We start from the raw sequence: 56,595 nt of genomic DNA, 5'->3' as shown, positions 1-56,595 counted from the left end.
ACACCTCGGACGGCCGCTCACCTCGCGGCCGGACCGCGCGACCGAGCGGCGGCCGGCTCAGCCCAGGGCGCGCTGGAGCCGGGACCACCACCCGCGCAGCGCGCGCCGCAGTCGGCCGTGGGCGGGGCGTCCGGCGAGTACGGCCCGGAACCGGCGGCGTTCGTGCCACTCGCGCACCACCTGCCGGTCGTGGGTGCCGGGCGCGGGCGGGACGGGCTCGCCGAGCTGCCGGGCACGGTAGGTGTCGAGGAGGTACTGCTGCGTGATGCTCATGGCGGATCGCCTTCTCCCGGGGACGGGTCGGAGACATTGCGGTGGGGCGGGGGCTCCGCGGCTGCCCCGGTGACCCCAGCCTGCTCCGGTCCCGCCCGGCCGTCGCGCCGATTGACGGCCGCGGTCAATCGGCTGCTGAGTTGTCAGTGGCGGCGTGCACCATGGGGGCATGAGCGTGCGCATCGACATCGCGGGGCTGCGGCCGGAGAGGGTCGCCGTCGTGCCCTCACCCCTGGCCGAGCTGGGCATGGCGCTGCACGCGCTGTCCGAGCCGGGGCACCACCCCGGTCTGCAGGGCTGGGCCACGGGCGTGACCGCCCGGCTCGACTCGCATCTGGCCGACCGGATGTGCGAGGCGGACTTCCTGTGGCGGACCACCTTCTCGGACCTGTTCATGCCGTTCGCCGGGGTGCCGGGCCGCAGCACGCTGCCCGGCGCCACCCTCGCCGAGGACCTCGACCTGCTGGACAAGCTGTCCGACGAGCAGTTCGTGGACGCGGCCCTGGAGTTCACCTGCGCGCTGCCGTACAGCACCGGAGGGGTCTCCGCGCTCGCCAGCGCCGAGGTGCGCAGGCGAGCCCTGGACCTCGCCGCCGCGCGCGGCCCGCAGCAACTGCGTTTCAGCGAGCGGCTGCTGGTCGACCCGCCCCGGATCCGGGACTGGCTGCGGCAGTTCGCGCACGACTGCGACGAGGCGTTCTTCGCGGAGGCCTGGTCCCGGCTGCGCCACCAGCTCGCGGCGGACGCCCGGCTCAAGACGGACCTGCTGCGCCGCAAGGGCCTCGCCGAGGCGCTGGCCGCCGTCTCCACGGCGGTGACGCTGGACGAGGGCGCCGCACGGATCACGGTCGACAAGCTGGGCGACGGCCGCTCCGCGACGGCGGACGGCGGCCTGCTGCTCGTCCCGACCAGCCTGGGCTGGCCGCACCTGATGGTCCTGCACCGGCACGGCTGGCAGCCGGTGCTGCACTACCCGGTCGGCTCCCCGGAGATGGCCTCGCCGCCCTCGGTCGAGCAGCTCACGCTGCGGATGACCGCGCTGTCCCACCCCGTCCGGATGCGGATCTGCCGGTTCCTGGCCCGCAGCGAGTACACCACCGGCGAGCTGGCGCAGACGCACGGCATGACGGCCCCCGAGATATCCCGGCACCTGGGCGTGCTGAAGAAGGCGGGGCTGATCACCACCCGCCGCCGCGGCCGGTACGTGCTGCACCAGCTGGACGTGACGGTGGTGGCCCGGCTGGGCAGCGACTTCCTGGAGGGGATACTCCGGTAGCCCGGCGCCTGGCGGTGCGCGGCGATGTGCGGGTGGTGCACGGGTGGTGCGGGGGGTGCGGGGGTTTCACGGTGGTGCGGGGGTTTCACGGGTGGTGCACGCGGCCGGTCAGTCGGCCCGGATGTGCCGGATCCCGACGCCCGCCTGCCTGATCCGGGTGCGCAGCACGCCCTCGTTGTTGGGCCTCAGAGTGAGTCCCGCCAGCACGGCGATCCGGTCGGCGGTCTTCGGGACGGTCGTGTGGTCCGTCCACAGGTGCTCGGCGAACTCCGGCTCGGCCAGCCGCTCCAGGCAGTGGTCGAGCTGCCCCACGGCCCAGGTGTCGCGACGCGGCCCGGGGCGCTTCCCACGGGCGTGCCCGGCGTACCTGACGTACCCGATCAGGTGGCCGAGGCCGCGCTCGCGCAGCCGCCGCAGCACCGTCTCGCGCTCGGCGAGGAGGGTGAAGTGGCGTACGTCGTGGCCCAGTTCGCCCAGGCGGCCCACGGTCTCGGCGAAGTACCCGGAGTCGGTGACCGTCATCGGCGCGATCACCACCCCGTCGTGCTTCGTGAGCGCCAGGTCGAGCACCTCGACCACGCCCTGCCGCCAGGAGGCCAGATCCTGGAAGTCTCCCCGCAGTTCGGGCGGCAGCGCTCGGTGCAGCCCGAAGCCCACGTGCTCGGGGTCGCAGACGACACTGCCCGGCAGCCGCCGCCGTATCTCGAAGGCGGTCTGTGTCTTGCCGCCCCCGAAGGGGCCGTTGATCCACAGGAGCATGCGCAGACCCTACCGACGCGGGCGCAGCGGCGGAGCCCCGTGAGCGGGTCCGCTCAGCCCTGTCCCCCGCCGGCCCGCACCAGCCCGGTCTCGTAGGCGAGCACCACGACCTGCACCCGGTCGCGCAGGTTCAGCTTGGTCAGGATGCGGCCCACGTGCGTCTTCACGGTCGCCTCCGACAGCACGAGCCGCGCCGCGATCTCCCCGTTGGACATGCCCTGCGCGACCAGCACCATGACCTCGCGCTCCCGGTCGGTGAGCCGATGGAGCTCCTTGTGCCGGGGCTCCTGGCCGGTGGCCGGCAGCATCGGCGCGAAGCGGTCGAGGAGCCGGCGGGTGGTGGAGGGGGCGACGACCGCGTCGCCGCTGTGCACGGAGCGGATGGCGGCGAGCAGTTCGCCGGGCGGCACGTCCTTGAGCATGAAGCCGGAGGCACCCGCCTTCAGCGCCGAGAAGGCGTACTCGTCGAGGTCGAAGGTGGTCAGGATCAGCACCTTGGGCGCGTCGGGGTCCACGCAGATCCGGGCGGTGGTCTCGACGCCGTCGAGCTTGGGCATCCGGACGTCCATGAGGACGACGTCCACGGCGGTCGAGCGCAGCACCTGGAGGGCCTCGACGCCGTCGCCCGCCTCCGCGACGACCTCCATGTCCGGCTGGGCCGCCAGCACCATCCGGAACCCGGTGCGCAGCAGCACCTGGTCGTCGACGAGCATTACGCGGATCGCCATCGGGGCCTCTTCCTTACAGGTGTCAACGCGGTACGTGCGTGCGGGGGCGGTCGTCAGTGTGCGGGTTTCAGCGGCAGCAACGCACTGATGCGGAATCCTCCGCCCGGTCGCGGTCCCGCGTCCAGGGTCCCGCCGACCATGCCGATCCGCTCGCGCATGCCGATCAGCCCGTGACCCTGGCCGTCGAACCCGCCCTCCTCGTACAGCTCGTGCGGAGCGCCCTTGCCGTCGTCCTCGATGAGCAGTCCGAGTCCGTCGTCGAAGTAGACCAGGCGCACGCTCGCGCCCGCGTTGGGCCCGCCGTGCTTGCGGGTGTTGGTCAGCGCCTCCTGGACGATGCGGTACGCGGTCAGCTCGACGCCGCTGGGCAGCTGCCGCGGGGTGCCCTCGACCTTGAAGTCGACCGGCAGCCCGGAGGTCCGGCAGTGCTCGACGAGGTCCTCGATCTGCTGGACGTCGGGCTGCGGGACGTACTCTCCGGCCTCCTGGTGCTCGCCGGTGCGCAGCACGCCGAGCAGGCGGCGCATCTCGGCGAGCGCCTGGCGGCCGGTGGAGGAGATGGTCTCCAGGGCCTTCTTCGCCTGGTCGGGGGCCGCGTCCAGGACGTAGGCGGCGCCGTCGGCCTGGACGACCATGACGGACACGTTGTGCGCGACGACGTCGTGCAGCTCGCGGGCGATCCGGGCGCGTTCGGCGGCGACGGCGACCTTGGCCTGCGCCTCGCGCTCCTTCTCCAGCCGGGCGGCCCGCTCCTCCAGCTGCGCGAAGTAGGCGCGGCGGGTGCGGATGGAGTCGCCGAGCACCCAGGCGAGCGCGAAGGGCACCGCCTGGAAGACCGTTATGGCGATGTTGCTCCCTATCCCCAGCTCGTCGTCGGCCCAGCGCAGCTGGGCGAAGGGCGCGGCGCACAGCCCGACGGCGAGAGCGGTGCGGGAGGCCCAGCGGGCGCCGGTCGCGGCGACCGTGTAGACGATCACGAGGAAGGCGAAGTCGGACGGCATCGTGGAGACGTCCAGCGCCAGCTGCCCCACGCCGAGTGCGACGGCGAGCAGCAGCATCTTCTCCGGCATCCGCTGGCGCAGCGCGATCACGACGCTCAGCAGCACGGCGAAGGGGACGATCAGCGCCATGAGGTGCGTGCCCTCGTCCGACGTCCCCGGGCCCGACACGGACACCAGGGAGACCCCGAGGACGACGAGGGCCCAGAAACTGTCGACCCCTGTCGGGTGTCGGCGGAGGAAATCGTAGAGGCGCTGCACGTAACCCAGCGTAGGGAAGCGGAATAGGTGCAGGGGTCAACCGGAGGGTCGATCCGTATCCGCCGCGCATACTCCGCAAGGTGGAGGCCCCGCTCTTCTGTGCCCCTAGCCTGGGCCTGTGACAGCAGGGACGACAGGGGCCGAAGAGGTTCCAGAGGCGCACGGCGAGTGGCGTGGCTGGAGGGAGGCCGCACAGGAGGCCCTGTACGGGCCCGGGGGTTTCTACCGGGCCGGTCCGGAGGGCCCGGCCGGGCATTTCCGCACGTCCGTCCACGCCTCGCCGCTCTTCGCGGCGGCGGTGGCGCGGCTGCTGTGCCGGGTCGACGAGGCCCTGGGCCGGCCCGCCCCGCTGGCCTTCGTGGACATGGCGGCCGGGCGGGGCGAACTGGTCACCGGCGTGCTGGCCGCGCTGCCCGCCGAGGTGTCGGCCCGCACGCGCGCGTACGCCGTCGAGGTCGCCGGGCGTCCCGAGGGTCTCGACCACCGGATCGAGTGGCTCGCCGAGCCGCCGCGCGGGATCACCGGGCTGCTGTTCGCCAACGAGTGGCTGGACAACGTGCCGGTGGAGGTGGCGGAGGTGGACGCCGCGGGCGTGGCGCGGCGGGTGCTGGTCCGCGGCGACGGGACGGAGCGGCTCGGCGGACCGGTGGCCGGGGCGGAGGCCGCGTGGCTGGCGCGGTGGTGGCCGCTGCCCGGCGAGGAGGGGCTGCGGGCCGAGATCGGGCTGCCCCGGGACACCGCCTGGGCGTCGGCCGTGGCGTCGCTGGACGCGGGGCTCGCGGTGGCCGCCGACTACGCGCACACCGTGGACTCCCGCCCGCCGTTCGGAACGCTCACCGGCTTCCGCGCGGGGCGGGAGACGCGGCCGGTTCCCGACGGGTCGTGCGACATCACCGCGCATGTCGCGCTGGACGCGTGTGCGTCGGCCCACGCCGCGAGGTGCGCTCCGGATCGCACGCCCCCGGACGCCCTCGTACGCCCCCAGCGCGAGGCCCTGCGCGCCCTCGGGCTCACGGGCGTACGCCCCCCGCTCGCGCTGGCCTCCACCGACCCGGCGGGGTACCTGCGCGCCCTGACGCGCGCCTCGCAGGCGGCCGAACTGCTCGCGCCGGGCGGTCTCGGTGACTTCGGGTGGCTGCTCCAGCCGGTGGGCGGCGTGGACGCCGCCGCGCTACTTGTCGATGTCGCCGACGACGAAGAACAGTGACCCGAGGATCGCCACCATGTCCGCGACCAGCGTGCCGGGCAGCAGCTCGGTCAGCGCCTGGATGTTGTTGAACGAGGCCGAGCGCAGCTTCAGCCGGTACGGCGTCTTCTCGCCCTTGCTGACCAGGTAGTAGCCGTTGATGCCGAGCGGGTTCTCGGTCCAGGCGTACGTGTGGCCCTCGGGCGCCTTCAGCACCTTGGGGAGCCGCTGGTTGACCGGCCCGGGCGCCAGCTCGGCCAGGCGGTCCAGGCAGGCGTCGGCGAGGTCGAGGGCGTTGTGCGTCTGCTCCAGGAGGACCTCGAAGCGGGCGAGGCAGTCCCCCTCGGTGCGGGTGACGACCCTCAGGGTGTCCTGGAGTTCGCCGTAGGCGAGGTACGGCTCGTCGCGCCGCAGGTCGAAGTCGACGCCGGAGGCGCGCGCGATCGGCCCGCTGACGCCGTAGGCGTGCACGGCCTCGGGCGTCAGGGCACCCACCCCGCGCGTGCGCCCGCGGAAGATCTCGTTGCCGAGCACCAGGTCGTCGAAGACGTCCATGCGCGAGCGCACGGCGGCGACGGCGGCACGCGCGCGCGTGGTCCAGCCCGCCGGGAGGTCCTCCTTGAGGCCGCCGACGCGGTTGAACATGTAGTGCATGCGCCCGCCGGAGACCTCCTCCATGACGTTCTGGAGGACCTCCCGCTCCCGGAAGGCGTAGAAGACCGGGGTGATCCCGCCCAGTTCCAAGGGGTACGACCCCAGGAACATCAGGTGGTTGAGCACCCGGTTCAGCTCCGCGAGCAGCGTCCGCGTCCACACCGCCCGCGTGGGGACCTCCATGCCGAGCATCCGCTCGACGGCGAGGACGACGCCCAGTTCGTTGGAGAACGCCGACAGCCAGTCGTGGCGGTTGGCGAGCACGATGATCTGCCGGTAGTCCCGGGCCTCGAAGAGCTTCTCCGCGCCGCGGTGCATGTAGCCGATCACGGGCTCGGCGCTGGTGATGCGCTCGCCGTCCAGGACGAGCCTGAGCCGCAGCACGCCGTGCGTGGAGGGATGCTGGGGCCCGATGTTGAGCACCATGTCGGTGCTCTCCGCGGCGCCGCCGATCCCGACCATGGTCTCCGTCGTAGGAGTCATGAACACAGTCTCCCCTACGTACGCTGGCCTCATGGAGACGGGGAGCCCTGACGACGCGGGCACGGCGGGGGCGACGGATGCGGCGGTTCCGGCGCGCGACGAGCCGGTGTGGACCGGCCTGCCGCCAGGACTGCTGCGCATGAGGCGGCTGTTGCTCGTGGTGTGGCTGGGGCTGCTGACACTCGCCGCGGGGCTGCTGCCCGGCCTGTTCCTCGGGGCCCCGTGGGCGGCCCTGGCGCTGCCGCCGCTCGCCCTGCTGGCCTGGGGCTGGGTCATGCTGGAACGCAACTGGCGCTCCTGGCGGTACGCCGAGCGCGCCGACGACCTGCTGATCAGCCGGGGCGTGCTGTGGCGGGAGGAGACCGTGGTGCCCTACGGCCGGATGCAGCTGGTCGAGGTCACCTCCGGGCCGGTCGAGCGGCACTTCGGCCTCGCCAGCGTGCAACTGCACACGGCCGCCGCCGCGACCGACGCGACCATCCCCGGCCTCGACCCGGCCGAGGCGGAACGCCTGCGCGACCGCCTCACGGAGCTGGGCGAGGCCCGATCGGCGGGGCTGTGACCACCCCCGGGGCCGGCGGCTCCACCCGGGCCACCGAGCACGTACCGCCCCCGGGAGCGGACGGCGTCACCGAACGCCGCCTGCACCCCGTCACCCCGCTGCGCCGCGCGTGGGCACCGGTCGCCGTGCTCGTCGGCTGGGCGGTGCACGACCCCGACCAGGCGCAGCGCCAGCTGACCCGGCTGACCACGACCCATCTCCTCATCGGCCTCGCCGTACTGATCCCGGCCGCCGGCCTCTACGGCTTCCTGACCTGGTGGTTCACCCACTACGCGGTGACCGACACGGAGCTGCGCATCCGCACCGGGCTGCTGTTCCGCCGTACCGCTCACATCCGCCTCGAACGCATCCAGGCCATCGACGTCACCCAGCCGCTGCTGGCCCGGGTCGCGGGGGTCGCCAAGCTCAAACTCGACGTCATAGGGACCGGCAAGAAGGACGAACTGGCCTTCCTGGGCGCCGGTGACGCCCGGGCGCTGCGGGCCGAGCTGCTCGCCCGCGCGGCCGGCTTCGCACCCGAGACCGCGCACGAGGTCGGTGAGGCGCCCGCCCGGCAACTGCTGCGGGTGCCGCCCGGTGTGCTGGCCGTTTCGCTGCTGCTGACCGGCGCGACCTGGGGAACGCTGCTCGCCGCCGTGGTCGTACCGACGCTGCTGTGGCTGGCCACCCACAACCTGTGGACGGTGCTGGCCACCGCCATCCCCCTCGTGGGCGCCGCGGGCGCGAGCAGCGCGGGCCGGTTCGTCGGGGAGTACGACTGGACCGTGGCCGAGTCCCAGGACGGGCTCCGCATCGACCACGGCCTGCTGGACCGGGCCCACGAGACGGTGCCGCCGGGCCGGGTGCAGACCGTGCGGATCGTGGAGCCGCTGCTGTGGCGGCGGCGCCGCTGGGTGCGGGTGGAGCTGGACGTGGCCGGCTCGTCGAACTCCGTGCTGCTGCCGGTCGCCCCGCGCGAGATCGCCGAGTCGGTCGTCGCGCGGGTGCTGCCCGGGGTGACCGTGCCGGCGGCGCGGGACCTGTCACGTCCGCCGCGGCGCGCGGCGCGGTGCAGGCCGCTGTGGTGGCGCGGCTACGGCCTCGCCGTCACCGACGCGGTCTTCGCGGCCCGGTACGGACTTCTGCGGCGCAGCCTGGCGCTGGTGCCGCACGCCAAGGTGCAGAGCGTCCGGCTGACCCAGGGGCCCTGGCAGCGGGCGCTGCGGCTGGCGGACGTACGGGTGGACACGGGGGCGAACAAGACCGTGACCGCGCGGCTGCGGGACGCCGACGAGGCGGCCCGGCTGCTGGACAGCCAGGCGGAACGGTCCCGGACCGGGCGCCGGGACGCGCCACCGGACCGCTGGATGGCCTGAGCCGCCCCGGGCCCGCCACGAGGGCCTGTCGCTCAGGACACCGCGCTGCGCAGCCCCTGCATGTCGATCTGCTCGGTCTCGTCGTGTTCCGTCAGGTCGATCACCTGGCCGACCCCCCGGGACTCCTCGCCGGCCGGCTTGAAGGCGGCCTCCGCCTCGGCCTTGTGCAGGGCGAGGGCCTCCTGGCCGACCACGTCGGCGAGATCCTCGTTCTGGACGGTCGCCAGTGCGGCGTCGGAGGGCCCCGCGCCGTCCCCGCCGTCCGCTTCCTCCCCCGGCTCCTTGATGCCGAAGAAGTCGAAGCCGCCCTCGACCGACGGACGCCGCGCCGGAGCCGCCGGTACGACGGCCACCGCGGTCGGCACCGTGAAGTGACCGTCGGCCCGCCGGGTGGGCCGGTCGGGCGGAGCGGGCCGTTCGTCGGACTGCGTCGCCGGAGCGGCGGGTGCGGAGCTCTCGTGCGCGTCGGCCGCCTCGGGCTCCCCCTGCGCCTCCTCCTCCTCCTGGGCCGCCTCGGGCGCGGTCGCGCTCTCGCCACCGCCGCTGCCGCCGTCGTCACCGCCGTCGCCATCGTCGTCGCCGTCCTCCTCGTCGGAGGAGTCGCCGCCGTCGTCCCGGTCGCCACCGTCCGGGCCGTTCGGCGCGTCCCCGTCGAAGCGCTCGAGGGCCGCGTTGGCCCGGAGGAACAGCCGCGAGCCCGCGGGCGAGAAGACGGCCGGCGCCTCGTCCTTCTCCGCCTCGCCCGTGTCCTCGGCGGCCGGGACACCGTCCTCGCCGGTCTTCTCCTCGGCCGGTGCCGGTCGCGCCGCCGGCAGCGCGGGCGCCGACGGCGCCGCCTCTATCTCCAGCAGGCGGCGGCCCTCCAGCGCCGTGGCGCGCTCGGTCTCCGCCGTGGCGTAGCGCCGCAGCAGCGAGGCGTGCTCGTTGCGCAGCCCCGCCAGTTCGGTGCGCTTGGCCCGCAGCCGGTGCTCCAGCTTGACGCGCAGTTCGCGCGACTCCTCCAGGTCGGACTCCAGTTCGGCGACCCGTTCCTCGTAGCGCCACTCGTCGCTCGCCCGCGCGCGCGTGAGGTCGGCGACGCGCCTGCCCGCCTGTGCGTCCCAGTGCCGCATGACGACCGCGCCGACGACGGCCGTCACCGCGGCGGCCGCGGCCAGCACACGGAGGATCATGGTCTCGCTGAACACCCAGGGGCCGAGGGCGCAGACGACCGAGACGCCTGCGATCGCCGACGGAGGAAGCAGCCTGTGCAGAGGCGGGGAATGGCGGTGACGTCCACGTGGCATGGCCAGAAACTTACCGCGCGTAGGCGAATCTTGGCGCCCCGCCCCGTAAAAACTCGGCTGTCTCCGACGTGTTCACACGGCACCGGGATTCCACAAGCCCGCCGAGGGGCGAATTACCTCAAGATCATTCACGCCGGCCGCCCGCCCAGCCGCTGACCGAGCCACTCCAGCGTCGCGGGAATCTCCCGCCGCCAGGTATTGAAGTTGTGCCCGCCGCTTTCCAGGATGATCGAAGAGATCCGAGTCGGCTTCCTGCTCTTGACCCGCTCGATGAACTTCAGGGTGTCCCGGTAGTTCGTCTCGCCCGACCTGCTGCTGGTCACGAGCAGGGAAGTGTCCGGCGCGGGCTTGTTCTTGAGATACCACCACAGATTCGCGTGGTTCTTCCGTTCCTCGTCGCCCTGGAAGAGATCACCGGTGGTGGGGTCGTTCGGCGCGTCGTAGTAAGCGGAGAGCCCGGCCCCGGCGCCGAACACCTCGGGATGGTGCACGGCGAGTTTCAGCGCGCAGTAACCGCCCGTCGAGTTGCCGACGACGCCCCAGCTCCCCCGCCCCTCGGCCACGCGGTAGTGCGCGCCCACCGCCTCGGGTAGATCCTTCGCGAAGAACGTCTCCGTCCGGGGGCCGCCCGGCACGTCCACGCATTCCGTGTCCCGGGGCGGCGCGACCGTCGGCCGCAGCATCACCAGGATCATCGGCCGCATCCGGCCGGCCCGGGCCGACTCCCATGCCGTGCGCGGATAGTGGAGCTTGTCCACCAGCGCCTCGGCGGTCCCCGGGTACCCGGTCAGGACGACGGCCGCGGGAAACGTACGGCCGCGGTGCCGGGCCTGGAAGTACTCCGGCGGCAGATACACGTACGCGGGTGTCGCGACCCCCGTCGTACGCCCGACGACCTCGATCTCCTCGATCCGCCCGCCCGTCTCGGGACTCCCCCCTCCCACCTTCGTCACCCGTCTGTCCCCCACCACCCTGAGCGGCCCCGGGGAACCACCGGCCGCGTGGTCCACGACCACGCCCCGGCCGTCCTCCCGGCCGAACAGGTCGGCCCAGCTGCCGTAGAACCCGAAGGACTGGTTGGCCACCAGACCGACCGCCGCGAAGACGGCCAACTGGGTCGCCAGCAGCAGGCCCACGCGCCCCAGCACCGCCCGTATGCCACCGCGGGCCAGCCGCGGCCACAGCCACACCGTGCCGGCGAACAGCAGCACGCCTGCCAGGACCGCCAACGCCAGCACCTTGTCGCTCGTGAGACCCATGCCTTGGTACCTGCCCGCGCTTTCCGTGTGCCCGTTCGGGCAATCCGATCGAGGGGAGTGAACCTCTCCCTCCAAGACACCGTCCTAGAGGGCGCAATGTCGCCGGATGCCCGAAACGGGCCCGGATCCACGGTTACTCGCAGAACTACAGGTGCGATGTCTGTCAGGACAGATGAGGAAATGTCGGGTGCGGTTCCGGCAGGACCCACCCGCGTACGCCGACTGCCGCGCGGCCCTCGTCCGGAGAACGTGCCGCTCCTCGTCGGCCGCGCCTGCGCGCTCGTCGGCCTGCTGGACATCGCCGCCGGAGTCTTCCCGCGCTTCCGGCACAGCCGCATGCACGCCCTCGCCGAGGTACTGCCCGGCTCGTTCGGCCCGTTCGCCGCCGCCCTCTCCCTCAGCGCCGGCGTCCTGCTGCTCCTCCTCGCCCACGGCCTCAAACGCCGCAAGCGCCGGGCGTGGCGGGCCGCGGTGGCCCTCCTACCGGTGGGCGCCGTCGCCCAGTTCGGCTACCGCCACTCGATCCTCGGCGTACTGATCTCCCTCGCGCTGCTCGCGCCCCTGCTGCGCCACCGGGACCAGTTCGCGGCCCTGCCCGACCCCCGCAGCCGCTGGCGGGCACTGGCCAACTTCGTCCTCATGGGCGCCGGTTCGCTCGCCCTCGGCCTCCTGATCGTCAACGCCCACCCGCACAGGATGATCGGCGCCCCGAGCCTGGCCGACCGCATCACACACGTCCTGTACGGCCTGTTCGGCGTGGAGGGCCCGGTCGACTACGCGGGCAACACCTCCTGGACGGTCGCCTTCTCCCTCGGCGCACTCGGCCTGCTGACCGCGGTGACCACCATCTACCTGGCCTTCCGCCCCGAACACCCGGCGGCACGCCTCACCGAGGAGGACGAGTCGCGCCTGCGCGCCCTCCTCGCCCGGCACGGCGGCCGCGACTCCCTCGGCCACTTCGCGCTCCGCCGCGACAAGGCGGTGGTCTTCTCCCCCAGCGGCAAGGCGGCGGTCACCTACCGCGTCGTCTCGGGTGTGATGCTGGCCAGCGGCGACCCGATCGGCGACGTCGAGGCGTGGCCGGGCGCGATCGAACGCTTCATGGACGAGGCCCGCGCCCACTCCTGGACACCGGCCGTGATGGGCTGCTCCGAGACCGGCGGTGAGGTGTGGACCCGCGAGACCGGGCTCGACGCGCTGGAACTGGGGGACGAGGCGGTGGTGGACGTCCCGGATTTCTCCCTCGCCGGCCGCGCGATGCGCAACGTACGCCAGATGGTCAAGCGCATCGAGCGGGCCGGTTACGAGACCCGGGTACGGCGCGTGGCTGACCTCCCCGACGCCGAACTGGACCGCGTCCGCCGCGCGGCGGACGCGTGGCGGGGCACCGACACCGAACGCGGCTTCTCGATGGCCCTGGGCCGGATCGGCGACCCGGCCGACGGCGACTGCCTGATCGCGACCGCGCACAAGCAGGACGCCGAGCCGGGCGAGTACGGCGACCTGAAGGCCGTCCTGCACTTCGTCCCGTGGGGCGGCGACGGGGTGTCCCTCGACCTCATGCGCCGCGACCGCGCGGCCGACCCCGGCATGAACGAGCTGCTGATCGTGGCCGCGCTCCAGGCGGCCCCGAAGCTGGGCATCCAGCGGGTGTCGCTGAACTTCGCGATGTTCCGCGCGGCGCTCGCGCGCGGCGAGAAGATCGGCGCGGGCCCGGTCCTGCGCGCCTGGCGCGGCCTGCTCGTGTTCCTGTCCCGCTGGTTCCAGATCGAGTCCCTGTACAAGTTCAACGCGAAGTTCCGCCCCCGCTGGGAGCCGCGCTTCGTGGTCTACCGCTCCTCGTCCGACCTGCCCCGCATCGGCTTCGCCGCCATGCAGGCCGAGGGCTTCGTCACCCTCACCCCACCCCTCCCCCCGTCCCTGCGCCGCCGCACGAGACCCCGCCGCCCCTGCGCCCACGGGGACCCGCACGTGGCCTGACCGGGGTGGGTGGGTGCCGCGGGCCGGCGCCGGCCACCCCACCCGACCGGCCACCGGCCGCCGTGGGCATCCCACCCACTGGGCCTACGCTGAACACATGAGCAAGCAGACCGGCCGCCGCCACCACCTGACGGGCCTCACCGCATGGGACCGCTGCGCGGTCATGGGAGTCGTCAACGTGACCCCCGACTCCTTCTCCGACGGCGGTCGCTTCTTCGACACCACGGCCGCCATCAAGCGCGGCCTCGACCTGGTGGCCCAGGGCGCCGACCTCGTGGACGTCGGCGGCGAGTCCACCCGCCCCGGCGCCACCCGCGTCGACGAGGACGAGGAACTCCGCCGCGTGGTCCCCGTGGTCCGCGGCCTCGCCTCCGAGGGCGTCACGGTCTCCGTCGACACCATGCGCGCCTCGGTCGCCGCCCAGGCCCTCGCCGCCGGCGCCGCCCTCGTCAACGACGTCAGCGGCGGCCAGGCCGACCCCCGGATGATCCCGGTCGTCGCCGACGCCGCCGCCCCCTTCGTCGTCATGCACTGGCGCGGCCTCCTGGAGGCAGGCAACGTCAAGGGCGTCTACGAAGACGTGGTCACCGAGGTCGTCGACGAGCTGCGCGCACGCGTGGAGACCGTCCTGGAGGGCGGCATCACCCCCGACCGCGTCGTCGTCGACCCCGGCCTCGGCTTCTCCAAGAACGCCGAGCACGACCTCGTCCTCCTCGCCCACCTCGACCGCCTCCTCGGCCTCGGCCACCCCCTCCTCGTCGCCGCCTCCCGCAAACGCTTCCTCGGCCACGTCCTCGCCGCCGGCCCCCAGGCCACCCCACCCCCCGCGCGGGAGCGCGACGCGGCCACCGCCGCCGTCTCCGCCCTCGCCGCGCACGCCGGCGCGTGGGCCGTCCGCGTGCACGAGGTCCGCGCCACCGCCGACGCCGTACGGGTCGCCCGAGCCGTCGAAGGAGCCCGGTGAACGCCCCGCACCTCGACGTCGAACAGGTCGAGTCCGCCAACACCGCCTTCTACGAGGCGCTGGAACAGGGCGATTTCGACAAGGTCTCCGCCTTCTGGCTCACCCCGGCCGATCTCGGCGTCGACGAGACCTACCACGACCCGGCCGACGCCGGCGTGGTCTCCTGCGTGCACCCCGGGTGGCCGGTACTCACCGGCCGCGGCGAGGTCCTCCGCTCCTACGCCCTGATCATGGCGAACACCGACTACATCCAGTTCTTCCTCACCGACGTCCACGTCTCCGTCACCGGCGACACCGCCCTGGTCACCTGCACCGAGAACATCCTCAGCGGCGGCCCCGCCCCCGACGGCGACGAGGAGCTGGGCCCGCTCGTCGGCCAGCTCGTGGTCGCCACGAACACGTTCCGGCGTACGCCCGCCGGCTGGAAACTCTGGTCGCACCACGCCTCCCCCGTACTCGCGGAGACCGACGACGACGAGAGCGAGGACACACCTTCCTGACCGGAAGGACCAAGAACGACAAGAAGTGGTTGGAATCACGGGCCGCCGGGTATGGGCGGCTACCAACCCGTGATCCACCGGGACCGCCAGGGAAAACGCCGGGTGAATCCTCCCGGCCCCCGCCCGGTCCCCCACCCCCCGTGGCCCGGCCCTGTCGGTGCTCGCGGGTAGATTCGACTGTGGCCGCCGTACCGCCCGCACGTGGTACGACCGGCCTTGACCGACGACTGCAGGAGTGATTCGCGTGGATCGTGTCGCGCTGCGCGGCCTCAAGGCCCGCGGGCACCACGGTGTGTTCCCCAAGGAACGCGAGGACGGCCAGACCTTCCTCGTCGACCTCGTCCTGGGCCTGGACACCCGGCCGGCCGCGGCCGACGACGACCTGGCGAAGACCGTGCACTACGGCATCGTGGCCGAGGAGGTCGTGGCCGTCGTGGAGGGCGAGCCCGTCAACCTCGTCGAGACGCTCGCCGAGCGCATCGCCCAGGTCTGTCTGAAGCACGACGGGGTGCGGGAGGTCGAGGTCTGCGTCCACAAGCCGGACGCACCGATCACCGTCCCCTTCGACGACGTGACCGTCACCATCATCCGGAGCCGTGTATGAGCGCCCCCTTCGCCAAGGGTCCCAGCGACCCGACCGTACAGCCGGTGCCCGCCTCCGTCATCGAGCAGGTCGACGCCGCGGACACGACGCTGTCCAACCCCAAGCGCGCCGTCATCGCCCTCGGCGCCAACCTGGGCAACCGCCTGGAGACCCTCCAGGGCGCCATCGACGCCCTGGAGGACACCCCCGGCGTGCGCGTCAAAGGGGTGTCGCAGGTGTACGAGACGGAGCCGTGGGGCGTCGCGCCCGACAGCCAGCCGTCGTACTTCAACGCGGTCGTGGTCGTGAAGACCACCCTGCCCCCGTCCTCCCTGCTGGAGCGCGCGCACGCGGTCGAGGAGGCCTTCCACCGGGTCCGCGACGAGCACTGGGGCCCGCGCACCCTGGACGTCGACATCGTCGCCTACGCCGAGGTCGTCTCCGACGACCCGCAGCTCACCCTCCCCCACCCGCGCGCCCACGAACGCGCCTTCGTGCTCGCACCCTGGCTCGACGTGGACCCCGAGGCCCTGCTGCCCGGAAGGGGCACGGTCGCCCACCTCCTGGACACCGTCACCCGCGACGGCGTCGCGCCCCGTGCCGACCTGGAACTCCGGCTGCCCGAGTAGTCGTTAAGGTCGACGAGATCACGACGACCGCTCAGGGACCGAAGGGACACCGGAACACCGTGAAAGAGCTGCGCATCAGGGTGCTGGCCGGCGTCTTCGTCGTCGCCGGTGTCCTGTCCTGGGCCGGCGCCCGCCTGTGGAACTCGGTGGGGACCCTGCCGAGCGTCCCCCTGGCCGCCCCGGTGGTCCTGGCCCTGATCGCGGTGATCCTGCTGGCCACGGCGCTCTCGATCCGCGCCCGGCTGAAGGCCCAGCGCGACCGCGTCCCCGGCGCCAAGGGCGTCGACCCGATGATGGCCGCCCGCGCGGTCGTCTTCGCCCAGGCCAGCGCCCTGGTGGCCGCCCTCGTCGCCGGCATGTACGGCGGCACGGGCGTCTTCCTGCTGGAGTACCTGGACATCCCGGCCCGCCGCGACCAGTCCATCTACGCCGGCCTCTCGGTGGTGGCGGGCATCGGCGTCATAGCGGCCGCGGTCTTCATGGAGCGCGTCTGCAAACTCCCGGACGACGAGGACGACGACCACCCGGGCGCGGCGACGGCGGCGTGACGCGCCCGGCTCACCAGGACTGACGGACCATGTGTCCGTTGACCAGGAATCCGGGGTGTGGGTCGAGCCGGTAGCTGTAGAGGGTGAACGGCTTGTTCACCGTGGTCCGCGGTCGCACCTCGTGGACCTGGGCCCAGCAGAACTCCCGCAGGTGCAGGGGGTGCTGTTCGGCTCGGAATGTACCTCGCGAAGCCCAACGGTCGACCACCACCAGATGTGATGCGAGTCCATTGGTCCGCGGGGTGAACCGTGCGCCCACCACCTCCGCCAGATCGGTGAGGAAAGGCACGTTCGCGCTGACGAGCACCCGGCCGGACCAAGCCTTGGAGCGGTACCCGTCGCCGTCGGTGTAGCCGTCCAGAAAGCCTTCGAAGGTGTCCCTGTCCCGGAGGACAACCCTGGGAAAGCGCTGCCGCATGTGGTGCGCGTCGCCGCCGACGTACTGCCTCATCAAGTCGGCGAGGTACGACGACACCACACGCACACGAAAGCCCGGGACGTCCCGCTGGAGGTAGCCAGAAGGTCGCGTCACCTTCTCCAGGCGTGCAGCCAAACCGGTGGCGGCGGAAAGACAGGCCGCGTAGCGCGCGGCGAACCCTTCGTCGTTGACCACCAGGGACACGTAGTTCTTGCCGACGGTCCCGTCCGCGCAGTTGGCCCCGACCAGGTAGCCCAGCTCGTAGCCCGCCCTCACGGTCAACCGCGTGCGGCACAACTTCCGCGCCTGCGTCCAGGCGAGCACGGCCCCCGTGGCATCCCTCGCGTGAACCCACCCGTCGGGCGTACCCAGCATCTGGTCGGGCGCCACCGTGAACATCACGTGATCGGTCACAACGTCCACGACTTCACGGGCGCGGGCAGCGGTCACCGCGGCCACCGTGGTGGGGACCGTGCGCTCCCCGTCCAGCGTCCACAGACGGCAGCCCACTCGTACGCTCCGCGCCTGCACGCGCCCCTCGACCGCGTTCACCGTCTGCTTGCTGGGCAGGCCGTACCCCAACGCCATCCCCCTTGATCAGCGACTGACTCACTGATCAAGGACGATATCGGGCACCACTGACAATCGGGTCAGCGCGCCAGTATCAGGCCCATGGCCTCGGCTCGGGTCGCAGCGTCCCGGAGCTGACCGCGCACCGCCGACGTCGTGGTCTTGGCACCGGGCTTACGAACCCCGCGTACCGACATGCACATGTGCTCGGCCTCGACGACTACGATCACGCCACGGGCCTCCAGAATCTCCATGAGAGAGTCGGCGACTTGCGTGGTGAGTCGTTCCTGCACCTGCAGACGACGGGCGAAAACCTCAACCAGCCGCGCGAGCTTCGACAGTCCGGTGATCTTTCCGCTCTCTGCCGGAATGTAGCCGATGTGCGCTACGCCATGAAACGGCAGCATGTGATGCTCGCACAGGCTGACGATCTCGATGTCCTTCACCAGGACCATCTCGTCGTGTCCGATGTCGAACGTCGTCGTCAGTACGTCCTCGGGCTCCTGCCCATGCCCGGCCAGGAGCTCCCGATACGCCCGCGCCACCCGTGCCGGGGTCTCCCGCAGGCCCTCGCGGTCCGGGTCCTCGCCGACCGCGATGAGCAGTTCGCGTACGGCGTTCTCGGCCCGCTTCTCGTCGAACTCGCCGATCTCGCCCTCGCCGTCCAACGTCACGGGGTCGGTCATCTGGTGCCTCGTTCCTGTGCTGTCCTGCGGTCGGCATACGGAAATGCCGCACCCCCCAAGGCTAGAACCTGGGGGGCGCGGCATACATTCCGGGCCATGTGGGGCCGTCGGGAGTGGCCGGGTCAGCTCTCCGGACGGTCCTCCGGGGCGTGTTCCGGTGCCGGGGCGGGCTCCACCGTGGGGCTCTTGGTGGTGGAGATCGCCGCCGTCGCGCCGTTCGCTCCGTTCGTCAGGGCCAGCTCCTTGGGGGAGAGCACCGGCGGACGGGTCGAGGGCGTACGGCGTGAGGAACCGGTCCAGGCGGGCCGGGCCGGGCGCTTGACGATCTGGGCGAAGACCTCGGCGATCTCCTCCTTGCCCAGCGTCTCCTTCTCCAGCAGGGCGAGGACGAGGTTGTCGAGGACGTCGCGGTTCTCGACCAGGATCTCCCAGGCCTCGTTGTGCGCCGTCTCGATGAGCTTCTTGACCTCTTCGTCGACCAGCGCGGCGACCTCTTCCGAGTAGTCGCGCTGGTGGGCCATCTCACGCCCGAGGAACGGCTCGCTGTTGTCACCGCCGAACTTGATGGCACCGAGGCGCTCGGTCATGCCGTACTGCGTGACCATGGCGCGGGCCACGCTGGTGGCCTTCTCGATGTCGTTGGCGGCGCCCGTCGTCGGGTCGTGGAAGACCAGTTCCTCGGCCGCGCGGCCGCCCAGCATGTAGGCGAGCTGGTCCAGCATCTCGTTGCGCGTGGTCGAGTACTTGTCCTCGTCCGGGAGCACCATCGTGTAACCGAGGGCCCGGCCTCTCGACAGGATCGTGATCTTGTGGACCGGGTCGGAGTTCGGTGAGGCCGCCGCGACCAGGGCGTGACCGCCCTCGTGGTACGCGGTGATCTTCTTCTCCTTGTCCGACATGATCCGGGTCCGCTTCTGCGGGCCCGCGACCACACGGTCGATCGCCTCGTCCAGCATCTGGTTGTCGACCAGCTTCTTGTCGCTGCGGGCCGTCAGCAGAGCGGCCTCGTTCAGCACGTTGGCCAGGTCGGCGCCGGTCATGCCGGGCGTGCGGCGGGCGACGGCCGACAGGTCGACGTCGGGCGCGACCGGCTTGCCCTTCTGGTGGACCTTGAGGATCTCCAGCCGGCCCTGCATGTCCGGGCGGTCGACGGCGATCTGCCGGTCGAAGCGGCCGGGGCGCAGCAGCGCCGGGTCGAGGATGTCGGGCCGGTTGGTGGCGGCGATGAGGATCACGCCGCCCTTCACGTCGAAGCCGTCCATCTCGACGAGCAGCTGGTTCAGGGTCTGCTCGCGCTCGTCGTGGCCACCGCCGAGGCCGGCGCCGCGGTGGCGGCCGACCGCGTCGATCTCGTCGACGAAGACGATCGCCGGGGCGTTCGCCTTGGCCTGCTCGAACAGGTCGCGCACTCGGGAGGCACCGACACCGACGAACATCTCGACGAAGTCGGAACCGGAGATCGAGTAGAACGGCACGCCCGCCTCGCCCGCGACGGCACGCGCGAGCAGGGTCTTGCCGGTGCCGGGCGGGCCGTAGAGCAGCACGCCCTTGGGGATCTTGGCGCCGACGGCCTGGAACTTGGCCGGCTCCTGGAGGAACTCCTTGATCTCGTGGAGCTCCTCGACGGCCTCGTCCGAGCCGGCGACGTCGGAGAACGTCGTCTTGGGGGTGTCCTTGGTGATGAGCTTGGCCTTGGACTTGCCGAAGTTCATCACGCGGCTGCCGCCGCCCTGCATCTGATTCATCAGGAACAGGAAGACGACCACGATCAGGACGAACGGGAGCAGGGAGAGCAGAATGCCGACGAACGGGTTCTGCTTCGACGGCGACACCGTGTAGCCGTCGGAGATCTGCTTGTCCTGGTACTTGTTCTGCAGGGTGTTGGCGAGGGTCACGCCCTGGTCGCCGATGTAGCTCGCCTGGATCTTGGAGCTGCCCTCGACCTTTTCGCCGTCCTTGAGCTGGACCTTGATGGTCTGCTCGTCACCGGTGGTCAGCTTGGCCGACTCGACCCTGTTGTCGTTGATCGCCTGGACGACCTGGCCCGTGTCCACCGTCTTGTAGCCGCCGGACGAGCCTACGACCTGCATCAACACGACCACGGCAAGGACGGCCAGCACGATCCACATGATTGGCCCACGGAAGTATCGCTTCACGTCCATCCACACGGAGCGGTGTCGCCCCGTCCCTCCTGCCATAGTGAGTTTGATAAGACAGTTCTTCTGACGGTACCCCAGCGCGGCGGCCCTCAGCCGCACGGGAGTGCTGGCGTCCCGTCTGCATGCTCCAACGGCGTGGAGGCCTCCGGGGTTCCCGGTAGCCCTCCGATCGCCGCGGTGCCCGCCACTGGGACGGGTCAGCCGCCGTAGACGTGGGGCGCGAGCGTACCGACGAACGGCAGGTTGCGGTACTTCTCGGCGTAATCCAGGCCATACCCCACGACGAACTCGTTGGGGATGTCGAAGCCGACCCATTCCACGTCGATGGCGACCTTCGCCGCGTCGGGCTTGCGCAGCAGCGTGCACACCTTGAGGGAGGCGGGCTCGCGCGAGCCGAGGTTGGAGATCAGCCAGGACAGGGTCAGGCCGGAGTCGATGATGTCTTCGACGATCAGGACGTGCCTGCCCTGGATGTCGGTGTCGAGGTCCTTGAGGATCCGCACCACGCCGGAGGACTGGGTGCCCGCGCCGTAGGACGACACCGCCATCCAGTCCATGGTGACGGGGGAGGACAGCGAGCGGGCGAGGTCGGCCATGACCATCACGGCGCCCTTGAGCACGCCGACGATGAGCAGGTCCTTGCCCGCGTACTCCGCGTCGATCTTCTCCGCCAGCTCGGCCAGCTTGGCGTCGATCTCTTCCTTGGTGATGAGTACCTTCTCGAGGTCGGCACCCATGTCGTTCGCGTCCACCCGCATCACTTTCGGTCGTCCCACCGGCCGTATTCAGCCTTGCCGAATCACCAGTCTGCCACCCTGCCGCTGGGCGACCACTTTGCCGGGGAGGTTGATGGCCCCCTGACCGCGCCAGCCGGTGATCAGCCGGTCGACTTCCTCGATGTGGCGGGCGAACAGGGCACCGGCGGGGGCACCGGCCGCGATGGCGGCGCGGCGCAGGATCCGGCGGCGTACGGCGGGCGGCAGGGCGTAGAGCTTGGCGCACTCCAGAACGCCCGTGGCGTCGCGGACGCCCTCCTCTGCCTGGCGGGCCCAGGTGTCGAGGGCGTCGGCGTCGTCCCGGGAGAGCTGGGCGGTGCGGGCGAGGGCTTCGACGACGCCCTTGCCGAGGGCCTTCTCCAGGGCGGGCAGGCCCTCGTGGCGCAGTCGGGAGCGGGTGTACGCCGGGTCGGCGTTGTGCGGGTCGTCCCAGACCGGCAGGGACTGGACCATGCAGGCCTTGCGGGCGGTCTGCCGGTCGACCTGGAGGAAGGGGCGCCGGTAACGGCCGTCGGCCCCCGAGACCGCGGCCATGCCCGACAGGGAGCGGATGCCTGAGCCGCGGGCGAGGCCCAGCAGCACGGTCTCGGCCTGGTCGTCGCGGGTGTGGCCGAGCAGGACGGCGGCGGCGCCGTGGCGGGCCGCGGCGGCGTCCAGGGCGGCGTAGCGGGCGTCGCGGGCGGCGGCTTCGGGGCCGCCGGCGCGGCCGACGCTGACGGCCATGGCCTCGACGGGGTCCAGGCCCAGCTCGCGCAGGCGCAGGACGACCTCTTCGGCGCGCAGGTCGGAGCCGTTCTGCAGGCCGTGGTCGACGGTGACGCCGCCGGCCCGGATGCCGAGCCGGGGAGCTTCGAAGGCGAGGGCGGAGGCGAGCGCCATGGAGTCGGCGCCGCCGGAGCAGGCCACGAGCACGAGCGGTGACGGCGGCCGCTCGGGTGTCGGTCCGACGGCCGTCGCGGCGGGGACGCCGGCCGTGGTCTTCAGTTCTGTGAGGATGTCGTGGAGGACGCGGCGGACCGCCAGGCGTATCGCCGCGACCGCAGGATGGGGACCCATGTCCGGTGCCCTTCATGAAGTTTTCGGGGGGTGAGCCCGGGGTTCTGTCACGCAGAGTGTGTAGATGGTGACAGAAACGGGCCGTTCCCCGAGCATCGCACGCCTGTCGAGGGCCCACGGTCCCTCGGACGGGTGATTGCGGGGTCGTTCGCCTGCCGTCGGCCGGAATCGTTCACGCCGCTTGAGGGGGGCTCACGACTCCGGCTTGCGGTGCACCCGCGCGATCCAGTCCGCCGGTTTGGCGATCTCCGACTTGGTGGGGAGGGTGTTGGGCGATGTCCAGACGCGGTTGAAGCCGTCCATTCCGCACTCGTCGACGACGGCCCGTACGAAGCGCTCGCCGTCCCGGTACTGGCGGAGTTTGGCATCCAGGCCGAGCAGCTTGCGCAGCGCCAGGTCGAGGCGGGAGGCGCCCTTGGCGCGGCGCTGCTGGAACTTCTCGCGGATCTCCGCGACGCTCGGCACGACCGCCGGGCCGACCCCGTCCATCACGAAGTCGGCGTGGCCCTCCAGCAGCGACATCACGGCGGTGAGGCGGCCGAGGACCTCCCGCTGGGCCGGGGTCTGCACCAGTTCCACCAGCGAGCGGCCACCGTCGTCCTCCTCCCCCTCGGGGCGGCCCCCGGCGAGGGTCTGGGCGGCCTCGCGGACCCGCTCCAGGACGGTCATGGGGTCGACGTCGGTCTCCGCCAGGAACGACTGGATTTCGCCCTCCAGGTGGTCGCGCAGCCAGGGCACGGCCGTGAACTGGGTGCGGTGCGTCTCCTCGTGCAGGCACACCCACAGGCGGAAGTCGTGCGGGTGGACGTCGAGTTCGCGTTCGACGTGCACGATGTTCGGCGCGACCAGGAGCAGCCGGCCGCCGCCGTCGGCACCGGCGGGCAGTTCCCGGGTGGCGGGGGCGAAGGTCTCGTACTGGCCGAGGACGCGGGAGGACAGGAACGACAGCAGCATGCCCAGTTCCACACCGGTGACCTTGCCGCCGACGGCGCCGAGGACCGCGTTGCCGGCGCCGTCGCCGCGCCGCTCCTGCAGCTTCTCCAGGAGGGGTTTGAGGATCTCCCGGAACCCGGCGACGTTCGCCCGGACCCAGCCGGGGCGGTCGACGACCAGGACGGGGGTGTCGTGGATCTCCTCGGTGGCCATACGGGTGTAGCCCCGGACGTGTTCCTCGGAGGCCTTGGCATGGCGGCGGAGTTCCGCGACGACCGCCCTGGCCTCGTCGCGGCTCACCTCGGGGCCCGGCCGTACGAGCCGGGTCGCGGTCGCCACCGCGAGGTTCCAGTCGACCATGCCGGAATTTGCGCCGATGCTCGTCATGCGTCAACGGTACGGGAGCGCCGCCGTTGGGGGCAGGCCGTGCGGGGCGCAGGGGTGGGGCCGTGCGCGCGGTCCGGAGCGGGAGCCCGGCGGAGGCCGGTCACCCGCAGCCGCAGGACGCCAGGCCGGTCGCCGCCCGGTCCATGGCCGACTGGGCCGCCGCGGGGTCGGACGTCCCGTGCGCCATGAAGGCGAAGCCCAGCAGGCGGCCGTCGGCGGTGACGACGGTTCCTGCGAGGGTGTTCACGCCGGTCAGCGTGCCCGTCTTGGCGCGGACGACGCCCGCTGCGCCGTCCGAGTAACGACTGGTCAGGGTGCCGGTGAAGCCGGCCACGGGGAGGCCGGTGAGGACCGGGCGGAGCTGGGGGCGGGCCGGGTCGGCCGCCTCGGCCAGCAGGGCGGTGAGCAGGTCGGCGCTGACCAGGTCGGTGCGGTCCAGGCCGCTGCCGTCGCGGAGCGCGGCGCCGTCCACCGGCAGGCCGAGCCGCTTCAGCCGGTCCTTCATGGCGGCGGACGCCCCGTCGAAGTCGGCGGGCCTGCCGCCGGCCAGGGCGGTGTGGCGGGCCAGGGCCTCGGCGAGGTCGTTGTCGCTGTTCGTCAGCATCCGCTCGACCAGGGCGGACAGCGGCGGCGAGGACACCTTGGCGAGGGTGTCGGCGCGGTCGGTGGCCTTGGACGGGCCGGGGGCCGACGCGGTGATGCCGTGCTGCTTCAGGAAGCCGGCGAAGGCGCGGGCCGCGTGGGCGGCCGGGTCGGCCTCGCGCTCGGCGGGTCCGCTGGTGGAGTCGTCCGTCCGGGCCTCGTCGGCCATCAGAGCGGTGACGCGGGCGAGGTTCTCGTTGACCCCGATCGGGTGCATTTCGTCACCGGCGTAGAGCGTCGTGTCGTACGACAGCGTCACCTTGCGCAGGTCCCGCTTCTTCAGGGCGGCGGCGGTCTTCTCGGCCAGGGTGCGCAGGCTCGCGAGGCCCTTGGCGTCCGCACGCGCGGTGAGCGTGGGGTCGCCGCCGCCGACCAGGACGAGCTCGCCGGTGTCGGCCTCCATGGCGGTGCGGGTGGTGAGGCGGTGGTCGGGGCCGAGTGCGGTGAGCGCGGCGACCGCGGTGGCGATCTTGGTGGTGGAGGCGGGCGTGAGGGGCTCGTCGCCGCCGAGACCGTACAGGCGCTTGCCGTTGGTGAGGTCGACGACCGACGCGGCGCGGTCGGTGCCGAGCGCCGGGTCGTCGAGGAGCGGCTCGAGGAGCTCCGCGAGGGCCTCGCCGGCCGGGGCCGCCTTGACGCCGCCCGGGGCGGTGGTGCCGCCGAGGCCGGCCAGCACGGCCCCGGCGCTGGGCGCGGGACGGGGCGTCCCGGCCGCGGTGCCGGAGCCGCCGGACCCGCGATCGTGATCTGCGCCACCCGTGTGCTCCAGTGCGACGGCCCGGTCCCGCTCGGCCGTACGCTGACCCGTGGAGTCCCAGGGGCCGGCGGCGGTCACCACACCGGCGGCGAGAGCCAGCCCGGCGGTGGCGGCACCGGCGGTGTACTGCCAGGTCTTCGGCCTCGTGATCCGGGCGAGCCGCGGTCCCGTGGCCCGCGTGAACCGCGCGATCCGCGGTCCGGCGGCCCGGCCGAGGCGCGCCAGACGGGGTCGTACGGCACCCGCGGCCCGCACCAGATGCGGCCTCGCGGACCGCCAAGGCCTCAGCTCTGGCACCATCACCAGCCCCTTTCGCGATCACACACCGGCGTGAGGGACACTTAACCACCAGAACTATGTACTGATCATGGAGGAGCGTCCGGTGGAGTTCGACGTCACGATCGAGATCCCGAAGGGTTCGCGGAACAAGTACGAGGTGGACCACGAGACCGGTCGTATCCGCCTGGACCGCCGCCTCTTCACCTCGACCGCCTACCCGACCGACTACGGCTTCGTGGAGAACACCCTCGGCGAGGACGGCGACCCGCTGGACGCGCTGGTCATCCTGGACGAGCCGACCTTCCCGGGCTGCCTCATCCGCTGCCGCGCGATCGGCATGTTCCGGATGACGGACGAGGCCGGCGGCGACGACAAGCTGCTGTGCGTGCCGTCGACCGACCCGCGCGTGGAGCACCTGCGGGACATCCACCACGTGTCGGAGTTCGACCGCCTGGAGATCCAGCACTTCTTCGAGGTCTACAAGGACCTGGAGCCCGGCAAGTCCGTCGAGGGCGCCAACTGGGTGGGACGCACCGACGCGGAGATCGAGATCGAGCGGTCCTACAAGCGCTTCAAGGAGCAGGGCGGCCACTGAGCAGCCACTCTTCCGCAATGGGCCGCACGCCACCCGCGTGCGGCCCGTTCGCGTTTGGGTGCGCATACTGAGGTCAACAGGAGGGTGTGTTCGTACCAGGGAGCGTTGCACAAGTGACGGAGGCGGAGGACCGCAAGCCGCAGTCGGACGAGGCCCACAGCGCCTTCCGGCAGCCGGGCGGGATCACTGCGTCGATCGACGGCGAGTCGTCGACGACGTCCGAGTTCGAGATTCCACAAGGGCTGGCCGTCCCGCGGCACACCGGGACGGAGTCCGAGACCACCTCCGAGTTCTCCCTGCCCGACGGGCTGGAGGCGCCGTCGGGCGCGCCCGTGGACAGCGAGGGCTCGGCGTTCACCATGCCGAGCACGCACAGCGCCTGGACCGCCCCGGCCGCCTTCACCCCGGCGAGCGGCTTCCCCGCGGTGAACCTGGCGGACGTGCCCTGGCAGGACCGGATGCGGGCCATGCTGCGCATGCCCGTGGCCGAGCGGCCGGCGCCCGAGCCGTCGCAGAAGCACGACGACGAGACCGGCCCCGCGGTGCCGCGCGTGCTGGACCTGACGCTGCGTATCGGGGAGCTGCTGCTGGCGGGCGGTGAGGGCGCCGAGGACGTGGAGGCGGCGATGTTCGCCGTCTGCCGGTCCTACGGCCTGGACCGCTGCGAGCCGAACGTCACCTTCACCCTGCTGTCGATCTCGTACCAGCCGTCCCTGGTCGAGGACCCGGTGACGGCGTCGCGGACGGTCCGCCGCCGCGGCACCGACTACACCCGGCTCGCGGCCGTGTTCCAGCTGGTGGACGACCTCAGCGACCCGGAGACGCACATCTCCCTGGAGGAGGCCTACCGGCGCCTCGCGGAGATCCGGCGCAACCGGCACCCGTACCCGACCTGGGTGCTGACCACGGCCAGCGGCCTGCTCGCGGGCTCGGCGTCGGTGCTCGTCGGCGGTGGTCTGACCGTGTTCGTCGCCGCCATGCTGGGTTCCATGCTCGGCGACCGGCTGGCCTGGCTGTGCGCAGGGCGCGGGCTGCCGGAGTTCTACCAGTTCGCGGTCGCCGCGATGCCGCCGGCCGCGATGGGGATCATGCTCACCCTGATCCACGTCGACGTGAAGGCGTCGGCGGTCATCACCGGTGGCCTCTTCGCGCTGCTGCCCGGGCGGGCGCTGGTCGCCGGGGTGCAGGACGGTCTGACCGGCTTCTACATCACCGCCGCGGCGCGCCTGCTGGAGGTCATGTACTTCTTCGTCAGCATCGTCGCCGGGGTGCTGGTGGTGCTGTACTTCGGCGTCCAGCTGGGCGCCGAACTCAATCCGGACGCCCAGCTGGGCACCGGCGACGATCCGATCGTGCAGATCGGCGCGGCGATGATGCTGTCGCTCGCCTTCGCGATCCTGCTCCAGCAGGAACGATCCACCGTGCTGGCGGTGACACTGAACGGTGGTGTCGCCTGGAGCGTGTACGGCGCCATGCACGTCGTCGGCGACATCTCGCCGGTGGCCTCGACGGCCGCGGCGGCGGGCCTGGTGGGTCTGTTCGGGCAGCTGATGTCCCGCTACCGGTTCGCGTCGGCGCTGCCGTACACGACCGCGGCGATCGGGCCGCTGCTGCCCGGTTCGGCGACGTACTTCGGGCTGCTGGGGATCGCGCAGAGCGAGGTCGACCAAGGGCTGGTGTACCTGTCGACGGCGGTGGCCCTCGCCATGGCCATCGCCATCGGGGTGAACCTCGGTGGCGAGATCTCGCGGTTGTTCCTGCGGGTGCCCGGAGCGGCGAGTGCCGCGGGACGCCGGGCGGCCAAGCGGACGCGCGGGTTCTGACGCGGGCACCCACGCGGCGGAGCCGCACATCGGTACGGCCCCGCGGCCCGGGTGGGTTCAGCGGCCCTGGTTGTACGGGTACTGGTCGTTGTAGTTCTGCGGGTACTGCTGGGCGTACGGCTGCTGGGGCTGCTGGTACCGCTGGGGCTGCTGGGCCTGCTGGTACTGCTGAGGCTGCTGGGGCTGCTGAGGCTGCTGCTGGTACGGGTCCACGCGGCGGAGCTGGGTCGTGGCGTCGTCCATCACCGGGTACTGCGGCTGCTGGTGCTGCTGGTGGGGTGCCGCCGGGGCGGCGGCGGCCGCGCGCTTCTTCTTCTTGCGTTCGCGCAGGTACTCGATGGCGATCGGGACGACCGAGACGACGACGATCAGGACGAGGATCGGTTCGACGTTGGTGCGGATGAACTCGATCTGGCCCAGCCAGTAGCCCGCGAGGGTGACGCCGGTGCCCCAGGCCACGCCACCGATGACGTTGTACGTGAGGAACGTGCGGTACTTCATGCGGCCGGCGCCCGCCACGATGGGCGCGAAGGTGCGCACGATCGGCACGAAGCGGGCCAGGACGATCGCCTTGGGGCCGTACTTCTCCATGAACTCGTGCGCCTTCTCCAGGTTCTCCTGTTTGAAGAGCTTGGAGTTGGGCCGGTTGAAGAGCTTGGGTCCGAGAAACTTGCCGATCATGTAGCCGACCTGGTCGCCGATGACGGCGGCCAGCACGATCAGGACGCACACCAGCCACAGCGGCTGGCTGATGTACTCGCCCTGCGCGACGAAGAGACCCGCGGTGAACAGCAGCGAGTCGCCGGGCAGGAACGCGAAGAGTCCGGACTCGGCGAAGACGATCAGCAGGATGCCCGGCAGAGCGAACGTCTCGATCAGGTAGTCCGGGCTGAGCCACTCGGGGCCGAGCGCAAGGGTGGTCACGGGATGTGGCTCCTGCTGCTGGGGGGGGAGGCGGGCTGGACCTGGCTGCCCAAACGTATAACGCAGCCGCGGTGTCCCAGGTTCCACCGGGGTCCTCGGGGTGCACTGTGCCCTTCCCGGGGAAGCCTGGGAACCATGGGTATTGAAGAATACGGCGGTGGGCAGAGTCCGCAGTCCGATGTGCTCGTGGTGACCACGAACGACGTGCCGGGCCACCGGGTCCAGGAGGTGCTCGGCGAGGTCTTCGGGCTGACCGTGCGCTCGCGGCACCTGGGGAGCCAGATCGGGGCCGGGCTGAAGTCGATGGTCGGCGGTGAGCTGCGCGGGCTCACCAAGACGCTGGTCGAGACCCGCAACGAGGCGATGGAGCGGCTGGTCGAACAGGCACGCACGCGGGGGGCCAACGCGGTGCTGGCGTTCCGCTTCGACGTGACGACGGCCGCGGACGTCGGCACCGAGGTGTGCGCGTACGGGACGGCGGTGGTCGTGGCCCGGGAGTGAGACCCGGGCCACGGACACCGCTCAGGGGGTGTGCCGGACCGCGTTGGCGAGGATCGCCTCGCGCATGTAGGCGGCGAGGCCCGGCTTGGCGGCGTCGATGTTCCGCGTGAAACGCTCGTCCGAGACGTACATCTCGCCCAGGCAGGTGTGCATCTCGTACCCGCAGTCGTAGTGGTTGCGGGCGATCCCCCGCCGGTGGTCCTCGGCCACGTCCATGGCCGCCTCGGAGCCGGCGGGCTCACCGGCGTCCATCAGGGCGACGAAGCGCCGGGTGAGCTCGTCGGCCTCGTCCTGGAGGCGCTGCCAGTCCTCCTTGGTGTACGAGGCGGTCTTCTCCTTCGACTGGCGGTAGGCGTCGGTGTCGCCCCAGCGCTCCTGGACCTCCTCCTCGTACTGGTCGGGGTCGAAGTCGCCGAAGACCTCGAACTTCTCCTCCGGTGTGAGGTTGATTCCCATGCTGCGTGCCTCCATGGCCTGCTCCACGGCCGCCGCCATCTTCTCGAGCTTCTCGATCCGGGCGGTCAGCAGCTCGTGCTGGCGGCGCAGGTGCGCGCGCGGGTCCGCGGCCGGGTCGTCGAGCAGGGCGGCGACCTCGTCGAGCGGGAAGCCGAGCTCTCGGTAGAACAGGATCTGCTGCAGCCGGTCGAGGTCGGCGTCGCTGTACCGCCGGTGGCCCGCGTGGCTGCGCCCGCCGGGTACGAGCAGGCCGATGTCGTCGTAGTGGTGCAGGGTGCGCACCGTCACCGCGGCGAAGCCCGCGACCTGTCCCACGGAGTAGCTCACTTCCGCTCCCCTCTCTGGCGCCGTCCACGCTGCCGCCTCACGTGACGTGAGGTGCAAGCCACCGCGTGCCGGTACCGCCCCGGGTGCGGGGCTCCGGGTCCCGGCCTACCGTCGGTTGCATGTCACTGCACAAGGGTCCCCGCCCTCGCCACGGCGACGATCGCGACCGGCGCCGGCTGGCCGTGAACCCGTTCCACGCGGCGGCGAACCCGCTCGGCGGCATGACCGAGGCCCCGCCCTCCCACCGGCTGCCGCAGTCCCCGCTGCCGCCGGAGAGCGCGTACCGGCTGGTCCACGACGAGCTGATGCTGGACGGCAACGCCCGGCTGAACCTGGCCACCTTCGTCACCACCTGGATGGAGCCGCAGGCCGGGGTGCTGATGAGCGAGTGCCGGGACAAGAACATGATCGACAAGGACGAGTACCCGCGCACCGCCGAGCTGGAGCGGCGCTGCGTGGCGATGCTCGCCGACCTGTGGCACGCCCCCGACCCGTCGGCGACCGTGGGCTGCTCGACGACCGGGTCGAGCGAGGCGTGCATGCTGGCCGGGATGGCGCTGAAGCGGCGCTGGGCGCTGCGCAACGCCGACCGGTATCCCGCGAAGGACGTGCGGCCCAATCTGGTGATGGGCGTGAACGTCCAGGTCTGCTGGGACAAGTTCTGCAACTTCTGGGAGGTGGAGGCCCGGCAGGTCCCGATGGAGGGCGACCGCTTCCACCTGGACCCGCAGGCCGCCGCCGAGCTGTGCGACGAGAACACGATCGGGGCCGTCGGCATCCTCGGCTCCACCTTCGACGGTTCCTACGAGCCGATCGCCGACCTGTGCGCGGCCCTGGACGCCCTCCAGGAGCGGACCGGCCTCGATGTCCCGGTGCACGTCGACGGCGCGTCCGGCGCCATGGTCGCGCCCTTCCTGGACGAGGACCTGGTGTGGGACTTCCGGCTGCCGAGGGTCGCCTCGATCAACACCTCGGGGCACAAGTACGGGCTGGTCTACCCGGGCGTCGGCTGGGCGCTGTGGCGGGACTCGGCCGCGCTCCCCGAGGAGCTGGTCTTCCGGGTCAACTACCTGGGCGGCGACATGCCGACGTTCGCGCTGAACTTCTCCCGGCCCGGCGCGCAGGTGGTGGCGCAGTACTACACGTTCCTGCGGCTGGGCCGGGAGGGTTACCAGGCGGTGCAGCAGACCGCGCGGGACACCGCCCGCGGACTCGCCGAACGGATCGAGGCGCTCGGCGACTTCCGGCTGCTGACCCGCGGCGACCAGTTGCCGGTCTTCGCCTTCACGACCGCCGACGACGTGACGGCCTACGACGTCTTCGACGTGTCCCGGCGGCTGCGGGAGGGCGGCTGGCTGGTGCCGGCGTACACCTTCCCGCCGCACCGCGAGGACCTGTCCGTGCTGCGGGTGGTGTGCCGCAACGGCTTCTCGGCCGACATGGCGGACCTGCTCCTGGACGACCTGGAGCGGCTCCTGCCGGAACTGCGCCGGCAGCCGCATCCCCTGGACCGGGACAAGGGGGCGGCCACCGGCTTCCACCACTAGGGGCTGTCGTTCACCGGCTGAGCCGCGCGAACCTCCGCACCGCCAGCGGGAAGAACACCACGAGCAGGGCGAGCGGCCAGGCGATCGCCGCCCACACGTGGCCGGACTCACCGCCGGGGCCCCCGAACAGGTCGCGTACGGCGGTGGCGGTCTGGGACATGGGGTTCCACTGGACGACGGTGCCCAGCCAGCCGGGCATGGAGTCGGGCGTGGCGAAGGCGTTGGAGAGGAAGCCGACCGGCCAGACGAGGATCTGCACCGCCTGCACCAGCTCCGGCTTGCCGGCCACCAGGGCCAGGAAGATGCCTATCCACAGCATGGCGAAGCGGAAGAGCAGGAGCAGGCCGACGGCGCCCAGGAAGGCGGCGGGGCCACCGTGGGTCCGCCAGCCGAGCGCGTGGCCGACCACGATCAGGACCGTGAGTCCGAGGGCCGACTGGAGCATGTCGGCGGCGGAACGGCCCACCGGGACCGCGCCGTTGGCCATCGGCAGGGAGCGGAAACGGTCGACGACGCCCTTGTTGAGGTCCTGGGTGACGGCGATCATGGTGCCCTCCAGGCCGAACGCCATGGTGAGCGCCAGCATCCCGGGGACCAGGTAGTCGACGTACTCGCCGGTCACGCCCCGGCCGCCGCCGACCAGGTAGCCGAACATCAGCAGGAGCATGACCGGGAAGACCAGGTTGACGACCATGGCCACCGGCTGCCGTGCCCAGCGGGCCAGCTCCCGGCGGGTCATGGTCCATGAGTCGGTCAGGGCGTAGGTCATGGGGTTCGGGTGCGGGACGGTGCTCGTGCTCACACGGCCTCCTTGGTGCGGTCGGTCAGGTGCAGGAACACCTCGTCCAGGGTGGGGCGGCGCAGCGCCACGTCCTCGGCCTCCAGACCGGCCTCCTCCAGCGCCCGTACGACGCCGGAGAGGGCCGTCATGCGGTCGGTGACCGGGGCGCTGAGCAGGCGGCGGTCGGGGTCGACGCGGACGCCGGTGAGGGGCAGCAGGGCGACGGCGGCGCCCAGTTGGCCGGCGTCGCGCAGGACGACGTCGACGCGGTCGCCGCCGATGGCGGCCTTCAGTTCGTCGGCCGTGCCGTCGGCGACGACCCGGCCGGCGTCGACGACGGAGATGCGGTCGGCGAGCTGGTCGGCCTCCTCCAGGTACTGGGTGGTCAGCAGGACCGTCGTACCGCCGCCGACCAGCGAGCGGACCGAGTCCCAGACCTCGGCCCGGCCGCGCGGGTCGAGTCCGGTGGTCGGCTCGTCCAGGAAGAGCACCTCCGGCTCGGTGATCAGGGACGCGGCGAGGTCCAGGCGGCGCCGCATGCCGCCGCTGTAGGCGCTGACGGGCTTGCGTCCGGTGTCGGTCAGCTCGAAGCGCGCGAGCAGTTCACCGGCACGCGCGCGTGCCCGCCGGGCGCCCAGGTGGTGGAGGCGGCCGAACATCTCCAGGTTCTGCCGGCCGCCCAGTTCCTCGTCGAGGGCGGCGTGCTGGCCGAGCAGGCCGATGCGCAGCCGTACGGCGTACGCCTGGGTGGCGACGTCGTGCCCCGCCACCTCGATCCGGCCCGCGTCGGGCCGCAGCAGGGTGGACAGGATGCGGACCAGCGTCGTCTTGCCCGCGCCGTTCGGGCCCAGCACGCCGTGCACCGTGCCACGCGTGACGGTGAGGTCGAGTCCGTCCAGCGCGTCCTTCCTGCCGTACTTCTTGCGTGCCCCTTCGACGGTGATCGCCGCGTCGGCCACTGCCACTCCCCTCGCTAGCCAAATTTGACTACTCCGCCAAGGTAACGCGCCGCGCAAGGCTGGTCAAACTTGATTAGTGGGCGTCGTCGCCGTCTCCGCGGGGCGGCCGCCCCGCCGCGAACGGGTTCTCCTCGCCCTCCGCCAGCACCCCGACGAACGGCTCCCCCTCGCCGGCGAAGGTGTACGCGCCGCCCCGGACGCGGTCGATGAGCCCCCGGGTCCACTCGGCACCGGTGTCGGCCGAGTGGACCCAGAAGTTCATGATCTCGCCGATGTGCCCGAGCTGCCCCGGGCCCTCCTCGGGCGTGTAGTACTCGGTGACGGCGCCCCGCCACTCCTCGATCCTCCGCACCCGTTCCTCCAGCAGCGCGAGGGCCTCCTCGCGTGGGAGGTCGACCATGAAGCCGAGCGCCGCGGTGAGCACGTCCGGCCGCTGGTCGTAGGCGGTGAGGTACTCCCGCAGCAGGGTGAGGTACTCCTCGGTGCCCTGCTCGGTGACCTCGTACTCCACGCGCGGCGGCCCGCCCGCCGTGGACGGCGCGACCTCGTGCGCGAGCAGCAGCCCCTGCTTCGCCATCTGCTTCAGGGCGTGGTAGATCGAGCCGGGCTTGGCGTTGGACCACTCGTGCGCGCCCCAGAACTCCAGGTCGTTGCGCACCTGGTAGCCGTGGGCCCGCCCGTGCTGACGCACGGCGCCCAGCACGAGGAGACGGATCGCTGACATGGGGTCCAGATTAGGGCCCGGCCACCGGGAACGTCAGAACGGGAACCCGCTGCGGCCGTGCTGCACCGAGATCCACTTCTGGGTGGTGAAGGCGTCCAGCATCGTGTCGCCGTTGAGGCGGCCGAGGCCCGAGTGCTTCTCGCCGCCGAAGGGCACGATCGGCTCGTCGTGCACGGTGCCGTCGTTCACGTGGAACATGCCGGTGTCGATCCGCTTGGCGAAGTTCACGCCCCGCTCGACGTCCGCCGTGTGCACGGCGCCGCTCAGTCCGTAGGGGGTGTCGTTGACCAGGCGTACGGCCTCCTCCTCGCCGTCGAAGGGGACGAGGAAGGCGACCGGGCCGAAGACCTCCTGCCGCAGCAGCGGTGATTCGGCGGGCAGGCCGGTCAGGACCGACGGCTCGACCAGGTTGTCCGTGACCGTGCCGTGCACCAGGGCGGTGGCCCCCTCGGCGAGCGCCTGCTCGACCACGCCGGAGACCGCGTCCGCCTGGGAGGAGTTGATCACCGGGCCGATGACGGTCGACGGGTCGCGCGGGTCGCCGGTCTTGAGCGTGCGCACCTTGGCGACGAACTTCTCGGTGAACTCGTCGGCCACGGCGCGGTCGACCAGCACGCGGTTGGCCGCCATGCAGACCTGGCCCTGGTGCACGTACCGGCTGAAGACGGCGGCGTCGACCGCGTAGTCGACGTCCGCGTCGTCGAGCACCACCAGGGCGCTGTTGCCGCCGAGTTCGAGGACCGAGCGCTTGAAGTGCGCGGCGCAGACCGTGGCCACGTGGCGGCCGACCGTGTCCGAGCCGGTGAAGGAGATGACCTTCGGGACCGGGTGCTCGATGAAGGCGTCCCCGATCTCCGCGATGTCGGTGACGACGACGTTGAGCAGGCCGCCGGGCAGTCCCGCGTCCTCGAAGAGCTTCGCGATCAGGGTGCCGCCGACGATCGGCGTGTTCTGGTGCGGCTTGAGGACGACGCCGTTGCCCAGGGCAAGGGCCGGGGCGACCGACTTCAGCGAGAGCAGGAAGGGGAAGTTGAAGGGGCTGATGACGCCCACGACGCCGACCGGCACCCGGTAGACGCGGTTCTCCTTGCCGTCGACCGGGGACGGGATGATCCGGCCCTCGGGGCGCAGCGCCAGGTGGACCGCCTCGCGCAGGAACTCCTTGGCGAGGTGCAGTTCGAATGCGGCCTTCAGACGGGTGCCGCCCAGCTCGGCGACGATCGCCTCGCTGATCTCCTCCTCGCGCTCCTCCACCAGGCGCAGCGCCTTCTCGAAGACCGCGCGGCGCGCGTACGGGTTCGTCGCGGCCCACTGCTTCTGGGCGCGCTCTGCGGCCCGGTAGGCGGCGTCGACCTCGTCGGCGGTGGCTATGGTGACCGAGGCCAGCTTCTCGTTGTCGTACGGGTTGAAGTCGATGATGTCCCAGGATCCGGTCCCCGGGCGCCACTCGCCGTCGATGTACTGCTGGGCGAGGTCGGTGAAGTACGACGACATGTGATCCCTCAATCCCCTGAGCTGCCGCAGCCGGAGCGGGCCGCCTGAATGGGCGTCATCGTACTTATGTTTTACGAGAGTTGAAGAAGCCCTCTGAGAAGGTCCCGGCTCTCGTCCGGACCCGGACTGTCCTGCTGGAGTTCCTTCAGCGCCGTCTCGTACTGGGTGACGTCCTCGTGCTTGTCGAGGTAGAGCGCGCTGGTGAGCTGCTCCAGGTAGACGACGTCCGACAGGTCGGACTCGGGGAAGCTGAGGAGCGTGAACGCGCCACTCTCGCCGGAGTGTCCGCCGAAGCCGAACGGCATGATCTGGAGCCGCACATTGGGGCGTTCCGACATCTCGATCAGGTGCTGGAGCTGTCCGCGCATCACCTCGCGGTCGCCGTAGGGACGGCGCAGGGCGGCCTCGTCCAGGACGATGTGGAACTCGGGCGCGTTCTCCGCGACGAGGTACTTCTGCCGCTCCAGGCGCAGCGCGACCCGCCGTTCGACGTCCGCCGCGCCGGCGCCCTTCATGCCGCGCCGGACCACCGCGCGGGCGTATTCCTCGGTCTGCAGCAGGCCGTGCACGAACTGCACCTCGTACACCCGGATCAGCGAGGCGGCGCCCTCCAGGCCCACATAGGTGGGGAACCAGCTGGGCAGCACGTCGGAGTAGCTGTGCCACCAGCCCGCGACGTTGGCCTCCTTGGCCAGCGAGAGCAGGGAGGTGCGCTCCTGCTCATCCGTGATGCCGTACAGCGTCAGCAGGTCCTCGACGTCCCTCGTCTTGAAGCTCACCCGGCCCAGCTCCATCCGGCTGATCTTCGACTCGGAGGCGCGGATCGAGTAGCCCGCCGCCTCCCGCGTGATCCCCCGCGTCTCACGCAGCCGCCTGAGTTGTGATCCGAGCAGCATGCGCCGCACCACCGATCCGGGCTCTCCCGCGCTCACGTTCGCCAGCCTCCCCAACCGTCTTCAGGGGCCGAAGTCTGCCACTAAAACACTCCGAGCAGTACTCGTCCGGTTACGGAAACGGAATCGAGCCAAAGGAAACGCACAGGATCATGCAGGCGGTGATCCGAAACCGGTCGTCGCCAGAGATGAAGGGGAGGCGAAAATGACGGAAAAATTGCCCAACAAGCGGTACGGGCAGGTCCATTTCGGTCACGTGCACGTGCATCTGCCCTTGCATCTGCGGTACGCATCCGAAACCATGGTCCCGCACCACCGCGCCGCATCGCTACGACCGCGAATTCCCGGGAGTGCCTCGCATGGGGACGAATGGATCGACCATGCTCGAGCCGTTACGGCAGGGCCTTCCGCCACTCGACCCCGCGGCCGTGTCCAACGCCGCCTCCTGCGCCCTCCCGCCGCGCTTCGAAGCGGTGCGCGAGGCCCGGAGATTCACCCGCAGAACACTGGACGGCTGGGACGCCGGCGAGCGCTTCGACGATGTCTGCCTGGTGGTCTCCGAACTCGTCACCAACGCCCTTCGGCACGCGCTGCCGGCGGACACCCCCCGGCACGGCGAGCACAACGGTCCCGTCCGGCTGCACCTGATGCGCTGGACCGAGCGGCTGGTGTGCGCGGTGCGCGACCCCAGTCACGACAGTCCGGTGGCCCGCGAGACCGACGACTTCTCGGCCGAGTCGGGCCGCGGCCTCTTCCTCGTGGACTCCTTCAGCGACAGCTGGGGCTGGCACCCGCTCGCCGGGACGCTCAACGGCAAGGTCGTCTGGGCGCTGTTCCGGCTCCCCGGGCCCTGCGAGGGGACGGACCCGGCCTACGGATGACGAAGCGCCGCGACGCCTCGACGCGTCGCGGTTCTACGCGTGTCAACCCTCGGGCGCCACGCGTCACCTCGGGTCAGCTCGTGACCAGGTGGTCGAACTCGCCGTCCTTGACGCCGAGCAGCATGGCCTCGATCTCGGCCCGCGTGTAGACGAGCGCGGGCCCGTCGGGGAAGCGCGAGTTGCGCACCGCGACGGCACCGTCGGGCAGCCGCGCGAACTCCACGCATGACCCCTGCGAGTTGCTGTGCCGGCTCTTCTGCCAGGCTGCGTCGTGCAGCTGCGTGGCGGCCATGCCGTTGTACACGCCGGACACGCGGTCAACGTCGTACACGTCGTGGTCCACAGGTCGCTCCCCGGTGGTGCACTGGCTGATGTGGCCATTGATGCAGTGGTCAACTGATCCGGATCATAACCTCGTTCACGTGCTGATGCATGAGCAAATGCACGTGCACGCGCGGTGTTCCTGCGGTTACAGCCTTGACGGCCGCTTTACCCGAAAGCCCTTGCTCTCATGGACGCCCACTGCGGAGAAGACGTTCCCCGTTTGCCCCCGAATTCCTAGAACATGCAACAACATGCAACAGCGCCGGGGATCCGCTCGACTGGGCGGACCCCCGGCGCGACGCCGGACGGGAGGGTTGCGGCGCAGGTCAGCTGGTCAGACCTCCAGGAGGGTGTCGAAGCCGGACGGCAGTCGCTCCCAGGCGGCCCGCCCGGCGGCGTACTCGGCGTCGGTCAGCAGGCACGACTCCAGGAGCCGGGCCAGGCCGTCGCGGTCGAGGCCGGGAGAGGTGAAGACCAGGTGCTGGCAGCGGTCGCCGTGCTCGGGGTGCCAGTCCAGCGCGGCGGCGGCACGGCGCACCGGCGGGACCAGGTCCCAGGCGGCGTCGGGCAGCGAGGCGAGCCACGGCCCCGCCCCCTCCACGCACAGCGCCCCGCCCGCGGCGTCCCAGTGCAGCAGCGTGTCCGCCTTGTCGGCCAGCCAGAACCGGCCCCGGCTGCGGGCGGCGGCACAGGTCAGGTCCTCCAGCGCCGCGTACAGCCGGCCCGGGTGGAAGGGGCGGCGGCGGTGCCAGACCAGCGTGGTGACGCCGTGCGCGTCGGCCTCGGCGGGCAGCAGGGCGCAGGCCGGGTGCTGGGCGGCGGCCGCGGCCTCCACGTCGAAACCGGCGAGGGCGGCGCGGGCCAGCTCGGAGGGCGGGGCGGCGGCCGGGCTTCCGGAGGGGGCGGCCGGGCTTCCCGGGGCGGCGGGGGCGCTCCCGGGGGCGCCGCTGTGACCCCCTCCCTGGCTGCCGCCGTGACCACCACCGGGGCCACCACCGGACCCGACCACCACCCGGCGGGCCGTCGGATGCAGCTGGGCCAGCAGCTCGCGGTCCTCGTCGTCGGCCTCCGGCGACCCGGGGAGGGACTCGGCCAGGGCGAGGACGGGGGCGTACTCCAGCTGCCGTGCGAAGGTGTCGGCGACGGTGCGCTGGTCGGTGGCCGCGGCGGCGAGGCCGCCCTCGGCGAGGTCGTCGCCGTTGCCCAGGTACGGCAGCACCAGGGCCGGGTCCACGGCGGTGATCACGCCGGTGACGGTGAAGCCGCCGGCCGTCACCACCTCCGCCATGGCCTTGGGCTCCACGGAGTCCCACAGCTCGACCACCGCCAGCGGGGTGCCCCCGGCGTCCGCCAGCCGGACCAGCTCGGGGACGAGGTCCTCGCGCAGGGCGCAGCAGGCGCAGTCGTTGACGAGCGGCGCCTCGCCGGCGGAGAGGATGCCGGTGGCGTCCCGTACGGTCCGTACGACCGTGCCCGCGGTGGCCGTCGCCAGGTCGTGGTGGAGGACGACGCTGCCGGGCACGTCGGCCAGCAGCCGCGCCACGGTCGCCCGGCGGGCCTCGGCGTGCAGCCCGCCGACGATCACCACCGGCAGCGCCGGGCGGTACTCGGGGTGGATGCCCTCGCGCATGACGGGTCAGCGCTCCTCTCGGAAGTCGACGTGCCGGCCGGCCACCGGGTCGTACTTGCGCAGGGTCAGCCGGTCCGGGTCGTTGCGGCGGTTCTTGCGGGTGACGTAGGTGAAGCCGGTGCCGGCCGTGGACCGGAGCTTGATGACCGGACGGAGTTCGTTGCGTGCCATGCCCGGCATCTTACTGAAAATGACATCCATTAACAGTTACGTCCGCCGCCTCCGAAGGAGAGGTACGTCACCCGTCTCCGCCCACTGCGCGCCTGCCAGGCGCCGGGGGTCCGCGAGCCGTCCTGGTAACTTGCGGCTGTCCTCAGGTCGTCCCGGGTTGTGATGCCTCGGGGCCGGCCCGGCCGTCCGGCAACAGCTTGGAGCTTCCCGTGACGTTGGTGACTGCGGAGAGTACGGCGAGCGCGACGAGTACGGCGAGTACGGCGAGTACGGATGACCTTCTGCCGGTACCCCGCGCGCGGCGCTCGCCCGGGCGGGCGCGGCGGTCCGTGCGGGCCGCTGCCGTGGCCCTCGGACTGGTGGGCACGCTGGCGCTGACCGCGTGCACCGACGGCGGCTCCGACGACGGTGGCTCGGGCGGAGGCGGCGAGTCCTCGGCGGCGCCCGAGGCGTCCGCGAGCACGGACCCTAGCGGCGGCAGCGGCGGGTCGCCGTCCGACGCCGGGGAGTTGGAGGGGAGCTGGCTGGCCACCACCGACGGCCAGGCCGTCGCGCTGATGGTGACCGGCGGCAAGGCCGCCCTCTTCGCCACCGGCGGGACGGTGTGCAGCGGCACCGCCGGTGAGGACGCCGGCACCCGGATCGTCCGCCTCAAGTGCACCGACGGCAGCGACGACCGGTCGACCGGCACGGTCGGGTCGGTGGACGGCAAGTCCCTCAAGATGGTCTGGGAGGGCGGCCTCGGCGAGGAGACGTACACCAAGTCGGAGGGCGGATCGCTGCCGCCGGGCCTGCCGACGGAGGGCCTCGGCTCCTGAACCCGCGCCTGCTCCCCCGGCCGCCGGCCGCCTACCTCAGCGGCCGTCGGCGGCCGACCTCGGCGTGGTCGGCCGCGCGGGTGCCCTCCGTCCAGCCGTCCGCGTCACCGGCACCCCGCATCCGGGTCGTGGTCGTCTCGGGGAACATGCGCTCCAGCCGGTCGGTGACCGCGACGTCCCGGGAGGCGAGCACCGGCAGCAGGTCCACCTCCCCGGCGCTGCCGGCCTCGGCGGCGACGGCCTCGGCGGCGGCCCGCAACCGGGTGCCCGCGCGGTGGGCGTAGGCGGCGAGGAACGACTGGCGGAAGGTCTTGGTGCGCTTGCGCCCGCCCGCCCGCTGGGCCGCCTCCGCCTTGGTCATCGCGGCCTCGGCCTGCACCAGCAGTGAGGTGTGGAGGAGTTCGACGGCCTCCAGGTCGGCCTCGAAACCGACGACGGTGGAGAAGCCGAGGGGCTCGTTCCACACCGCCCGGCAGTGGTTGGCGTCGGCCACCGCGTCCAGCAGCACCGCCTTGGCCTGCTCGTACGGCGCCTCGACGCCGATCCGGCAGGCACCGGGGACGTCCGGCGAGGGCGCGTGCGCCGACAGCAGCGCCTCGTCGACGCTGTGCCGGGCCATCAGCTCCTGCGCCTTGGCGCTCAGCGCCTCCGCCTCCTCCGGATACCCGGTCGCCTCCGCCTTGGCGAGCAGCGCGCGGATGCGGGCGAGGGCGCGGGACTCGGGGCGGTTCTCCGGCCGGGGCCGCCCGGTCTCCCCCGCGTCGAGGGGCTCCAGCGGGGGCAGCCGCAGCAGCAGGCGGTACAGCTCCAGTACGGCGGTGGCGTGCGAGAAGCGGTCGGTGCGGGGCGTGGCGGTCCCGTCCGGTACGGCGTCGAGCTGCGCCGCCCAGCGGGGGCCGCGCGGACGGTCGTGCGGCGCCTGCGCGCGGATCAGCGCCGCGACCAGCCGTACGTGCACGTCGTCCAGTTCGCGGCGGACGATGCGCACGAGGTCGGCGGGCTGCCAGCCGCGCCGCCAGGCGGTGGCCACGAACTCCTCGCCGCGCCGCGCCAGTTCCGCGTCCGCCGCCGGGTCGGCCGCGAGCAGCGAGGCGGCGGTGTCGAGGGCGTGCTCGGCGGTGTCGTACAGGGCGGCCTCGAAGGCGCGGTCGACGGTGCGGGACGTACTCACCCGGCGATCGTGCCATGCCGGCCGGGACGGGTTCGGGGGTGGTGGGAGGGAGGGGGTGGCAGGGAGGGGTGGCAGGGGCTGAGCGTGGTGGCCCCACCGGCCGTCTCACTCCGCGGAATTCGGCCGGCGCAGGACCCGGTGGCGTCGAGCATGGCGGGCATGGTGGACATGACTCTCTACGCGGCGTTCCTCGTCGCCGCTCTCGCGCTCTGTGTCACTCCGGGTCCCGACATGATGTTCATCGTGGCGATGGGCGGGAAGGGCGGCCCCACGGCGGGTGTGATGGCCGCGTTCGGGGTGGCCTGCGCCATGCTGGTGCACGCGGTCGCCGCCGCGCTCGGGCTGTCGGCGCTGTTCACGACGCTGCCCACGCTGTACCACGTGCTGCGCTGGGCGGGCGCGGCCTATCTGCTGTACCTGGCGGTGAAGGCGTTCCGGGACCGTTCGGTGCCGGGCGAGGACGCGGCGGCCCGGGGCACCGGGATGCGGCGGGCCTTCTGGCAGGGCGCGATCACCAACCTGCTCAACCCCAAGGTGATCCTCTTCAACGTGGCGTTCCTGCCGCAGTTCGTCGACCCCTCGCTCGGTCACGTTCCCGCGCAGCTCCTGCTGCTCGGCGGCACGCTCGTGGTGATGGGCTTCCTGTGGGACGGCTTCGTGGGCCTGCTCTCCGGCCGGCTGGCGGGGCTGCTCAGGCGCAGTGCCCGCGTGAACCGCTGGCTCAACATCGTCTCCGGCACGGTGTTCACGGGACTCGCGGTGCGGTTGGTGGTGGCTTCCCCGAAATAGTCGACGCCGAGCGCGAGAAGGAGTGTCAACCATCGGTTGACACTCCACGGGAGCGCAACCTACGGTTGACACATGGCGACGAATCCGAGCATCACGTCATCCGTACGACTCGACGAACTCATCACCGCGATCAAGAAGGTCCACCCGGAGCCCCTCGAACAGCTCCAGGACGCCGTCATCGCCGGCGAGCACCTCGGAGAGGTGGCCGACCACCTCATCGGACACTTCGTGGACCAGGCCCGGCGTTCGGGCGCTTCCTGGACGGACATCGGCAAGAGCATGGGCGTCACCCGGCAGGCGGCGCAGAAGCGCTTCGTCCCCAAGGAGTCGGCCGACCTGGACGCGAGCCAGGGCTTCAGCCGCTACACGCCGCGCGCGCAGAACGCCGTGATGGCCGCGCACAACGAGGCGGTGGCCGCGGGCGCCGCCGAGGGCCTGCCCGAACACCTGATTTTGGGCGTGCTCACCGAACGCGACGGTCTGGCCGCCAAGGCGATCACCGCACAGGGCGTGGCCCTCGACGCGATCCGCGCGGCGGCGACGGCGAAGCTGCCGCCCGCCGCCGACGAGGCCCCGGAACTGGTGCCGTACGGCCCCGCCGCGAAGAAGGTCCTGGAACTCACCTTCCGCGAGGCCCTCCGCCTCGGCCACAACTACATCGGCACCGAGCACATCCTGCTCGCCCTGCTGGAGTACGAGAACGGCGAGGGCGTACTGAGCGGACTCGGCATCGGCAAGGAGTCGGTCGAGCGGTACGTCACCGAGGTACTCGCGCAGTTCATGAGGACGGAAGACGACCGCGAGGAGGGACAGGGCTGACGCCCGCGGTCGCAGAAGGTTCCCGTCGAGGGCGTTGTCGGACTCGAGGGCGTTGTCAGACCCTGCTGCGACACTCGCGACATGGCCGAACGGTGGGCACTCGCCGTGGCCGAGGACGGTGGCGTGGACGTCGCCCCCCTCGGCCCCGACGGGCTGCCCGCCGGACCGGTGCGGCGCGAGGCCGGCCCCGCCGAGGCGGTGCGGAGCAGGCCGGAGGTCGCGCGCTGGGTGTGGCGGTCCACCGCCGAGGTCGCTCCGCGCCTGCTCGCCACGGGGGTGCGAGTCGAGCGGTGCTACGACATGGAGGCGGCCGAGACCCTGCTCCTCGGCCACGAGGGGCGGTACGGGGAGCCGCGCTCGGCCGCGGCGGCCCTGGCCCGGCTGCGCGGCGGCCCCGTACCGACCGATCCGCCGCAGCGCTCCGCGGAGCCGGGCGCACAGTCCCCGCTGTTCGAACCACAGGGGGTCCACCTGCCCCTGGACGACCTGCTCGCCGTCTACGCCGAGCAGCAGAGCCGGCACGAGCGGACCGCCCACCCCGACCGGATGCGGCTGCTGACCGCGGCCGAGTCGGCGGGCATGCTGGTGGCGGCCGAGATGAACCACGCGGGGCTCCCCTGGCGCGCCGACGTGCACCGCGAGATCCTCCACGACCTGCTCGGCGAGCGGTACGCGGGCGGGGGCGAGCCGCGCCGCCTCGCCGAGCTGGCGGAGGAGGTGTCGGCGGCGTTCGGCCGCCGGGTGCGGCCCGACCTGCCCGCGGACGTGGTCAAGGCCTTCGGGCAGGCCGGCGTCAAGGTCGGCTCCACCCGCCGCTGGGAGCTGGAAACGCTCGACCACCCCGCCGTGAAGCCCTTGATCGAGTACAAGAAGCTGTACCGGATCTGGGTCGCGCACGGCTGGTCCTGGCTCCAGGACTGGGTGCGCGGGGGACGGTTCCGCCCCGAGTTCCTGGCCGGCGGCACGGTCACCGGACGCTGGGTGACCAACGGCGGGGGCGGGCTGCAGATCCCGAAGGTGATCCGGCGGGCCGTCGTCGCCGACCCCGGCTGGCGGCTGGTCGTCGCGGACGCCGACCAGATGGAACCGCGCGTACTGGCGGCGATCTCCCGCGACCCCGGGCTGATGGAGGTGGCCGGGCGGGAGAGCGACCTCTACCAGTCGGTCTCCGACCGCGCCTTCTCGGGAGACCGCGAGCAGGCCAAACTCGCCGTTCTCGGCGCGGTGTACGGGCAGACCTCCGGCGACGGCCTGAAGAACCTCGCCGCGCTCCGGCGCCGCTTCCCGAGGGCGGTGGCGTACGTGGACGACGCGGCCCGCGCGGGCGAGGAGGGGCGGCTCGTGCGGACCTGGCTCGGACGCACCTGCCCGCCTGCGGCCGGCGCGGCCGACGGCGCCGAGGAGGCGGGCCTGCCGCAGGACGACCCCGCCGGCCCCCCGGACCGCCCGCACGAGTGGGTGCCGGGCTACGCCTCCACCGACGCCCGCGCGCGGGGCCGCTTCGCCCGCAACTTCGTCGTGCAGGGCAGCGCCGCCGACTGGGCGCTGCTGCTGCTCGCCGCGTTGCGGCAGCACTGCGCGGACATGGCGGCCGAGCTGGTCTTCTTCCAGCACGACGAGGTGATCGTGCACTGCCCCGAGGAGGAGGCCGACGCGGTCGTGGCGGCGATCCGGGAGTCCGCGGAGCTGGCGGGCCGGCTGACGTTCGGCGCCACACCGGTGCGGTTCCCCTTCACCACGGCGGTGGTGGAGTGCTACGGGGACGCGAAGTAACGCCCGCCCCCTCGTCGGCCTCCGTTCCCCACTCCTCCTCGGGGCCTCATCCCTTCATAAGGGGCGGCACCGGTCCCGGACGACGCCAGGCTCAGGTGCCACATCGCGTACAGCCGGTCCTCGGCGACGAAGTCGAGGAAGGCGCCAGTCTGCTCCGGCGTCCAGACCATCACGGGCGAGGGCTTCTCGCCGGTCTGCTCCCACTTGGCGACCCGCTCATCCGTCCACACGAGCGCCTTGGGCTTGCGCACCGGGTCGATCTCGACGTGGGCCGCCGGGTTGAACGTAGCGATCTGCTGCCCGATCGCGTCGTTCAGGGCCGCGCGGAGCGTTGCCTTGATGTGCTGCCGTGTGGCGGGGCCGGTGACACGGCGGAAGGGCGGCATCGCGTCGATCGCGGCCTTCATGGCCTTGCGGCGGGCGCGGTTCGCCACACCCTTCCACGGGACGGTCGCCAACTCCTCGACCGCCGCACGTCGCTGGGCGTTCTGCTCCAGGATCTCGGCGTTGGCATCGGTGATCGCGGTGAACCTGTCGCTCAGGTGGCTGACGCGCAGCCGATCGAGACGCCGGTGGCCGTTGTGCGGCTTGAGGTGCACGCGGACATCGGTCTCGTACCGGCTGATGCCCGACTTCCGGATGCGCCTGTCGGCGAGCCACCGGTCCAGCCACTCGGCCACGGTCAGGTTGCCGATGAGATCCTGGCCGGCCTGAGTCGGCGCCGGGTCTCCTCCACGTCGGGCAGAGGCAGCTTCTCACCGCTGACCTCGGCCAGCATCGCGGCGACCAGCTGGATGCCCTCGGGATCGTCGACCTCGGCGAGCCCCAGGAGGGCGCGCACGTGGTCGAGATCGGCCCGGGCGGCCTTGAGACTGCCGTACCCGCCGCGTGCGAAGGACCGCCGGCTGCCGTCCTCGCGGCGTATGGAGTATGTGCAGTGATTCCACACCGCGAAGCTGGTCCCGATCCAACGCAAGGCCGAGCAGGAGGAACGAGCACGCTTGCCACCAAGGTGGCGAAGAAGGCCGCAAAGGCGAAAACCAAGCGGAAGAAGAAGGCCAAGAAGGGCTGACGGCCCAACGTCCTGCCCCGGCTACATGAGGGCGTGCGCGAGCCACAGCGCCCGCTACCGCCACAACCACGCTTTCTCCCATGCGTCAGACAGATCAACCCAGCCGGTCGCCTGGTTAAACACCGCAACCCGCACAATGAACGCCGATCTTCCAGCGCCTCTTGACCAGCTCTCCGCTTCCTTCCGCCCGTACCACCACCTCGCGGCCTTGAGCGGTCGGAAGGAAGGAGCGGGAGCCCTGAGCTCGGTCTACGTACCCCTTTTGCGAGAGGGAGCGTAGTTGCGTCTTCACGCATCGACGGAAGTGCGGTCTAAACGCCGCTTTCACCTCGGGCACCCCGAGGGACTCCTCCGCCCGGCAGAGGTGAATCAGGATCGCCATCTCCAGAGCGGTCAACTGTCCACCACTGTCCCCGAAGTGCGCCCCTTCACCCTCGGGGCCCGCTTCGTTCTGTGGGTTCGACGCCGCCATGGGCACTTGGGCCTCGTCCCAGGGGCCCGGGTCGTCGGCGGCGCTGAAGACGGCAAGCTCTCGTCCGTATCCGACGGCAAGGATCCCCTCCTCCATACAGAGAGCGCCAATCGCCTCGGGGAGGGTCACGACGGTATGTGTGGTGCCAGTCTCCACATCCCAGAAGTGAAGGGTTGTACGGGACGGGTCTGCCGTAATCACCACCGGGCGGCCGTGTGACGTGCCAACCGCGATCATCTTTGCCGGGGCAGCCGTGAGGAGACAGCACTGCCGGCCCGTTTCCGCGTCCCACACGCGTACCCGGCCCTTCTCGTACGCAACTGCTACCAACGGCCCTATGGGTGTTGCACCGATGGCGATACTCACTACGCCCTCGGCCCTGCCGGACAGGATCCTGCGGCATGCGCCTGGGTTGAGGTTCCACAGTTCGATCGTTCCGTCGTGATGGGCGACCGCGGCAACCGGCTTCCTACGGATCCGTCCAGTGGCCACTGCTGCACAACGAAGGTCCTGCAGAGGGTGGTCAGGGGTTCGCCCCCCGGTGAGTGAGTGGACTTGCAGTCGTCCGCCGTCCGACGGGTCAAGGCTGAGAACGAGGGGACGGCGCCGGGACCCGCCCATAGTCAGTGCGGTCACGGGTCGGTCCGGCACGGAACACGAGACGCGCTGCCACAACCGCTCACCGGTCGCGGGACGCCGGGCGGTCAGCTTTCCGTCGTTGGTGGCAGTGACGGCGACCGGCCCTTCAAGTGTGGGCCCGAGCACCACGGCCGTGAGCCTTCCAGTGCCGTTGAGGTGGTTGCCCTCGGCTGTCCCTTCAGACGCAGTCACCACCCGCAACCGCTCGTCGCCACAGCCGGTGGCGATCAATAGTCGACCGTCCACACGGCTGAGAGACACCGAACTGACGGGCATAGGATAGGTAACTCGGTCCACGGTCCGAACGCGCCGGTCGTCCAGAGCCCAGACACGCGCCGTATTGTCCTGTCCGGCGCTGACCGCCACTGGGCTGCCACCAATGTGCGTGACGGTGATCGCCCGGGGTCGGTCCGTATGTGCGCTGAATGCCTGGCGGAGGCCGCCGTCCGCCAGACTCCACTCCCGCAGGGTGCGGTCGGCGGATGCGGATAACAACGCGTATCCGGCCAGCGAATCGAACAGCCGTGATCGTCGAAGCCCTTCGTTGCCCGGGGTGATGCGCGGTTTGATGCGTTGGGTGTGGATGACCGTCTGGATATCCAGGAACGAGCTGTACGGCTTGTTGACCTCATGTAGAGCCGGGGCCTCGTACACTGCCAGGTCGGTAATCGCACCAAGGTGGCCGGTGAGCTGACGCAGCGGCCGACCACCACGTTCCAGGTCCCAGAGCCGGATTGTCCCGTCCCTGCCGCCGGTGACAGCCACACCACCTTGGCTCGTGTCGAGGGCGGTGAGGGTGTCCATGGTGCCTGGGGGCCCTTCGAACACACTGATCGGCCTTGCGTCCAGCAAGTCCCACACCTCACCCCTGCCATCAGCCGTGGTGATCACCACGGCCGGATCCGGGCCGATGCAGGCCGGTGCAATACCGATGATCTTCCCTAGGCTGAGCGGCTTTCTGAAGCGTTCCGCCCCCGCATGGGGGTCGAGGGACAGCAGCTGCCCTTGGCCGACATAGGCGACCATGTCGTCCGTGTCTCCAGTGGCGACGACCAAGCGGCCACCGGGAGGCAACCCAGCGAAGACCGTCTGGAGCTCCCCGGATTCCAGGTCTCGAATGCTAACCGTGCCGTCTCCGCCGTGGGTGATGACCATCGGAACGCCGCGGAGCTCGTGCAGCTGAAGTCCGTGCACCTCTCCGTCGTGTGCGACCACTTCCCAAAGAGCCTCCCCGCTCAACGGGTCGCAGCAGCGCACCGCTCCGTCTTTCGCCGCAGTGAGTGCGACGACGCGGAAGGAGTCCGAGACGGCCACGGCCGTCAACAGCTTCGCGTGCCTGGGCAGTACGCGCACGCGCGTGCCGGAGACCAGGTCCCAAACACCCGCTGCTCTGTCACCGCGCGCGGCGGTCACAGCGAAGGAACCGGCCCAGGCTGTCCCGGTGGCGAGCAATTCGACGGGGGAGTCGTGGGCCAGTGTGCCGCGGAGCGCGAAGCTGATATTGCTCGCTGTGGACCAGCGGCATTGCCACAGTGTGGGAGGAGCCTGGCGGGGATGGTAAAAGGCTTGGCTGACATCGGGCCACTGATGGCGGGCGGCGTCCACAGCGAGGATGTCACGCCGTGCGTGCGGCTCGGCCGCGATGTGCTCCACCAGGGACGCCCGATAGAGCGAGAGAGCCGGCACCGGAGTCCTAGCCTCTAGGAGCGCGCCGAAGCGTAGCACTGGGCCAGGGCGAGCATGAACTAGGAATTCGTAGTCGCGGAAGAGGCTCCGCAGACGACCAGCCTCAGCGGCATGTTCGGCGGCGTGACGCAGCAGATAGGGCGAGGCGAGGTCCCAGCGCGGTCGGCCTCCCTCCCGGATCGGCGCCGTGAGCCGGTCGAGGACCAGGCCGGCGACTGTCCGCCGAACTGCTGCGGAGTCAGGGGCATCCTCCCGACCGAAAAGTGGCTCCTCGCTGTTGGCTCGCCCATCCGGCCGTTCGTCGTCCTTCTGGTTTCCCTCATCTATTCCGTCTGCCTGCCGGGTCTTCGTCAGGCCTTCGTCCGCTGGGCTCACGATGCGGTTGCCAGAACGTCCGCAAGGCAAGCCGATTTCAGATAGGACTCCGCATGATGAAACTTGAAACCATGGTGAACGACATGCTGTTCGTCACTATCCACTCCGGCGAACCGCCTGGAGACGCCCTTGGCGGGGATGGCGACGGGGTCGCCGGGGTCCGCCAAGTTCGCCCAGCGGGCCACCCGAGGCGGCCGAGATCCTCGTCCGCCCTCGGGTGACGGGTTCAGCCGGTCGAAGACGGCCTTGGGCAAGGCAAGGGGCGAACCTACTGTCACCCACAGCGGGAGGAGTGGCGTGCCATCCTGGTGCAGGGTCTCGTATGCCACGACCGAACCCAGGGAGTGCGCAATCAGCACATCCGGTCGGTTGCGGTCGAGCGCCTCGCGGAGACGCTGCTGCACTGCATCGCGGGCCGGCCCCCTCCTCTGATAGGCAGCGACCTCCTTGGCAAAGCGGACCATGAACCACTCCATCAGCCATTCCGGGCACGCCCAGCTCTCCGCCAGGTCGGCTATGCCGTCGCGCAGTACCGCTGTGAGCAGTCCTTGTGGGACACGCCCCGGGCCTGGGACGGCAGGCTGAGCGGCAAGTAGTTCGCGGACGGTCTTCTCCTCGGCCCCAGTCAAGTCCTCCAGGTCCGAAGCGTCGTCACATTGGCCACCCTGCTCGCGCAGCAGATCGGCGAAGTACACCACCTCAGCTTCGACGCCCAAGTGCCTGCTCCAGACAGCCGACAGATTCCGGGCAGCCGTCTCCGTCGACTCGCCCGGTCGGTAGTTGCCGATGCCGTGGATCCCAACGATCTTCACTCCGGCCCTCCGCGAGAATAGGGGTGCTCTGTCAAGTAGTCGGCCAAGCCCTGGTGAAAGAGCCGGTACAGGGTGGAGCCATCGCTCTCCACGCCGGTACGCATGTAGAAGCGTCCGGTTTCCAGCAGCTCGCGAACATTGTGGTCCCCGACCTCCGAGTCGAATTCGGGCGCGACGGCCGCGACGGCCTCGGTGGGGAATCCCTCACCCTTGGCCCAGGCCACCGCAGACAGCACGGCTCGCAGCCGCGACCCCTCCGGACGCAGGCGCAGGTCGAGCTCCAGTACGCCGGGGAGGGTGAGCGGGACACTCCCACCCTGCCGCGCTGCGGAGGCCGTGTCTTCTGGTACGGGCAACTGTTCAAGCGCGCGGCCGTAGATCCGGGCGACGAGAAACGGACCCCAGTGTCGGGTGGTCCGAGGGTCGTGGGTCAATGTCGCGGCAATCGTGCCGGCCAGCGTGGTACGCACAGCGCGCCGGGAGGCTTCCCGATAACCGGGGAGTTCGGCTAGCCGCATGGCAATATGCCGGGCCAGGTCGTCGCGGATCTCGTCGTCGGGGACGTCATCCAGGTCGAGGAGCCTGCCTTGCCTCGCGGCGCGTTCCAGGAGCGGCTGGAAGCGTGATCCGCGACGGGTTCCGACGAGCAGCCGAACTGCGGGCAGCCCGTCGGGGCGGACGGCCTGGACCAGCGGCAGTAGAAGTCGCCGCATCAGGTCGACGGGGTCGTCGGCCTCGTCCAGAGCGTCGAAGACCAACGGCGGAATGTCAGGGAGCGACGAGACGGCGTCGATGAGGTCCGGTGCTGTCCACGCCTCCTCCCGTCCGACGCTTCGGCCTGAGAGTCCCCACTGCGTGGCCAGGGAAGCCACCACCGCGTCCAGCCCGCGGTTGCGGGCGTGAACGGCCGCCAGCATCGAGTTGGGTGAGGGGACGCCGTCCGGCTGTTGGGCAGCTAGATATTTGCGAATGTCAGGGGCGGCTCGCACGATCTCCGGATGACCGGCGCAGACCAACGCTCCCAAAAGGGCCGACTTGCCGCAGCCGGGGGCGCCGGTGACGACGCTCAGCCCGCTGGCGGTGCTGTCGTCCAGCCAAGGGGCCAGCTCGGTGAGCTGTCGTCGACGACCGGTGAAGTGGTCGCCGACGCGGTCTATGAAGTGCTCGGCTCCCAGGTCAGCGACAAACGCCCGGACGGGGGCTTCGACCGTCTGGAGCCTCTCCTGCCGGGGGTCGCTGGTCCAGTTGGGGTTGGGGAAAAAGGGCAACTCGAGCGGCTGGGAGGTATCGATCTTGGTGGAGTGGACCTTCTGGCGGCGGCTGACCGCGCCGAGCCGCTGCTGGATAGCGGACGTCACCCGGTCCCACCGCACGTAGCGCAGCGACGGAGAAGTATCGAGTCCGTTGGCGGCGATCTCCTCCAGCACCTCGGCTACTGCCGCACTGAACGCGCCGTCGTAGGCCGCTTTGTCCGGGCTGGTGGCCGCGATCACCCACGCGTGCAGCTGGTCATCCGCGATCTGCATCAACTGCCCGATCCGGGCAGCACGTCCAGCCCTGCACAGGTCAACCAGGAACAACATGGGCGCCGGCAGGCTGTTTGCCTCCTGAACCCACAAACTTACGTCGGTCCCCAATCCAGGGTCCCCACAGGATGGCACCATGGACAACCGCTCCGTGCCTTCGGCCTTCCTGTCCCGACCCGGCAGGGCCGTCGTACCGTGCGAGATGACGTGCACGACACGGAACTGGTCCTCGCTCGCCACCTCCCAGTTTCGCCGCACTGCCCTACGGTCCGGCTCCCGCTCGGTGGTCACCTGATACGAGAGCTTCCCGTACGCCTGCTCCAGCCTGGACAACACCTCCGGCACAAAGGGCAGGTCGCTCCAGCCCTGACCTGGTTCCGGCTCTGCGTTCGGCGCGACAGACGAAGCAAAGCGGCTGACGCCCATGAGCAGTGCGCGCGGATACCCCGAACCCACTGCGATTCCGTCCGCCACGTCGACTCCCCCGAGCATCCCGCGCGGCAGCCCTCACAACTGCCGTTCTTGGGATCGTACCGGCCACTGCAGAACCTGCCGGATGGGTGGAAGCCGGTGGCTTCGCCGCCGAACTTTAACTGGTGGTGGCAGGATGCGCCGGCTTAGACGATGGGTGCGAGCGCTATTCATAACCTGCGGTTGGCTCGTGGGCTCACGCCACGCAGGACGACTTGCCCCGGTCAAGGTGTTCGACCGGGGCAAGAACGCCGCCAAGGCCACCGCAAGCTCGTACCCCTCCGGGGGAAGGATGAGGCGGATGTGGAGGTCCGCCAAGCGGGGCGTCTCCCCCTCCGCTCACGCAAGCAAACCCACGGCACCCCAGCCGTGTAACCCGTCATACCCGAGCGACAGAAAAGGCCAGGTCAGACGATGTCTGACCTGGCCTTTCTCTGAGCCGCCTTCGGGATTCGAACCCGAGACCTACGCATTACGAGTGCGTTGCTCTGGCCATCTGAGCTAAGGCGGCGTGTGCTGGGCACCATGGTGCGATCAGCGACGTCGGTAAGTCTACACAGTTTCCGAGGGTGCTTCGTACCCGCCCCGGAGGCCAGGATTCCGGGGCGGGTGGGGTGGGTGGGGCGGGCGAGGGGCCGCTACGAGCAGCGCTTGCCGTCCTCGGGGGCGGTGCCGCGGAGCAGGTACGTGTCGATCGCGGAGTCGATGCAGGTGCTGCCGCGGCCGTACGCGGTGTGGCCGTCGCCCTCGTAGGTGAGGAGGCGGCCGGAGGAGAGCTGGTCGGCCAGGGCCTCGGCCCAGCGGTAGGGGGTGGCCGGGTCGCGGGTGGTGCCGACCACGACGATCGGGGTGGCACCGGCGGCCTCGATGCGGTGCGGCTCGCCCGAGGCCTGCACCGGCCAGTACGTGCAGTTCAGGGAGGCCCAGGCCAGGCCCTCGCCGAAGACGGGGGACGCCTTCTCGAAGTCGGGGAGGGCGTCGCGCACCTCGTCGGGCGAGGAGAAGGCGGCGGGGAGGTCGAGGCAGTTCACCGCGGCGTTCGCGAACATCAGGTTGCTGTAGCCGCCGTCGGCTTCGCGCTCGTAGTAGCTGTCGGACAGGAGCAGCAGGCCGGCGCCGTCGTTCTCCTTCGTCGCCGCGGTCAGCGACTCGCGCAGCCGCTGCCAGGCGCCCTCGTCGTACATCGCCGCGATCACGCCGGTGGTGGCCAGGGACTCGGTGAGCTTGCGGCCGTCGGCGTCGCCGGTGGGGATCGGCTTGGCGTCCAGGTCGTCGAAGAGCGCCTTCAGGTTCCTGCCCACCTCGGTGGGGGTGGTGTTCTTGTCGCCCAGGGGGCAGTCGGCCCGGCGTACGCAGTCCTTCGCGAAGGACTGGAAGGCGGTCTCGAAGCCCGCCGTCTGTTCCAGGTTCAGCCGGCGGGCGGGCAGGGACGGGTCCATCGCGCCGTCCAGGACCAGGCGCCCGGCCCGGTCCGGGAAGAGTCCGGCGTACGTCGCACCGAGGAGCGTGCCGTACGAGGCTCCGACATAGGTCAGCCTGTCGTCGCCCAGCACCGCGCGCAGGACGTCCATGTCGCGGGCGGCCTCGACCGTCGAGACGTGGCGCAGCAGCTCCGGCGCGTCCGCCCCGCACCCCTCGGCGAACCCCTTGTACGCGTCGACCAGCTCGTCCGTCTCGTCCTGGTCGTCCGGGGTGACGTCGGTCCGCGTGAACGCGTCCATCTCGCGGCCGTCCAGGCACTCGATGGGCTCGCTGCGGGCCACGCCACGCGGATCGACCGCCACCATGTCGTACTGGGCGCGGACCTTCGCCGGGTAGCCGATGCCCGCGTACTGCTGGAGGTAGCCGATGGCCGAGCCGCCCGGTCCGCCCGGGTTGACCAGGAGGGAGCCGAGTCGCTTGCCGGGGCCGGTGGCCTTCTTGCGGGCCACCGCGAGGCGGACGTCGCCCTCGGCCGGTTTCGCGTAGTCGAGCGGGGCCTTCATGGTGGCGCACTGGAAGCCGGGGACACCGCAGTCGCGCCAGCCGAGCTTCTGCTCGTAGTACGGCGACAGCTCGGCGGGCGTGGCCTTCGGCAGCGGGGCCAGGGACGCCGTCGCGGCCTCCGTCGCCCCGGCCGCCTGAGCCGCCGAACCGGCGGACGTCGACGCGCCCCCCGCCGAGCAGGCGGTGGCGAGCAGCGCGGCGGCGAGGAGCGTGGCTCGGATCCGGGTGCCGCCGATGCGGGTCCTGCGGTGAGTGCGCCTTGTGTGCATTCAGCGAGCGTAACTCTCCGCGACGACACTGATGCGGTGCGTGGTACGCGTGCCTCGTTCGTGTTACCCCGTCAAGCGGGTGCGGCGCCCGGACGGCAGCTGGGGTCAGCCCGCTCTGAGCGCCATCGTCATCGCCTCCACCGCCAGCAGCGGTGGCACATTGCGGTCCAGGGCGTCACCGCAGGCGGCGATCGCCTCGATGCGGCGGAGGGTCGCTTCGGGTGAGCTGCCGTGGGCCAGCCGGTCCAGGGCGTCCTGCGCGTCGGCGTTGGCGATCGCCACGCGGGAGCCGAGCTGGAGGGCGAGGACGTCGCGGTAGAAGGCGGTGAGGTCGGTCAGGGCGAGGTCGAGGCTGTTGCGTTGCGTGCGCGTTCTGCGGCGCTTCTGGTCGGCCTCCAGATCCTTGATCACGCCTGCCGTGCCGCGTGGCAGCCGGCCGCCCTGGGCCGCGCCCAGCGCCGCCTTCAGCTCCTCGGTCTCCTTGGTCTCGATCTCGTCGGCGAGCTGCTTGGCGTCCTCCGCCGCCGCGTCGACCAGTTCCTGGGCCGCCCGGAGCGCGCCGCCGACGTCCTCGACCCGCAGCGGCATCTTCAGCACGGCGGCCCGGCGCTCCCGGGCGGCCGGGTCGGTGGCCAGGCGGCGGGCATGCTCGACGTGGCCCTGGGTGGCACGGGCCGCCGCGGCGGCGAGGTCCGGTTCGATGCCTTCCCGGCGTACGAGCATGTCTGCGATGGCGTCCACCGACGGGGTGCGCAGGTTCAGGTGGCGGCAGCGGGAGCGGATGGTGGGCAGGACGTCCTCGATGGACGGGGCGCACAGCATCCAGACGGTCCGCGGGGCGGGCTCCTCGACGGCCTTGAGGACGGCGTTGGCCGACTTCTCGTTCAGCCGCTCGGCGTCCTCGACGAGGATGATCTGCCAGCGGCCGTTCGCCGGCGAGGTGAACGACTTGCGGACCGTGTCGCGCATGTCCCGCACCAGGATCTCGGCGCCCACCGCGCTCACCGTGCTGACGTCCGCGTGGGTGCCGAGGAGCGCGGTGTGGCAACCGTCGCAGAAGCCGCAGCCGGGGACGCCTCCGAGGGCGCGGTCGGGGCTCACGCACTGGAGCGCGGCGGCGAAGGCCCGCGCCGTCTGGGTGACTCCCGCGCCGGGCGGGCCGGTGAACAGCCAGGCGTGCGTCATGCTCGACGCCTCCGGCAGCGGGCCCGCCGCCGCGGCGGCCGTGACGTAGGCGTCGGCGTCCCGGGCAGCGGTGGTGAGCTGCGCGCTCACCTTCTCCTGCCCGACGAGGTCGTCCCACACGGTCATGGGTCACGCCGTCCTTCCGTCACGCTCCGCCGTCGCACCGCGCCGCACCTGTCCGCGTCGCGCCTTCCATTGTGCGGGGCGGCACTGACAACGAGGCCCGGTCCCGGGGCCGACGGGCCCGGGACCCGGGGCTCAGCGGCGCCCGCGGCCCTTGCCCCGGCGGCCACCGTCGCCACCACGGCCCTCGTCGCCCCGGCCGTCCTCGTCCTCGCGCGGCCCGAGCAGTTCGTCCGCGAGCGTCGGCAGGTCGTCGAGTGGCGTCTCCTCGGCCCAGTCGGAGCGCCGCCGGCGGGGCGGCGCCTGGTCCGGGTCGATCTGAGGCAGCTCGCGCGTACGGTCCCGGGCGTCGGCCTCCCGGGTGCGGTCGGCGGCACCGTCGCCGGGGCCGTCCTCCCGGAAGTAGCCCGGCGGGACCCGGTCGGCGGGGTCGTCGTCGCGTACGGGCGGCAGCACCGCCGTCTCGTCCGCGGCGCCCGGCGTCACCGGGGGCAGGACCGCCGTCTCGTCGACGTCCCGCGGCTCCACGGCCGGCAGCACGGTCGTCTCGTCCGCCGAACCGGCCGGCTCGGGCGGCTTGGGCAGCTCGGCCGTCACCTCGGACTCGGACTCCCGGGACCCGGACGCCGCGGAAGCTCCGGACGCCTCGTCGGCCCGGGATCCGTACCCGGATCCGTCCTCGGTGCCGCCGTCCCGCGTGTCCCGCACCGGCCGCAGCACGGCCGTGTCCTCCACGGGGCCGCCGGAGGCGTTCGTCGGGGTCACCACCGGCGTCGGCACGGTCGCGGCGTCCGCGGGGGGCGCGGTCCGCTTGGGCCGGGGCGCGTCGGCAGCGGGCGGCGCCGACGCCTTCGGGCCCGCGGAGGCCGCGGCAGCCGCCGCCTCCGCCGCCCGGCGGGCCTCCTCGGCCCGCAGCAGGGCCTCCTCGGCCTTGCGCTGCTTCTCGAGCCGCCGGGCCTCGGCCTCGGCGTGCAGCCGGGCCTCCTCCTCGGCCTGCTTGCGGCGGCGCTCCTCCTCGGCCCGCAGCCGCGCCTCCTCCTCGGCGCGTGCCTTCTCCTCGGCGAGGAGCCGTACCCGCTCCTCCTCGGCCTTCCGGCTGGCCTCCTCGGCCCGGAGCCGGGCCTCCTCCGCCTGCCGCTCGGCCTCGCGCCGCTGCGCCTCCTCCAGCTCGCGCCGCTTGCGCTCCTCCTCCTCGGCGCGCAGCCGCTCCAGCTGTTCGAGGCGCTCGCGCTCCAGGCGCTCCTCCTCGGCCTTGCGCGCGGCCTCCTCCTCGGCCTTGCGGCGCGCCTCCTCCTCGGCCTTGCGGCGCGCCTCCTCCCGGGCCTTGATCTCGGCCTCGGACAGCGGCAGCACCTGGTCGAGCCGGTGGCGTACGACGGTGCCGACGGCCTCGGGCTCCTGGCCCGCGTCGACGACGAGGTAGCGCCCGGGGTCGGCGGCGGCCAGGGTGAGGAAACCGGAGCGCACCCGCGCGTGGAACTCGGCGGGCTCCGACTCCAGCCGGTCCGGCGCCTCGGTGAACCGCTCGCGCGCGGTCTCCGGGGAGACGTCCAGCAGGACCGTCAGGTGCGGTACGAGCCCGTTGGTGGCCCAGCGGTTGATGCGGGCGATCTCGGTCGGCGACAGGTCGCG

At 71.6% G+C, this 56,595-nt stretch carries 50 protein-coding genes, 1 tRNA gene and 1 pseudogene (1 of these 52 running past the window's edge); 19 read left to right on the top strand and 33 right to left on the bottom strand.

The features are described from left to right. Positions 1-57 precede the first annotated feature (57 nt). Entirely contained in the window at positions 58-273 is a 216-nt protein-coding gene (locus ACGF3J_RS17270) for a hypothetical protein (RefSeq protein ID WP_161326161.1), read from the bottom strand. A 169-nt stretch (positions 274-442) separates the two neighbouring features. Between ACGF3J_RS17270 and ACGF3J_RS17265 the strand changes: the two genes are divergently transcribed. Then, entirely contained in the window at positions 443-1,549 is a 1,107-nt protein-coding gene (locus tag ACGF3J_RS17265) for a DUF5937 family protein (RefSeq protein ID WP_161326160.1), read from the top strand. Positions 1,550-1,657: 108 nt separating this feature from the next. Here ACGF3J_RS17265 and ACGF3J_RS17260 read toward each other — a convergent pair whose 3' ends face one another. From ACGF3J_RS17260 to ACGF3J_RS17250, 3 genes are read right to left on the bottom strand one after another with little or no spacing between them, the layout of a single operon-like run. Further along, positions 1,658-2,308 (bottom strand): ATP-binding protein, encoded by a 651-nt coding sequence (locus ACGF3J_RS17260; RefSeq protein ID WP_161326159.1) that lies wholly within the window; start codon positions 2,306-2,308, stop codon positions 1,658-1,660. 53 nt (positions 2,309-2,361) lie between these two features. Continuing rightward, the gene (locus tag ACGF3J_RS17255; RefSeq protein WP_122616854.1) at positions 2,362-3,036 is read right to left on the bottom strand and encodes a response regulator transcription factor; all 675 of its coding nucleotides are present in this window, start codon (positions 3,034-3,036) and stop codon (positions 2,362-2,364) included. A 53-nt stretch (positions 3,037-3,089) separates the two neighbouring features. Further along, entirely contained in the window at positions 3,090-4,295 is a 1,206-nt protein-coding gene (locus ACGF3J_RS17250; RefSeq protein ID WP_125494603.1) for a sensor histidine kinase, read from the bottom strand. Positions 4,296-4,413: 118 nt separating this feature from the next. Between ACGF3J_RS17250 and ACGF3J_RS17245 the strand changes: the two genes are divergently transcribed. Next, on the top strand, positions 4,414-5,502 hold the full coding sequence (locus ACGF3J_RS17245) for an SAM-dependent methyltransferase (RefSeq protein ID WP_161326158.1): 1,089 nt from the start codon (positions 4,414-4,416) through the stop codon (positions 5,500-5,502). Here ACGF3J_RS17245 and ACGF3J_RS17240 read toward each other — a convergent pair. Continuing rightward, complete coding sequence (locus ACGF3J_RS17240) at positions 5,467-6,618, bottom strand: NADH-quinone oxidoreductase subunit D (RefSeq protein WP_161326157.1); 1,152 nt, start codon at positions 6,616-6,618, stop codon at positions 5,467-5,469. The two genes, ACGF3J_RS17245 and ACGF3J_RS17240, sit on opposite strands and share 36 nt — an antisense overlap. A 31-nt stretch (positions 6,619-6,649) precedes the next feature. Between ACGF3J_RS17240 and ACGF3J_RS17235 the strand changes: the two genes are divergently transcribed. Both ACGF3J_RS17235 and ACGF3J_RS17230 read left to right on the top strand, forming a co-directional pair. Beyond that, positions 6,650-7,180, top strand: coding sequence for a PH domain-containing protein (locus tag ACGF3J_RS17235; protein ID WP_161326156.1), 531 nt, complete (start codon positions 6,650-6,652; stop codon positions 7,178-7,180). Next, positions 7,177-8,535 carry a PH domain-containing protein gene (locus tag ACGF3J_RS17230; RefSeq protein WP_393854249.1) on the top strand — a complete coding sequence of 453 codons (1,359 nt, stop codon included), beginning with the start codon at positions 7,177-7,179 and terminating at the stop codon, positions 8,533-8,535. The genes ACGF3J_RS17235 and ACGF3J_RS17230 overlap by 4 nt, the downstream gene beginning before the upstream one ends. A 32-nt stretch (positions 8,536-8,567) precedes the next feature. On the opposite strand, the gene ACGF3J_RS17225 is transcribed toward ACGF3J_RS17230, so the two are convergent. Together ACGF3J_RS17225 and ACGF3J_RS17220 are read right to left on the bottom strand one after the other, a co-directional pair. Further along, positions 8,568-9,821 carry a hypothetical protein gene (locus ACGF3J_RS17225; RefSeq protein ID WP_393854248.1) on the bottom strand — a complete coding sequence of 418 codons (1,254 nt, stop codon included), beginning with the start codon at positions 9,819-9,821 and terminating at the stop codon, positions 8,568-8,570. A 128-nt stretch (positions 9,822-9,949) separates the two neighbouring features. Further along, positions 9,950-11,080 (bottom strand): alpha/beta hydrolase family protein, encoded by a 1,131-nt coding sequence (locus ACGF3J_RS17220; RefSeq protein ID WP_161326154.1) that lies wholly within the window; start codon positions 11,078-11,080, stop codon positions 9,950-9,952. 180 nt (positions 11,081-11,260) lie between these two features. On the opposite strand from ACGF3J_RS17220, the gene ACGF3J_RS17215 reads away from it, so the two are divergent. The 6 genes from ACGF3J_RS17215 (at position 11,261) to ACGF3J_RS17190 (ending at position 16,284) form a co-directional block, all read left to right on the top strand. Then, positions 11,261-13,060 (top strand): phosphatidylglycerol lysyltransferase domain-containing protein, encoded by a 1,800-nt coding sequence (locus ACGF3J_RS17215; protein WP_161326153.1) that lies wholly within the window; start codon positions 11,261-11,263, stop codon positions 13,058-13,060. 97 nt (positions 13,061-13,157) lie between these two features. Beyond that, positions 13,158-14,024, top strand: a complete 867-nt coding sequence (gene folP / locus ACGF3J_RS17210; RefSeq protein ID WP_161326152.1) for a dihydropteroate synthase — start codon at positions 13,158-13,160, stop codon at positions 14,022-14,024. Beyond that, positions 14,021-14,524, top strand: coding sequence for a nuclear transport factor 2 family protein (locus ACGF3J_RS17205; RefSeq protein ID WP_161326151.1), 504 nt, complete (start codon positions 14,021-14,023; stop codon positions 14,522-14,524). The genes folP and ACGF3J_RS17205 overlap by 4 nt, the downstream gene beginning before the upstream one ends. A gap of 244 nt (positions 14,525-14,768) precedes the next feature. Beyond that, the gene (gene folB / locus ACGF3J_RS17200) at positions 14,769-15,128 is read left to right on the top strand and encodes a dihydroneopterin aldolase (protein ID WP_161326150.1); all 360 of its coding nucleotides are present in this window, start codon (positions 14,769-14,771) and stop codon (positions 15,126-15,128) included. Continuing rightward, on the top strand, positions 15,125-15,736 hold the full coding sequence (gene folK, locus ACGF3J_RS17195; protein ID WP_161326149.1) for a 2-amino-4-hydroxy-6-hydroxymethyldihydropteridine diphosphokinase: 612 nt from the start codon (positions 15,125-15,127) through the stop codon (positions 15,734-15,736). Before folB ends, folK begins: the two co-directional genes overlap by 4 nt. A gap of 59 nt (positions 15,737-15,795) precedes the next feature. Next, on the top strand, positions 15,796-16,284 hold the full coding sequence (locus ACGF3J_RS17190; protein WP_161326148.1) for a DUF3180 domain-containing protein: 489 nt from the start codon (positions 15,796-15,798) through the stop codon (positions 16,282-16,284). 10 nt (positions 16,285-16,294) lie between these two features. Here the strand turns inward: ACGF3J_RS17190 and ACGF3J_RS17185 are convergent, their stop codons facing one another. From ACGF3J_RS17185 to dacB, 7 genes are all read right to left on the bottom strand, one after another. After that, a complete protein-coding gene (locus ACGF3J_RS17185; RefSeq protein WP_393854247.1) occupies positions 16,295-17,254 on the bottom strand; it encodes a hypothetical protein in 960 nt (319 codons plus the stop codon). A gap of 98 nt (positions 17,255-17,352) precedes the next feature. Continuing rightward, complete coding sequence (gene folE / locus ACGF3J_RS17180) at positions 17,353-17,958, bottom strand: GTP cyclohydrolase I FolE (protein WP_161326147.1); 606 nt, start codon at positions 17,956-17,958, stop codon at positions 17,353-17,355. A gap of 122 nt (positions 17,959-18,080) precedes the next feature. Further along, positions 18,081-20,120, bottom strand: coding sequence for an ATP-dependent zinc metalloprotease FtsH (ftsH, locus tag ACGF3J_RS17175; protein WP_122616842.1), 2,040 nt, complete (start codon positions 20,118-20,120; stop codon positions 18,081-18,083). 194 nt (positions 20,121-20,314) lie between these two features. Continuing rightward, a complete protein-coding gene (gene hpt, locus ACGF3J_RS17170; protein WP_161326166.1) occupies positions 20,315-20,875 on the bottom strand; it encodes a hypoxanthine phosphoribosyltransferase in 561 nt (186 codons plus the stop codon). A gap of 27 nt (positions 20,876-20,902) precedes the next feature. Further along, positions 20,903-21,949, bottom strand: a complete 1,047-nt coding sequence (gene tilS / locus ACGF3J_RS17165) for a tRNA lysidine(34) synthetase TilS (protein WP_161326146.1) — start codon at positions 21,947-21,949, stop codon at positions 20,903-20,905. Positions 21,950-22,141: 192 nt separating this feature from the next. Further along, positions 22,142-23,269, bottom strand: coding sequence for a zinc-dependent metalloprotease (locus ACGF3J_RS17160; protein WP_161326145.1), 1,128 nt, complete (start codon positions 23,267-23,269; stop codon positions 22,142-22,144). Between the two features lie 100 nt (positions 23,270-23,369). Further along, on the bottom strand, positions 23,370-24,968 hold the full coding sequence (gene dacB, locus ACGF3J_RS17155; protein WP_202557423.1) for a D-alanyl-D-alanine carboxypeptidase/D-alanyl-D-alanine-endopeptidase: 1,599 nt from the start codon (positions 24,966-24,968) through the stop codon (positions 23,370-23,372). An 82-nt stretch (positions 24,969-25,050) separates the two neighbouring features. On the opposite strand from dacB, the gene ACGF3J_RS17150 reads away from it, so the two are divergent. Together ACGF3J_RS17150 and ACGF3J_RS17145 are read left to right on the top strand one after the other, a co-directional pair. Continuing rightward, complete coding sequence (locus tag ACGF3J_RS17150) at positions 25,051-25,542, top strand: inorganic diphosphatase (protein ID WP_064731883.1); 492 nt, start codon at positions 25,051-25,053, stop codon at positions 25,540-25,542. A 113-nt stretch (positions 25,543-25,655) separates the two neighbouring features. After that, entirely contained in the window at positions 25,656-27,365 is a 1,710-nt protein-coding gene (locus tag ACGF3J_RS17145) for a threonine/serine exporter family protein (RefSeq protein WP_161326144.1), read from the top strand. 57 nt (positions 27,366-27,422) lie between these two features. Here the strand turns inward: ACGF3J_RS17145 and ACGF3J_RS17140 are convergent, their stop codons facing one another. After that, positions 27,423-28,289 (bottom strand): VTT domain-containing protein, encoded by an 867-nt coding sequence (locus tag ACGF3J_RS17140; protein ID WP_161326143.1) that lies wholly within the window; start codon positions 28,287-28,289, stop codon positions 27,423-27,425. A 135-nt stretch (positions 28,290-28,424) separates the two neighbouring features. Between ACGF3J_RS17140 and ACGF3J_RS17135 the strand changes: the two genes are divergently transcribed. Beyond that, on the top strand, positions 28,425-28,790 hold the full coding sequence (locus tag ACGF3J_RS17135; protein WP_064729093.1) for a YbjQ family protein: 366 nt from the start codon (positions 28,425-28,427) through the stop codon (positions 28,788-28,790). A 21-nt stretch (positions 28,791-28,811) separates the two neighbouring features. On the opposite strand, the gene ACGF3J_RS17130 is transcribed toward ACGF3J_RS17135, so the two are convergent. Further along, complete coding sequence (locus tag ACGF3J_RS17130) at positions 28,812-29,573, bottom strand: MerR family transcriptional regulator (RefSeq protein WP_161326142.1); 762 nt, start codon at positions 29,571-29,573, stop codon at positions 28,812-28,814. A 119-nt stretch (positions 29,574-29,692) separates the two neighbouring features. On the opposite strand from ACGF3J_RS17130, the gene ACGF3J_RS17125 reads away from it, so the two are divergent. Continuing rightward, positions 29,693-31,120: a glutamate decarboxylase gene (locus ACGF3J_RS17125; RefSeq protein WP_161326141.1), complete on the top strand. Its 1,428-nt coding sequence runs from the start codon at positions 29,693-29,695 to the stop codon at positions 31,118-31,120. 10 nt (positions 31,121-31,130) lie between these two features. On the opposite strand, the gene ACGF3J_RS17120 is transcribed toward ACGF3J_RS17125, so the two are convergent. The 5 genes from ACGF3J_RS17120 to ACGF3J_RS17100 form a co-directional block, all read right to left on the bottom strand. Then, positions 31,131-31,889 (bottom strand): ABC transporter permease, encoded by a 759-nt coding sequence (locus ACGF3J_RS17120; protein ID WP_393854255.1) that lies wholly within the window; start codon positions 31,887-31,889, stop codon positions 31,131-31,133. A 29-nt stretch (positions 31,890-31,918) separates the two neighbouring features. Next, positions 31,919-32,860, bottom strand: coding sequence for an ATP-binding cassette domain-containing protein (locus tag ACGF3J_RS17115; RefSeq protein ID WP_161327248.1), 942 nt, complete (start codon positions 32,858-32,860; stop codon positions 31,919-31,921). Positions 32,861-32,933: 73 nt separating this feature from the next. After that, a complete protein-coding gene (locus ACGF3J_RS17110; protein ID WP_161327250.1) occupies positions 32,934-33,584 on the bottom strand; it encodes a PadR family transcriptional regulator in 651 nt (216 codons plus the stop codon). A 33-nt stretch (positions 33,585-33,617) separates the two neighbouring features. Beyond that, positions 33,618-35,078 carry an aldehyde dehydrogenase family protein gene (locus ACGF3J_RS17105; protein ID WP_161327252.1) on the bottom strand — a complete coding sequence of 487 codons (1,461 nt, stop codon included), beginning with the start codon at positions 35,076-35,078 and terminating at the stop codon, positions 33,618-33,620. Positions 35,079-35,149: 71 nt separating this feature from the next. Further along, complete coding sequence (locus ACGF3J_RS17100; protein ID WP_161327261.1) at positions 35,150-35,974, bottom strand: helix-turn-helix transcriptional regulator; 825 nt, start codon at positions 35,972-35,974, stop codon at positions 35,150-35,152. Between the two features lie 377 nt (positions 35,975-36,351). Here ACGF3J_RS17100 and ACGF3J_RS17095 point away from each other — a divergent pair, with 377 nt between their 5' ends. Beyond that, positions 36,352-36,852, top strand: a complete 501-nt coding sequence (locus ACGF3J_RS17095; RefSeq protein WP_237552368.1) for an ATP-binding protein — start codon at positions 36,352-36,354, stop codon at positions 36,850-36,852. Between the two features lie 73 nt (positions 36,853-36,925). On the opposite strand, the gene ACGF3J_RS17090 is transcribed toward ACGF3J_RS17095, so the two are convergent. The 3 genes from ACGF3J_RS17090 to rpmG all read right to left on the bottom strand — a co-directional run bounded on the left by ACGF3J_RS17090 (position 36,926) and on the right by rpmG (position 38,977). After that, positions 36,926-37,195: a DUF397 domain-containing protein gene (locus tag ACGF3J_RS17090; RefSeq protein WP_122616831.1), complete on the bottom strand. Its 270-nt coding sequence runs from the start codon at positions 37,193-37,195 to the stop codon at positions 36,926-36,928. Positions 37,196-37,510: 315 nt separating this feature from the next. Beyond that, entirely contained in the window at positions 37,511-38,806 is a 1,296-nt protein-coding gene (locus ACGF3J_RS17085; protein ID WP_161327257.1) for a GTP-binding protein, read from the bottom strand. Positions 38,807-38,812: 6 nt separating this feature from the next. After that, positions 38,813-38,977, bottom strand: coding sequence for a 50S ribosomal protein L33 (gene rpmG, locus ACGF3J_RS17080; RefSeq protein WP_044382365.1), 165 nt, complete (start codon positions 38,975-38,977; stop codon positions 38,813-38,815). Positions 38,978-39,321: 344 nt separating this feature from the next. On the opposite strand from rpmG, the gene ACGF3J_RS17075 reads away from it, so the two are divergent. Then, complete coding sequence (locus ACGF3J_RS17075) at positions 39,322-39,795, top strand: hypothetical protein (RefSeq protein WP_346345990.1); 474 nt, start codon at positions 39,322-39,324, stop codon at positions 39,793-39,795. 31 nt (positions 39,796-39,826) lie between these two features. Here the strand turns inward: ACGF3J_RS17075 and ACGF3J_RS17070 are convergent, their stop codons facing one another. Then, complete coding sequence (locus ACGF3J_RS17070; protein ID WP_161327259.1) at positions 39,827-40,966, bottom strand: DUF2786 domain-containing protein; 1,140 nt, start codon at positions 40,964-40,966, stop codon at positions 39,827-39,829. Between the two features lie 159 nt (positions 40,967-41,125). Here ACGF3J_RS17070 and ACGF3J_RS17065 point away from each other — a divergent pair, with 159 nt between their 5' ends. The 3 genes from ACGF3J_RS17065 (at position 41,126) to ACGF3J_RS17055 (ending at position 44,347) form a co-directional block, all read left to right on the top strand. Then, a complete protein-coding gene (locus tag ACGF3J_RS17065) occupies positions 41,126-41,755 on the top strand; it encodes a LysE family translocator (protein ID WP_161331978.1) in 630 nt (209 codons plus the stop codon). A 72-nt stretch (positions 41,756-41,827) separates the two neighbouring features. Next, on the top strand, positions 41,828-42,574 hold the full coding sequence (locus tag ACGF3J_RS17060) for a Clp protease N-terminal domain-containing protein (RefSeq protein WP_161331977.1): 747 nt from the start codon (positions 41,828-41,830) through the stop codon (positions 42,572-42,574). A gap of 81 nt (positions 42,575-42,655) precedes the next feature. Further along, positions 42,656-44,347, top strand: coding sequence for a bifunctional 3'-5' exonuclease/DNA polymerase (locus ACGF3J_RS17055; RefSeq protein WP_161331976.1), 1,692 nt, complete (start codon positions 42,656-42,658; stop codon positions 44,345-44,347). Positions 44,348-44,439: 92 nt separating this feature from the next. Here ACGF3J_RS17055 and ACGF3J_RS17050 read toward each other — a convergent pair. The 8 genes and pseudogenes from ACGF3J_RS17050 to tmk all read right to left on the bottom strand — a co-directional run. After that, positions 44,440-45,290 (bottom strand): annotated as a pseudogene (locus tag ACGF3J_RS17050) (site-specific integrase); the annotation flags it as partial. A 244-nt stretch (positions 45,291-45,534) separates the two neighbouring features. Further along, positions 45,535-48,591 (bottom strand): hypothetical protein, encoded by a 3,057-nt coding sequence (locus tag ACGF3J_RS17045; RefSeq protein ID WP_161331974.1) that lies wholly within the window; start codon positions 48,589-48,591, stop codon positions 45,535-45,537. Further along, positions 48,588-49,403: a serine peptidase gene (locus ACGF3J_RS17040; RefSeq protein WP_161331973.1), complete on the bottom strand. Its 816-nt coding sequence runs from the start codon at positions 49,401-49,403 to the stop codon at positions 48,588-48,590. Before ACGF3J_RS17040 ends, ACGF3J_RS17045 begins: the two co-directional genes overlap by 4 nt. Next, the gene (locus ACGF3J_RS17035) at positions 49,400-51,403 is read right to left on the bottom strand and encodes an ATP-binding protein (protein ID WP_161331972.1); all 2,004 of its coding nucleotides are present in this window, start codon (positions 51,401-51,403) and stop codon (positions 49,400-49,402) included. Before ACGF3J_RS17035 ends, ACGF3J_RS17040 begins: the two co-directional genes overlap by 4 nt. A 434-nt stretch (positions 51,404-51,837) precedes the next feature. After that, positions 51,838-51,911 (bottom strand) — tRNA-Thr (locus ACGF3J_RS17030). Between the two features lie 127 nt (positions 51,912-52,038). Next, positions 52,039-53,655, bottom strand: coding sequence for an alpha/beta hydrolase (locus tag ACGF3J_RS17025; protein WP_161331971.1), 1,617 nt, complete (start codon positions 53,653-53,655; stop codon positions 52,039-52,041). A gap of 105 nt (positions 53,656-53,760) precedes the next feature. Next, positions 53,761-54,966, bottom strand: coding sequence for a DNA polymerase III subunit delta' (locus tag ACGF3J_RS17020; protein WP_161331970.1), 1,206 nt, complete (start codon positions 54,964-54,966; stop codon positions 53,761-53,763). A gap of 132 nt (positions 54,967-55,098) precedes the next feature. After that, positions 55,099-56,595, bottom strand: the end of a protein-coding gene (gene tmk, locus ACGF3J_RS17015; protein ID WP_393854246.1) for a dTMP kinase. Its footprint extends 1,842 nt past the window's final position; 1,497 of the gene's 3,339 nt are visible here — the last part of the coding sequence; its start codon lies off the right edge, out of view — the gene reads right to left on this strand; the stop codon is at positions 55,099-55,101.

The sequence above is a fragment of the Streptomyces sp. NPDC048171 genome, from assembly GCF_043202655.1.
In the GTDB taxonomy this organism is placed as follows: Bacteria; Actinomycetota; Actinomycetes; order Streptomycetales; family Streptomycetaceae; genus Streptomyces.
This window is presented reverse-complemented; position numbering and strand designations above follow the sequence as displayed.

Coding starts and splice junctions, on each gene's coding strand:
- ACGF3J_RS17025 (WP_161331971.1), bottom strand. CDS start 53,655: ATGCACACAAGGCGCACTCACCGCAGGACCCGCATCGGCGGCACCCGG.
- ACGF3J_RS17235 (WP_161326156.1), top strand. CDS start 6,650: ATGGAGACGGGGAGCCCTGACGACGCGGGCACGGCGGGGGCGACGGAT.
- dacB (WP_202557423.1), bottom strand. CDS start 24,968: ATGGTGCCAGAGCTGAGGCCTTGGCGGTCCGCGAGGCCGCATCTGGTG.
- ACGF3J_RS17240 (WP_161326157.1), bottom strand. CDS start 6,618: ATGACTCCTACGACGGAGACCATGGTCGGGATCGGCGGCGCCGCGGAG.
- ACGF3J_RS17270 (WP_161326161.1), bottom strand. CDS start 273: ATGAGCATCACGCAGCAGTACCTCCTCGACACCTACCGTGCCCGGCAG.
- ftsH (WP_122616842.1), bottom strand. CDS start 20,120: ATGGACGTGAAGCGATACTTCCGTGGGCCAATCATGTGGATCGTGCTG.
- ACGF3J_RS17215 (WP_161326153.1), top strand. CDS start 11,261: ATGTCGGGTGCGGTTCCGGCAGGACCCACCCGCGTACGCCGACTGCCG.
- tilS (WP_161326146.1), bottom strand. CDS start 21,949: ATGGGTCCCCATCCTGCGGTCGCGGCGATACGCCTGGCGGTCCGCCGC.
- ACGF3J_RS17265 (WP_161326160.1), top strand. CDS start 443: ATGAGCGTGCGCATCGACATCGCGGGGCTGCGGCCGGAGAGGGTCGCC.
- ACGF3J_RS17085 (WP_161327257.1), bottom strand. CDS start 38,806: ATGCGCGAGGGCATCCACCCCGAGTACCGCCCGGCGCTGCCGGTGGTG.
- ACGF3J_RS17120 (WP_393854255.1), bottom strand. CDS start 31,889: ATGACCTACGCCCTGACCGACTCATGGACCATGACCCGCCGGGAGCTG.
- ACGF3J_RS17105 (WP_161327252.1), bottom strand. CDS start 35,078: ATGTCGTCGTACTTCACCGACCTCGCCCAGCAGTACATCGACGGCGAG.
- folK (WP_161326149.1), top strand. CDS start 15,125: ATGAGCGCCCCCTTCGCCAAGGGTCCCAGCGACCCGACCGTACAGCCG.
- ACGF3J_RS17065 (WP_161331978.1), top strand. CDS start 41,126: ATGGTGGACATGACTCTCTACGCGGCGTTCCTCGTCGCCGCTCTCGCG.
- ACGF3J_RS17100 (WP_161327261.1), bottom strand. CDS start 35,974: ATGCTGCTCGGATCACAACTCAGGCGGCTGCGTGAGACGCGGGGGATC.
- folP (WP_161326152.1), top strand. CDS start 13,158: ATGAGCAAGCAGACCGGCCGCCGCCACCACCTGACGGGCCTCACCGCA.
- ACGF3J_RS17135 (WP_064729093.1), top strand. CDS start 28,425: ATGGGTATTGAAGAATACGGCGGTGGGCAGAGTCCGCAGTCCGATGTG.
- ACGF3J_RS17225 (WP_393854248.1), bottom strand. CDS start 9,821: ATGCCACGTGGACGTCACCGCCATTCCCCGCCTCTGCACAGGCTGCTT.
- rpmG (WP_044382365.1), bottom strand. CDS start 38,977: ATGGCACGCAACGAACTCCGTCCGGTCATCAAGCTCCGGTCCACGGCC.
- ACGF3J_RS17255 (WP_122616854.1), bottom strand. CDS start 3,036: ATGGCGATCCGCGTAATGCTCGTCGACGACCAGGTGCTGCTGCGCACC.
- ACGF3J_RS17055 (WP_161331976.1), top strand. CDS start 42,656: ATGGCCGAACGGTGGGCACTCGCCGTGGCCGAGGACGGTGGCGTGGAC.
- hpt (WP_161326166.1), bottom strand. CDS start 20,875: ATGCGGGTGGACGCGAACGACATGGGTGCCGACCTCGAGAAGGTACTC.
- ACGF3J_RS17220 (WP_161326154.1), bottom strand. CDS start 11,080: ATGGGTCTCACGAGCGACAAGGTGCTGGCGTTGGCGGTCCTGGCAGGC.
- ACGF3J_RS17060 (WP_161331977.1), top strand. CDS start 41,828: ATGGCGACGAATCCGAGCATCACGTCATCCGTACGACTCGACGAACTC.
- ACGF3J_RS17095 (WP_237552368.1), top strand. CDS start 36,352: ATGCTCGAGCCGTTACGGCAGGGCCTTCCGCCACTCGACCCCGCGGCC.
- ACGF3J_RS17110 (WP_161327250.1), bottom strand. CDS start 33,584: ATGTCAGCGATCCGTCTCCTCGTGCTGGGCGCCGTGCGTCAGCACGGG.
- ACGF3J_RS17260 (WP_161326159.1), bottom strand. CDS start 2,308: ATGCTCCTGTGGATCAACGGCCCCTTCGGGGGCGGCAAGACACAGACC.
- ACGF3J_RS17020 (WP_161331970.1), bottom strand. CDS start 54,966: ATGACCGTGTGGGACGACCTCGTCGGGCAGGAGAAGGTGAGCGCGCAG.
- ACGF3J_RS17160 (WP_161326145.1), bottom strand. CDS start 23,269: ATGACGAGCATCGGCGCAAATTCCGGCATGGTCGACTGGAACCTCGCG.
- folE (WP_161326147.1), bottom strand. CDS start 17,958: ATGACCGACCCCGTGACGTTGGACGGCGAGGGCGAGATCGGCGAGTTC.
- ACGF3J_RS17125 (WP_161326141.1), top strand. CDS start 29,693: ATGTCACTGCACAAGGGTCCCCGCCCTCGCCACGGCGACGATCGCGAC.